General features: G+C 48.5%; 41 protein-coding genes and 1 pseudogene. 14 read left to right on the forward strand and 28 right to left on the reverse strand.

Annotation, left to right across the window (positions count from 1 at the left end):
* From Q0340_RS09805 to Q0340_RS09865, 13 genes are all read right to left on the reverse strand, one after another.
* Positions 1–607, reverse strand: a 607-nt coding sequence (locus Q0340_RS09805; protein WP_298083153.1) for a proton-conducting transporter membrane subunit, incomplete at its 3' end; no start/stop codon positions are given.
* A 7-nt stretch (positions 608–614) separates the two neighbouring features.
* Positions 615–2462, reverse strand: a complete 1848-nt coding sequence (nuoL, locus tag Q0340_RS09810; RefSeq protein WP_298083154.1) for an NADH-quinone oxidoreductase subunit L — start codon at positions 2460–2462, stop codon at positions 615–617.
* On the reverse strand, positions 2455–2778 hold the full coding sequence (nuoK, locus tag Q0340_RS09815; RefSeq protein WP_298083155.1) for an NADH-quinone oxidoreductase subunit NuoK: 324 nt from the start codon (positions 2776–2778) through the stop codon (positions 2455–2457). The genes nuoL and nuoK overlap by 8 nt, the downstream gene beginning before the upstream one ends.
* A gap of 1 nt (position 2779) precedes the next feature.
* Positions 2780–3307, reverse strand: a complete 528-nt coding sequence (locus Q0340_RS09820) for an NADH-quinone oxidoreductase subunit J (protein ID WP_298083156.1) — start codon at positions 3305–3307, stop codon at positions 2780–2782.
* Positions 3304–4512 carry an NADH-quinone oxidoreductase subunit NuoI gene (gene nuoI, locus Q0340_RS09825; protein WP_298083157.1) on the reverse strand — a complete coding sequence of 403 codons (1209 nt, stop codon included), beginning with the start codon at positions 4510–4512 and terminating at the stop codon, positions 3304–3306. The genes Q0340_RS09820 and nuoI overlap by 4 nt, the downstream gene beginning before the upstream one ends.
* A gap of 10 nt (positions 4513–4522) precedes the next feature.
* Positions 4523–5518, reverse strand: coding sequence for an NADH-quinone oxidoreductase subunit NuoH (nuoH, locus tag Q0340_RS09830; RefSeq protein ID WP_298083158.1), 996 nt, complete (start codon positions 5516–5518; stop codon positions 4523–4525).
* Positions 5515–8211 carry an NADH-quinone oxidoreductase subunit G gene (locus Q0340_RS09835; protein ID WP_298083159.1) on the reverse strand — a complete coding sequence of 899 codons (2697 nt, stop codon included), beginning with the start codon at positions 8209–8211 and terminating at the stop codon, positions 5515–5517. The genes nuoH and Q0340_RS09835 overlap by 4 nt, the downstream gene beginning before the upstream one ends.
* A gap of 1 nt (position 8212) precedes the next feature.
* On the reverse strand, positions 8213–8920 hold the full coding sequence (locus tag Q0340_RS09840) for a hypothetical protein (RefSeq protein WP_298083160.1): 708 nt from the start codon (positions 8918–8920) through the stop codon (positions 8213–8215).
* Complete coding sequence (locus Q0340_RS09845) at positions 8917–9147, reverse strand: NADH-ubiquinone oxidoreductase subunit E family protein (protein ID WP_295151097.1); 231 nt, start codon at positions 9145–9147, stop codon at positions 8917–8919. Before Q0340_RS09845 ends, Q0340_RS09840 begins: the two co-directional genes overlap by 4 nt.
* Complete coding sequence (gene nuoD, locus Q0340_RS09850) at positions 9144–10370, reverse strand: NADH dehydrogenase (quinone) subunit D (protein ID WP_298083161.1); 1227 nt, start codon at positions 10368–10370, stop codon at positions 9144–9146. The genes Q0340_RS09845 and nuoD overlap by 4 nt, the downstream gene beginning before the upstream one ends.
* Positions 10370–11158, reverse strand: coding sequence for an NADH-quinone oxidoreductase subunit C (locus Q0340_RS09855; protein WP_298083162.1), 789 nt, complete (start codon positions 11156–11158; stop codon positions 10370–10372). The genes nuoD and Q0340_RS09855 overlap by 1 nt, the downstream gene beginning before the upstream one ends.
* Positions 11158–11667: an NADH-quinone oxidoreductase subunit B gene (locus Q0340_RS09860; protein WP_297948163.1), complete on the reverse strand. Its 510-nt coding sequence runs from the start codon at positions 11665–11667 to the stop codon at positions 11158–11160. Before Q0340_RS09860 ends, Q0340_RS09855 begins: the two co-directional genes overlap by 1 nt.
* Positions 11649–12038 (reverse strand): NAD(P)H-quinone oxidoreductase subunit 3, encoded by a 390-nt coding sequence (locus Q0340_RS09865; RefSeq protein WP_005869774.1) that lies wholly within the window; start codon positions 12036–12038, stop codon positions 11649–11651. Before Q0340_RS09865 ends, Q0340_RS09860 begins: the two co-directional genes overlap by 19 nt.
* Positions 12039–12211: 173 nt before the next feature.
* Here Q0340_RS09865 and Q0340_RS09870 point away from each other — a divergent pair, with 173 nt between their 5' ends.
* From Q0340_RS09870 to Q0340_RS09915, 10 genes are all read left to right on the forward strand, one after another.
* A complete protein-coding gene (locus Q0340_RS09870; RefSeq protein WP_005869776.1) occupies positions 12212–13774 on the forward strand; it encodes an inorganic phosphate transporter in 1563 nt (520 codons plus the stop codon).
* 221 nt (positions 13775–13995) lie between these two features.
* Complete coding sequence (locus Q0340_RS09875) at positions 13996–14754, forward strand: AzlC family ABC transporter permease (protein ID WP_298083163.1); 759 nt, start codon at positions 13996–13998, stop codon at positions 14752–14754.
* A complete protein-coding gene (locus Q0340_RS09880) occupies positions 14754–15101 on the forward strand; it encodes an AzlD domain-containing protein (protein WP_298083164.1) in 348 nt (115 codons plus the stop codon). The genes Q0340_RS09875 and Q0340_RS09880 overlap by 1 nt, the downstream gene beginning before the upstream one ends.
* Before the next feature lie 69 nt (positions 15102–15170).
* Complete coding sequence (locus tag Q0340_RS09885) at positions 15171–16523, forward strand: coproporphyrinogen III oxidase family protein (RefSeq protein ID WP_298083165.1); 1353 nt, start codon at positions 15171–15173, stop codon at positions 16521–16523.
* 116 nt (positions 16524–16639) lie between these two features.
* Complete coding sequence (locus tag Q0340_RS09890; protein WP_298083166.1) at positions 16640–16993, forward strand: hypothetical protein; 354 nt, start codon at positions 16640–16642, stop codon at positions 16991–16993.
* Positions 16994–17083: 90 nt separating this feature from the next.
* Entirely contained in the window at positions 17084–17359 is a 276-nt protein-coding gene (locus tag Q0340_RS09895; protein ID WP_297900395.1) for an Imm53 family immunity protein, read from the forward strand.
* A gap of 29 nt (positions 17360–17388) precedes the next feature.
* A complete protein-coding gene (locus Q0340_RS09900) occupies positions 17389–17925 on the forward strand; it encodes a hypothetical protein (RefSeq protein ID WP_298083167.1) in 537 nt (178 codons plus the stop codon).
* 68 nt (positions 17926–17993) lie between these two features.
* Positions 17994–18626: a hypothetical protein gene (locus Q0340_RS09905; protein WP_298083168.1), complete on the forward strand. Its 633-nt coding sequence runs from the start codon at positions 17994–17996 to the stop codon at positions 18624–18626.
* 69 nt (positions 18627–18695) lie between these two features.
* Complete coding sequence (gene imm45 / locus Q0340_RS09910) at positions 18696–19481, forward strand: Imm45 family immunity protein (RefSeq protein ID WP_298083169.1); 786 nt, start codon at positions 18696–18698, stop codon at positions 19479–19481.
* 63 nt (positions 19482–19544) lie between these two features.
* The gene (locus tag Q0340_RS09915) at positions 19545–19817 is read left to right on the forward strand and encodes a hypothetical protein (protein ID WP_298083170.1); all 273 of its coding nucleotides are present in this window, start codon (positions 19545–19547) and stop codon (positions 19815–19817) included.
* A 436-nt stretch (positions 19818–20253) separates the two neighbouring features.
* Here the strand turns inward: Q0340_RS09915 and Q0340_RS09920 are convergent, their stop codons facing one another.
* Positions 20254–20985 carry a DUF4197 domain-containing protein gene (locus tag Q0340_RS09920; RefSeq protein ID WP_298083171.1) on the reverse strand — a complete coding sequence of 244 codons (732 nt, stop codon included), beginning with the start codon at positions 20983–20985 and terminating at the stop codon, positions 20254–20256.
* Between the two features lie 228 nt (positions 20986–21213).
* On the opposite strand from Q0340_RS09920, the gene Q0340_RS09925 reads away from it, so the two are divergent.
* On the forward strand, positions 21214–21453 hold the full coding sequence (locus tag Q0340_RS09925) for a hypothetical protein (protein WP_298083172.1): 240 nt from the start codon (positions 21214–21216) through the stop codon (positions 21451–21453).
* A gap of 6 nt (positions 21454–21459) precedes the next feature.
* On the opposite strand, the pseudogene gdhA reads toward Q0340_RS09925, so the two are convergent.
* The 6 genes and pseudogenes from gdhA to gltX form a co-directional block, all read right to left on the reverse strand.
* Positions 21460–22817, reverse strand: a pseudogene (gene gdhA, locus Q0340_RS09930) (NADP-specific glutamate dehydrogenase).
* Positions 22814–23506 (reverse strand): MqnA/MqnD/SBP family protein, encoded by a 693-nt coding sequence (locus tag Q0340_RS09935; protein WP_298083173.1) that lies wholly within the window; start codon positions 23504–23506, stop codon positions 22814–22816. The pseudogene gdhA and the gene Q0340_RS09935 overlap by 4 nt, the downstream one beginning before the upstream one ends.
* Positions 23507–23584: 78 nt before the next feature.
* Complete coding sequence (locus tag Q0340_RS09940) at positions 23585–23956, reverse strand: hypothetical protein (RefSeq protein WP_298083174.1); 372 nt, start codon at positions 23954–23956, stop codon at positions 23585–23587.
* Positions 23949–25397, reverse strand: a complete 1449-nt coding sequence (locus tag Q0340_RS09945) for a nicotinate phosphoribosyltransferase (RefSeq protein ID WP_298083175.1) — start codon at positions 25395–25397, stop codon at positions 23949–23951. Before Q0340_RS09945 ends, Q0340_RS09940 begins: the two co-directional genes overlap by 8 nt.
* Positions 25398–25441: 44 nt before the next feature.
* Positions 25442–26698 (reverse strand): malic enzyme-like NAD(P)-binding protein, encoded by a 1257-nt coding sequence (locus Q0340_RS09950; protein ID WP_298083176.1) that lies wholly within the window; start codon positions 26696–26698, stop codon positions 25442–25444.
* Between the two features lies 1 nt (position 26699).
* Positions 26700–28079 carry a glutamate--tRNA ligase gene (gltX, locus tag Q0340_RS09955; RefSeq protein ID WP_298083177.1) on the reverse strand — a complete coding sequence of 460 codons (1380 nt, stop codon included), beginning with the start codon at positions 28077–28079 and terminating at the stop codon, positions 26700–26702.
* A gap of 85 nt (positions 28080–28164) precedes the next feature.
* Here gltX and Q0340_RS09960 point away from each other — a divergent pair, with 85 nt between their 5' ends.
* A complete protein-coding gene (locus Q0340_RS09960) occupies positions 28165–29055 on the forward strand; it encodes a peptidylprolyl isomerase (RefSeq protein WP_298083178.1) in 891 nt (296 codons plus the stop codon).
* A gap of 117 nt (positions 29056–29172) precedes the next feature.
* Positions 29173–30288: a hypothetical protein gene (locus Q0340_RS09965; RefSeq protein WP_298083179.1), complete on the forward strand. Its 1116-nt coding sequence runs from the start codon at positions 29173–29175 to the stop codon at positions 30286–30288.
* A gap of 2 nt (positions 30289–30290) precedes the next feature.
* Here the strand turns inward: Q0340_RS09965 and Q0340_RS09970 are convergent, their stop codons facing one another.
* The 8 genes from Q0340_RS09970 to Q0340_RS10005 form a co-directional block, all read right to left on the reverse strand.
* Positions 30291–30857: a hypothetical protein gene (locus tag Q0340_RS09970; RefSeq protein ID WP_298083180.1), complete on the reverse strand. Its 567-nt coding sequence runs from the start codon at positions 30855–30857 to the stop codon at positions 30291–30293.
* Positions 30858–31278: 421 nt separating this feature from the next.
* Complete coding sequence (gene carB, locus Q0340_RS09975) at positions 31279–34542, reverse strand: carbamoyl-phosphate synthase large subunit (RefSeq protein ID WP_298083181.1); 3264 nt, start codon at positions 34540–34542, stop codon at positions 31279–31281.
* Entirely contained in the window at positions 34542–35291 is a 750-nt protein-coding gene (gene mreC / locus Q0340_RS09980) for a rod shape-determining protein MreC (protein WP_298083182.1), read from the reverse strand. The genes carB and mreC overlap by 1 nt, the downstream gene beginning before the upstream one ends.
* Positions 35284–36318, reverse strand: a complete 1035-nt coding sequence (locus Q0340_RS09985) for a rod shape-determining protein (protein WP_005869818.1) — start codon at positions 36316–36318, stop codon at positions 35284–35286. The genes mreC and Q0340_RS09985 overlap by 8 nt, the downstream gene beginning before the upstream one ends.
* 9 nt (positions 36319–36327) lie before the next feature.
* Positions 36328–37566 carry an ATP-dependent protease ATP-binding subunit ClpX gene (gene clpX, locus Q0340_RS09990; RefSeq protein ID WP_298083183.1) on the reverse strand — a complete coding sequence of 413 codons (1239 nt, stop codon included), beginning with the start codon at positions 37564–37566 and terminating at the stop codon, positions 36328–36330.
* Positions 37566–38354 carry an acyl-ACP--UDP-N-acetylglucosamine O-acyltransferase gene (gene lpxA, locus Q0340_RS09995; RefSeq protein ID WP_298083184.1) on the reverse strand — a complete coding sequence of 263 codons (789 nt, stop codon included), beginning with the start codon at positions 38352–38354 and terminating at the stop codon, positions 37566–37568. The genes clpX and lpxA overlap by 1 nt, the downstream gene beginning before the upstream one ends.
* Positions 38354–38803, reverse strand: coding sequence for a 3-hydroxyacyl-ACP dehydratase FabZ (gene fabZ / locus Q0340_RS10000; RefSeq protein ID WP_291938488.1), 450 nt, complete (start codon positions 38801–38803; stop codon positions 38354–38356). The genes lpxA and fabZ overlap by 1 nt, the downstream gene beginning before the upstream one ends.
* 33 nt (positions 38804–38836) lie before the next feature.
* Positions 38837–39970, reverse strand: coding sequence for an epoxyqueuosine reductase QueH (locus Q0340_RS10005; RefSeq protein WP_298083185.1), 1134 nt, complete (start codon positions 39968–39970; stop codon positions 38837–38839).
* 65 nt (positions 39971–40035) lie between these two features.
* On the opposite strand from Q0340_RS10005, the gene Q0340_RS10010 reads away from it, so the two are divergent.
* On the forward strand, positions 40036–41709 hold a 1674-nt coding region (locus Q0340_RS10010; RefSeq protein ID WP_298083186.1), incomplete at its 3' end, for a DUF748 domain-containing protein.

The raw sequence follows: 41709 nt of genomic DNA on the forward strand, positions 1-41709 counted from the left end.
TAAGCGGCAACGATAGGCTCTGCCAGTTTAGGATATTAAAGCTATACTCTCCCGTAGCCTCGTGATAGAAATAGCTCATCGCTAAGAGTCCTACGAGCAGAAACATCGAACCTAGAAAGGTGTAGATGAAAAATTTCACCGCGGCGTAAATTCTCTTGCCGCTGCCCCACGCGCCGATGATATAGAGCATCGGAATTAGCGAAAGTTCCCAAAAGATGTAAAACAAAATCGCATCCAGCGCCACGAAAACGCCCACCATCGTCATCTCTAAAAACAAAATGCAGATGATTAAATTTTTGGCGCGCTCTTTAATGCTTAGACTAAGCAGCGCCAAAAATGTAACCAGCGTGCTTAGGATCACTAAAAACAGCGAAATTCCGTCCACGCCGATGAAGTAGTTGATGCCGTATTCGCTTATGAAAGGGTGCAGCACGCTAAACGCGATGCCGTCCACCGGCTCGTAGAGTATCCACAAAACGAGCGAAAGCACGAACTCTATAAAGCTCATCGTAACGGCATAGGTCTTGATGCTCGCTTCGTCGATCAAAAAGCCTAAAACCGCAGCTACCGCCGGAAAAAATATAACCAAACTTAAAAAGTATTCCATGCCCACCTCACAGCGCAAACGCCAAAATCAGCAAAATGAAAGATCCCAAAACCATCCACCTTAAATTTGCGCTCAAATCTCCGCTATTGCTTACGCGATCCGCACCCTCGCCGCTTTTTACCGCCACGCGAGCGATCAGATCGACGCTAGCGTCTATGATCGCGCCGTCGCATTTAGCGCAGATCTCGCTAAGCTTAGCGTATCCGCGCACGATCACGCGCTCGTAAATTTGCGGGATAAAATACTGAGCGATCAAAATTTTATAAAATTTGCAGTTCTTTAAATTTTGGCTAAATTTACCCTTGCCGTATGTCCAAATCGTGCCGATCGCTACCGCGCTTATCATCGCTAGCGTTATGGCGATCAAAATTACCTCTACGCCGTGCGGGATCGAAGCTTTAAAGCCCGGAAGTATGCTAAGCACGAATTCCGCGAAATCGTGCTCGAAAAAGCCCGCAATCACTGCAGGAACGGCCAGCACGCCCATCGCGATAAGAGCGAAGCCTTTCGCCTCGTGCGGATGGTGCGAGTATTTTGCCTTGCCGAAAAACACGAGCATTATTAGACGCGCGCTGTAAAACGTCGTCATCGCAGCGCCCGCAAACAGCAGCGCCCAGATAAAATACGCGTCCGCGCTCCACGCCGCTTCTAAAATTTTATCTTTTGAGAAAAAACCCGCGAACGGATAAAATCCGCAAAGCGCGAGCGAGCCTATGCACATTAAAATCGTCGTAGGTCGCATAAACTTATATAATCCGCCCATATTTTGGATATTTAGATCGTCTTTCATCGCGTGCATTACGTTGCCCGCGCCCAAAAATAGAAGCGCTTTGAAAAACGCATGCGTCGCCAGATGAAATAGCGCGATCCAATACGCCCCGAGCCCCGCAGCTACGAACATATAGCCAAGCTGCGAAAGCGTGGAGTAGGCGATGATCTTTTTAAGATCATTATGAACCAGCGCCATCGACGCCGCAAAGACCGCCACGAAAGCGCCTAGACAGACGATAAAGCCGCTTACTTCGGGAGCGAGCGCGAAAATCGCATTTGCGCGGATCACCAGATAAACGCCCGCCGTAACCATCGTCGCTGCGTGAATGAGCGCGGATACGGGCGTCGGACCCGCCATCGCGTCGGCAAGCCAGGTATGAAACGGAAACTGCGCGCTTTTGCCCATCGCGCCGATAAATAAAAGCGCTGCGATCAGGGTTAAAATTTCAGGCTCCAAGCCCGCCGCATTCGCAAACACTACCTCATACCGCAGCGAGCCGAAATTTAAATAGATCAAGAAAATTCCAAGCAGCATCCCAAGATCTGCGATGCGGTTCATTATGAAAGCCTCGTTGGCGCACCAGCTGTAACCCTCCCTATCATACCAAAAGCCGATCAGCAGCCACGAGCAGAGTCCGACCCCCTCCCAGCCGATGAAAAGCCCTAAAAAATTATCGCTCGTTACCAAAACCAGCATCGAAAATACGAAAAGCCCCAGGAAGCTGAAAAATTTAGCGAAGTTTTCATCATCCCACATATAGTAGATCGAATACACATGCACTACGCTGGAAACGATGCCTACGACCACCATCATCACCGCACTTACGCTATCTATGAGAAAGCTAAATTTTGCGTCCAAAAATCCTGTGCTTATGAAATCGGCTAAGCTTACGCTGATTAGGCGGTTGTCAGAGACGAGCTCCATCAAAGCAAGCGACGCGATAGTGCTTAAAATCACCAGCGCCGAGCAGATTACGCCTATAAACATCTTGTCTTTGGCACGAATGAAAACGCCTGCGAAGATCGCCGAGGCAAGCGGTGCGAAAAGGGCGATTAAAAGCCACACAAAAACGGTATCAAGCATCCGGTCCATCCTTGGAAGGATTTTTAAAATTTACGAAGCTGTCAAGTTCGATGCTGCCCGTTTTCTTATACCACAAGATGAGTAATCCAAGCCCCACGGCCATCTCGCTCGCAGCGATTGCGACGATGAAAAGTGCAAAAATTTCGCCGTTTATATTGTCGTAAAATTTCGCCACGGTGACGAGGGCTAAATTTGCGGCGTTTAATAAAATTTCGCTCGAAAAAAAGAGCATTATCAAATTTCTTCGCTTCATCATACCCGCAAGCCCGAGCCCAAACATCATCGCAGCGACGATCAGATAGTGATTTAGACCCATTTTACCCCTCGCTCTCTTCGTAGCTCAGGCTCGCGTCCATCTGCTTATGCGCAAGCACGATAGCGCAGATCATCGCCATGAGCAGCATCACGGCGGCAAGCTCGAAAATCGCCAGATATTTCGTAAAAATAATCATCCCAAGCGCCTCGGTATCGTCGGTATTTAAAATTTTAAGCGTTTCTACGTTGTTCGCAACCACCGCGCCAAGCACGATAATCACGAGCAAAAATGCGATCACGCCGCTAAGCGCGAAAAATAGCCTTGCCCCCTTTTTCGGCTCGCTTACGTTTTTATCCGCACCCAAAAACATCAGCGCGAAGCCGTAAAGCACGATCACGGCGCCAGTGTAGACTATGATCTGCACTACGCCTAAAAACTCCGCATCCAGCAAGAAGAAAAATCCGCTCATAAAGACCATACCGCCGGCGAGCGCGCTAAGGGCGTAAAGAACGTTTTTGCTAAAAACGCTGATACCGAAAAGCGCCAGGCAAACCGCGCTGAAAAAATAAAATGCAAGCGTTTGTATCATTGCTCCTCCCCCTGCGCTGAGGAATCCGGCGCGGAACTTTGCGTAGAATTCTCAGCGTCCGCGGCGGAATTCTTTTTATAATTTGCCTTAGATTTTTTACCTCGCGCGGCGGAACTCCCCGCGTCTTGCGGAACGAAATTTTCTTTGGAATTCTCCAAAGAATCGTCTTCCGTAGCAAGACCGCCCGTGGAATTTTCGACGTGCAGCGCAACCGAATTATCTTTAAAATTTTTACTTTGAGCGGCGGAATCTTCGGCGCTCTGCGGAGCGAAATTTTCTTTAGAATTCTCCGCCAAATTTTTACTATCCGTAGCGGAATCTTCGGCGCTTTGAGAAGCGGGGTTTTCTTTGGAATTTCGCTGCGAATCAGGCGCGGAATTTTGAGCGTCCGTAACGGAATTTTCTTTAGAATTTTCGGCGTCCGCGGTGGAGCTTTCCTTTAAGCTTGCCCGCCCGACATCTTGCCGCTCGGCTAAAATTTCGCCGCTTAAGCCAGCGCCCTTTGAAAATAAAATTTTATCGCTAGCGGCATCCTCTTTTTTAGAGCTTTCCACGGCGCTTTTTAAATTTAAATCCGCGCTCTTTGAGCTTAGCTCATCGCTTGCGGCGTCGCTTTTTATATAGGCATTCGGCGTCACCTTGATCCGCGCGCCTGCGTTTTCATCCAGGCTGCCGTAGCCCGCAAACTCCTGCGCCGCGCCGTTTAAGCATAAATTTTCGCCGCGAATTAAAAGATCCTCTTTAAAGCCGTAATAAGCTCGCTGTTCGCTCGCAAGCTCATATTCGCAGCCGTGCACGATAGCGATCTCGGGGCAGACGTCCGCGCAAAGCCCGCAATAGACGCAGCGCCCTAAATTTATCGAGTAGTTATCTACCTTTTTGCGACCGTCGCTGCCGAGGCTTGTCTCCATCGCGATGCAGTTTGCCACGCAGATCTTCTCGCACAAGCCGCATCCGATGCAGCGTTCGCTGCCGCTTTCAAGCAGACGCATAAGCTTGTGCACGCCGCGATATCTAGGCGGCATGACAAATTTTTCCATAGGATATCGAAGCGTATGCGAGCCGCCGCGCTTAAACATATTTTTTAGAACAACCCACAGCCCCACGAAAAGCTCGCCGTTAAAGGTGCGAGCTAGGAATCTGCGAAGCTTATCGCCGCCGGATTTAATAGGGGCTCGTTTATCGATCTGGACGTATCTTGCCATCGCGCCCTCCTTAAACGATCGCTAGCGCGGTAATTAGCACGCAAGCAAGAGCTAACGGCATGCAGACTTTCCAGCAAAGCCCCATCAGCTGATCGGGGCGCAGATGCGGCCACGCCGCGCGCGCCCATAGGAAGCAGAAAAACACGAGGCTTGATTTTAATACCATCATAACGCCGCCGGGGATAAACCAAAACGCGTTAAATCCGCCCAAAAACAGCAGCGTCGTAGCGACTGAGTAGGTTATGATATTGGCGTATTCGCCGATAAAAAACATACCCCAGCGCATTCCCGAATACGCCGTACCGGCGCCCGCTACGATCTCGGTTTCGTTTTCGGTAAGGCACAGCGGCGTGCGGTTACACTCGACGAAAGCGGCGATCAGAAATAGCGCGAAGCAGACGGGCTCTTTCCAGATAAACCACTTATCTATGCCGCCGCTTTGCGCGCTTACGATGTCGATGAGCGAGAGCGAGCCAGTGATCATCACGATAGGGATCAGGCTAAGCCCGTTTATCACCTCAAAGCAGGTGATCTGCAAAAACGCACGAAATGCGCCTATCGTGCCCCATTTATTGTAGCTCGCAAGCCCTCCGATCAGCAGTCCATAAACGCAGGTACCGCTAGCTCCGAGCAAAAATAAAATTCCCACATTTATATCGCTTAAAATCGGCTGGATGGTTCGCCCGCCGATCGTAAACTCCGGCAGCAGCGGCACTACCGAAAGCGCCACGAAAGCGCCCGTAGCAGAGATTATCGGCGCGATTTTAAAAAGAAGCTTATTCGCCCGCGTAGGTATCGCGTCCTCTTTGGTAAAAAGCTTTATCATATCCGCGCCAACCTGCAAAAGTCCCGCAGGCCCGACCATAGAGGGTCCGATCCTGCGCTGCATAAAGGCAAGCACCTTGCGCTCGGCGTAGGTCGCAAGCCCCGAGAGCAGCGCGATGACGGCTAAAATCACGAGCGCCTTTAAGACGGTGGCTACGAAATAAAATACACTATCGCTCATCTGCCCTCTCCTTTGGAATTTGAAATTTTCTCGATTTTTACGCTTGCGTAGCGCGAGGTTTTGAAAAATATCTCGCTGCGCAGCTTCTCGTCAAAATACGGCAGATACGCCCCGCTAAAGCCTGGATCGATCTTTACGCTAGCGACGATTTCGCATTTTAAATTTACGAGCTCAGTCGCACTGTTTTCGCTATTTTCATCACCGGCGCCGTCTGCTTTATGCGCGTCGCTTGCGCGATCCGTTTTTTTCGCACGAGCAGCACCGCTTTTATCATTAGCGGCACTCGTTTTGCCCACGCCGCTAGTTTTTTCATTATGGCCCACATCGTCCGCTTGGTAAATTTTAACGATGTCGCCTGCGCTCACGCCTAAGTTTTCGGCGATACTAGGGCTTAGATACAGCGCGCCAGCTTCGCCCAGAGCGCTGCTTGCGCCGCTAAATTTATTGAATTGATGCAGCGGATTCGCCTCATAGATTAAAATTTCGCCCTCGCCTGCTCTAAGCGGCGCGTAAGGCGAGATTTCAAACTCCTCCTCGCTAGCGGCAAACTCCTCATTTCGCAGCTCATATCCGCGGTGGTTTGCGCCGCCGTTGTCATAAAAATTTTCTAAATCGTCAAATTTAACCTGCTCAAAATCCGCGCCCAAACTCAGCGTATAGCTGATCACGTGTTCCGCGCAAACTCCCAGCGCACAGGCAATGTCGTTTAGCTCGTATCCGCCGTAATCAAGCGCCGCATTGGTAGGCACCACGCGCTTATCGTAGTTCGTAAACGTCCCCTCCTGCTGCACCAAGCTAGGCGCGTCCAGATCGGCTTCCAGCACGCCGAAGCTAATATCGCCCGCTTCGTTGTAGCCTAGCGTCTCGCCCGCGCTCATTTGCGCGCTAAGCTCACAGATGAGCGCGACGCCCAGGCTGTTCGTGCGCGGCGGCACCACTAGCACTTTTAGCGGCGTGTAGCGCTGCACCAAGCCCGCTAGACGCGCAAGCGTGGCGCTATTTGGCGTTCGGATAAAATCCTCGCCGATGATAAGCGAAAAACTCTCCTTTTTAGCCAAAAGCTCATCCACTTTCTGCTCGTCCAGACCCAGCGCGCGGGCAAAATTTGAAATTTTACTTTCCGCAGGATTTTCGGAATTCTGCGCAGAATTTTTTGCGGAATTTTCGGCACCATCCGCGCTTGCGGAATTTTCGGCACCGTTCGCACTCGCAACGTTCTCAGCGCCATTTGCCTCCGCAGAATTCTCAAGATTTTGCGAATCTGCGGATTTCTCGTCTAAATTTTCCTCCGCCGCGGCGCGCGAAATTTCAAATTCCGCCACGAGTTTCGCATCCAGCCACTCAGGCAGATCGCGCCCGAACTTTTGCAAGATCCAAAGCAGGATCTGTGCCTCCAAGCCCGCAGCGTGCGGCTGATGGATAAAATTTTTGCCAAAACCTTTAATACCCTCGTCGCAAAACGGATGAAAATAGATCCCGCTTGCCTTATTTAGCTTGCAGGCGCTATTTACCGCATAGCCCAGATTTGGCGCGTCGCTACGTAAAAACGTGCCGCAAACAACGATAAAATCGCTGTTTTTAACCGTCTGCGAATCCGCATTATAAAATTTCGTACCGCTAAGCTTAGAAAATTCGCGCAGGAATTTTTGATACGCAAGCGCTTCGTCGTTAATCAGAGCGAGCTTAAATTTTTGCCGCAAAAGCTCTAAAATCCGTGCCTCTTCGTTGGTGATGAAGCTATTAAATTTGATATTTTTGATCTCGCCGTCCTCGATGCCGCGCACGATGCGATTAAAAACCGCTTCGTTTTTGCTCGCCCGCTCGTTTGAGAAATCCCAGCCGAAGCGCGCTCCTGCATGCAGAACGCTAAAATTTATGTCGCTGCTAACGCGATAAATTTTTTCACGCGGGTCGCCTATGCCGCGGCGCTTGATCTCGTAATAAAGCAGTTCGCAATCGCTGCTATGCGGGTTGGAAGCGGGGATTTGACGCAACTCCCAGGCGTTTGAAACGTATTTAAACGCGCTCTCTACCAGAGCCCCCGTCGGGCAGACCGCCGCGCTCTCGCCGTAGTTTACGCAATCATCATTTTCATTTACCCGCGCGATTAGGCTTTTTTGAAGCTTATTCCACACGGCGTAGGCGTCTTTGGGCATCGCGTCCTTTTGCTCCTTACTAAGCGCGTCTCCGCCGCGCGGGACGAGCTTAAAAGCATCTACGCCCAAGCGGTCCTTCGCGGCGGTAATACAGCGCTCGCAGACGATGCAAAGGCTAGGATCGTAGCTCAAATATCCCCAATCCTGCACCTCGCGTGCCGTATCGCGGATAGCGTAGCTTTGGGTATTTGTGCGCATCAGATGGGCTAAATTTTGAAGCTCGCACTCGCCGCTTTGATCGCAAACCCCGCACGCCATCGGATGGTTGATACAATAAACCTGCGTAATCGCCTCGCGCTCGGCGTCGATCTCGGGGCTGCGGCTGTAAATGACCATGCCGTCTTTGGCTTTGGCGTTGCAGCTATAGACGCGCTTGCCATCCGCTTCGACCATACAAAGTCTGCATGCGAGCGTCGGCGTACCACCGCTTAGATAACAAAGCGCAGGAATAAAAACGCCGCAGCGACGCGCGACCTGCAAGATATACTCGCCCTCGTCGCACTCGCAAGCTTTACCGTCGATCGTGATCTTTGCCATTTTAAACCTTAGAAATTTCTGCGAGTTCGAAATTATAACCGCCAAAGCCCTGCCCGCCTGAGCCTAAAAGCGCGATCGTGCCCTTTAGCTCCTCATCCAAAATAAATTCTTTTTCCAAACTTAGGTGCGGCGTTTTGATACGGACGCGATCGCCGCCCTTGATCTTAGCGACCATACTAAAATACCTTCCGCCGATGAGTTTATCGTCCGCATCGTGTTTGAAAACCACGGCGCCGTCGAAATTCTCAGGCTCTTTTAGAGGACTTAAATTTGCCCACCCTTGTGCGCCCAAATCAGCTCGCTCGCCACGTAAGCTTAAAATTTTAACCCCGAACTTCGCCGCTATGAGAGATAGAAAGGCTTTGATATTTTCGGCGTCGGGATGAGTTTTAATGAGCGCATCGTCGATCAAAAGCACGTCGCAGCCGCTTTGCAAAAACTCTGCGATCTGCTCGATCTCCTCCTCGCCCACGCTACTTTCGCCGCTTAGATACTCCGCATCCAGATCCGCAAAATAGGGCTCGTCGCAAAAGCTAGCGCAGATTAGCGCCAACACGAAGCTTTGCGCGCCGATCTCGCATTTTATCAGCTCGCCTGGAAGATGCGGGTCTTGCAGTGGCGATACGCTTAAAATTTCAGCGCTCTTAAAACCTTCTGCGAGCGCGGGATTTTGCAAGCTAAGCAGCGACGCGAAATTTAAAATTTTCATCCTCTCCCCTTTTTGGCGACGACCATCCAATCGACTTGGTTATAGCGGATCGAGCTTAAAAGCGTGGAATTTAGCCCCTCCACCAGATCGGCGCTTTTTTGAACCGCGCTGAAATCGCCCATCTCAAACATAAAGATCATCGTCTCGCCGTGAGCGGAATTTTTTAAAATTTCGCCCATACGGTTTAAAAATTTATCGCCCAGATGCCTCAAATCGTAGCGTTTCATCGATCCACCTCGCCTAAAATGATATTCGTGCTGCCGATGATCGCCGCTGCATCGGCAAGATACTGCCCGGGTAAAATTTCTTCATATACCGCGCAGTGCCAAAAGCTTGGCGTGCGGATTTTAAGGCGGTACGGGCGGCTTTCGCCCATCGAGCGGATATAAAATCCAAGCTCGCCCTTAGGACTCTCGCTCGCGGCGTAAATTTCGCCCACGGGCGGGCGCAAACCCTGCGTAACCAGCACGAAATGCTGCATCAGCGAGTAGTTTTGCGTCATGATCTGCTCTTTGTTCGGATTTACGTAAGCGGGATCGTCCGCTAAAATTTGCAGATCGCTTAGCGGATAGTATTTCGCGCACTGGCGCAAAATTTTAAGGCTCTCGCGCATCTCCGCCATATAACACTTATAGCGCGCGTAGCAATCGCCCTCGCTCGCATACGGCACGTCAAAATCAAGCTCGTCGTAGATGAGATAGGGCTCCTCTTTGCGGATATCCCAAGCATGCCCGCTAGCGCGCAGCGTCACTCCGCTACAGCCGCAGCTAAGGGCATCTTCGTGCGAGATCACGCCCACGCCCTCGGTTCGCATCAGCCAAATTCTATTCGTATCGAGCATATCTTCAAGCTCTTTAATGTCGCTCGGGAATTCGTCGCAAAATTTCAACATCTCTTCTAACCAGCCGTTAGGCAGATCCAAAAAGACGCCGCCGATTTTGACATTATTGTGCGTAAGGCGTGCGCCGCAGTATTTCTCTATGAGATCAAGTATGTATTCGCGCGAACGAAAGCAGTAGAGAAATACCGTCATCGCGCCGATATCAAGCGCGTGCGTACCCAAGAACAGAAGGTGCGAGCTAATGCGATTAAGCTCCAATAGGATCGTGCGGATGATCTGCGCGCGGCGCGGCACTTCGATGCCGCAGAGCTTCTCGACCGCGGCGCAAAAACCGTAGTTGTTCGAGCCCGATGCGATGTAATCGATGCGATCTGTTACGGGGACGAACTCCGCGTAGATCATATTTTCTGCCATCTTTTCGATGCCTCGGTGCATATAGCCCACGCCGGGGCGGGCTCGCACGATGCGCTCGCCGTCAAGCTCCAGCACGAGCTTTAGCTGGCCGTGCGCGCTTGGATGCTGCGGACCGAAATTTAAGATCATATTCGCGCCCTCGCGCTCGTACTCGATGTTTTCGAAAAACGGTCTTAGCTTGCTTGGATTTTGCATTATTTTCTCTTTGTGATGATCTTGTAAATTCCGCGTTTAACGCGTTTTACGAAACGCACGCCGCCCTCTTCTTGGTATTCTTGTAAAATTTTTTCTTGCGGGCGCGGCTCGCCTCTAGCGCCCTCGTGATAGAGCCGCGTAAAGTTAAAGGTATCTTTTTCATCCACGAATGCGGAATTTCGGTTTTCTTCGCCGATCCGCTCGCGCGCGTCAGATCCAAAAATTTTATCCACCTCGTACCACTTGGCAAAATCGTCTCCTTGCAGCGGATAGGACTTCAAAAGCGGGTGTCCGAACCAATCATCGGGCATTATTAGGCGCGCCAAGTTCGGATGATTTTCAATCCAAACGCCCATCATATCGTATAGCTCGCGCTCCGCCCAGTTCGCGCTTTTGTAGATGCCCGCAGCGCTTTGCAAAAAGCTCTCATTCGGCACGAAGCACTTTAGCCGCGCGCGGCGCGCCCTTTTGATATCCAAAAGCTGATAAAAAACCTCGATGCCGCCGCGAGCCTCGGTAAAATCTACGCCGCTTAGCTCGCACAAAATTTCATATCCCGCGCCCTTAAGCGCACGCAGCGCCGCTAAATTTTGCGCGGGCTCCACATAGAGCACGAGAGTGTTAAATTCCACGTATGAGTTTAAAATTTGGATGCCTTCAAGCGCGTCCAGATCGTCTTTGAAATCGCTCTCGTTTGCGCTGGATTTCGGCGTTTCCTCGGGAATGAAAAATCTGTCTTTGTAGTAATTTTTTTTACTCTGATCGCCTTTGGGATTAAATTTTCTCATCAGATCAGCCTTTTTGCCTTTTGCGCGCGGCGCGGGGTTTGGGTGCGGATCTTTTTTTGCAGCACCATCATCGCAAACTGCAGCGTCTCGGGGCGCGGCGCGCATCCGGGCAGATAGATATCCACGGGCACTATGCGGTCGCAACCCTGCACCGTCGCGTAGGTATTAAACATCCCCCCGGTATTGGCGCAGCTGCCCATACTGATGACCCATTTGGGCTCGGGCATCGCGTCGTATAGGCGGCGCGTAAACTCGGCGTGCTTTTTACTAAGCGTGCCCGCGATTATCATCACCTCCGACTGCTTTACGCTTGCGCGAAATATCGTGCCGAAGCGGTCGAAGTCAAATCTGCCCGCACCCGCCGCCATCATCTCGATCGCACAGCAAGCAAGCCCGTACGTCATCGCCCACAAGGAGTTACTCCTGCCCCACGCGATCAGCTTATCGACGGTGGTAAGAACTACTGGAAGCCCGTTTTCGCGCGCGTAGTTTATCTTATGCTCTGCCAATTTAGCGCTCCTTTTTTCCAGGCGTAGATGAAACCGATGCCTAATAATACGATGAAAAACGCCATCTCTACAAGCCCGAACACGCCTAAAATTTTAAAATTTACCGCCCACGGAAACATAAAGATAATCTCGACATCAAAAAGTATGAAAAGCACGGCTATCAAAAAAAAGTGGGAGTTCATTCGGTTGGGCTGCTTGACGGCTTCGGGGCCGCTTTCGTAAATTTCGCCCTTTAGCCGCTCGTCGCGCCTGTCTGCCAAACGCGAGCCTACCAAAGAGGATAGTTTAACGATGAGCGAAAAGACGCAAAAAGCTAGGATTAGCATTACGAATATTCCGAAATACGGGCTTTGCAGCGGAATTCTAGACATTTTTCGCCTCGGTTTTAAAATTTAATGTGGATTGTAACGAAGTATTGATTTAATAAAGCTTAGCGCGCGCCACTAAATTCGCTTTTAAAATTAAAATTTATATACCTCGCCCGTGCGATTTAGTGGGGATTAAGGCGCGTGTGGTAAAATTTCGCGGATTTTAAGGGAGAGCTATGAAATCTAGCAAGATAAGTCTCATTTTCTACGGCATATTCTGCGGCGTAACAATCTATTTTCTTATCTGGGGATTCGGTTTTATAGGAAGCGGCGATAAAATGCTATTTTTAGTTTCGGTATTTTTGGGCATCTTTATGGCCTTTAATATCGGCGGAAACGACGTGGCAAATTCCTTCGGCACCAGCGTCGGAAGCGGCACTCTTAGCATCGCGCAAGCCCTTTGTATCGCGGCGGTATTTGAAGCAAGCGGCGCGGTAATCGCAGGCGGCGAAGTAACCTCGACGATCCGCAGCGGCATAATCGATCTTAGCAAAATGGACGTGCATCCTAGGGATTTTATCTATGTAATGATGAGCGCGCTTTTTGCGGCAGGCGCGTGGCTGCTTTTTGCCAGCAGAAAGGGTTTGCCCGTATCCACTACTCATGCGATCATCGGCGGTATCGTGGGCTCGGGGCTTACGCTAGGCGCCCTGCTTAATACCGCAGAGACTTCCGCATTGTGGCTCGTGCAGTGGGATAAGATCGGCAAAATAGCGATCTCTTGGGTGCTCTCGCCGATTTTGGGTGGAGTGATCTCCTTTGGAATTTTCTGGCTTATCAAACATTATATTTTGGATTACAACCGCTACGCTCAAATAAAGATCGACCGCATAAAGCGCGAAAAAAAATCTCTCCGCAAATTGCATAAAAAGACCTTCGAGACCCTGGATGACATTCAAAAGATCGCCTATGCAGAAGCGCTAAATCACGATATTTACGCGATGCGCGATCCAGATTTCGATCCAAGCGAGCTGGATAGCGAGTATTATAAAAAGGTGATCGAGCTTGACGCGAAAAAAGAGAAGCTAAAATCTCACAAAGCCCTAGAGTACGGGATCCCTGCCGTAGCGGGTATCGGAGCCTTCGTGATCTCGGCGATGCTGATATTTAAGGGGCTGCATAATCTAAATTTCGGGCTTACAAATTTTTACAACTACCTCATCATCGGTATGTCGACGCTGATTACCTGGCTTTTGATGTTTATTTTCGCTAAAACCCTGCGCCGCTCAAATTTAAACAAATCCGCGTTTTTGATGTTTAGCTGGCTGCAGGTGCTCACCGCTAGCGGCTTTGCGTTTTCGCACGGCAGCAACGACATCGCAAACGCCGTGGGTCCGTTCGCCGCAATCATCGATACGATGGCTACGAATAGTATCAATCCCTCCACTCCCGTGCCGCAGCAGATTATGATAATGTTCGCAGTAGCCCTCATAGCGGGGCTTTGGTTCATCGGCAAAGAGGTGATCGCCACCGTAGGCACCAATCTTACGAAAATTCACCCAGCCTCGGGCTTTAGCGCCGAGCTCGCAAGCGCCGTCGTCGTCATGGCGGCATCGGTGCTGGGGCTTCCGATCTCCTCGACCCACGTGCTAATCGGCGCGATTTTAGGCATCGGCTTGGTAAATCACAGCACGAACTGGTCGCTGATGAAGCCGATCGGGCTAGCGTGGATCATCACCCTACCCGTCTCGGCGCTGCTTTCGGCGTTTGCATTTGTACTTTTGCGCCACGTATTTTAGGCTAAATTTAAAAATCCGCTCCCCGGAATTTTAAAATTTCGCAAAATTCTACGCAGGCTAAATTTTAAAATTTTACGGCGCCGAAGCGAGCAAATTTTGCAGCTCCTATTGCGACCGCACACTGCATAAAACTCGCTTCCAGCGGCACGGATTCCGCCCGCACGCCCTATAAAATTTAATAAAATTTTAGCTACAATCGCGCTTTTAAATTTAGGAAAGCTATGAGTAAATTTGAAATTTTCAGATCCACCCTCGCCGTGATGATGGGCTACGTGCCGCTGGGGCTGGCGTTTGGTATCTACGGCATCAGCCAGGATCTGCCCATCTGGGCGCTCGCGCTAACCTCGCTGCTGATCTACGCAGGCAGCGTGGAGTTCGTGCTGATCGCCTTCATCGTAACTCACGCCTCGCTCGTAGATACCTTCGTCGTGGCGTTTTTGCTAAATTTTCGCCATTTTTTCTACACGATGTCGCTGCTTGAGGAACTGCGCTTCGTGCGTCATAAAATTTACGCCGTGTATGCCCTTACCGACGAAACCTTTGCTCTGCTAAAAGCGCGCGCGTTTTTGCGCCCCGAGGAGCTTAGCGGCGAGCAGCCCGTAACGCCGCAAAGACTAAAAGAGCTTGATCTGCTCTATAATCTAACCGCGGTTTTAAATCAATCCTACTGGGTTGCGGGCGTCGTTGCAGGGGCTGTTTTGGGGGCAAGCTTAAAGCTTGATTTTAGCGGAGTCGAGTTTAGCCTGACGGCACTTTTTGCGATGCTAACCTATGAGGTTTTTAAAGCAAATCCGCAATACAAAGTGCTATTTCTGGGCTTTGCCTGCGCGTTTGCGGGGCTTTTTATCTTTCCTACAAAATACTTTTTATTCGGCACTCTGATTTTCGGCACTGCAGTATTGCTGCTCTTTCGTAAATACTTCGAGCGACCTTCGCGCATGGGACGTAGGCTACGAAAATTCCTAAAAAGGAGCAGGTAGTGGAAATTTTACCCTATATCTTTCTGGCCTCGCTCGCTACGATTTTGACGCGATTTTTGCCGCTGCTGCTTTTTAAGAAAAAGACCGCGAGTCCAAGCTTATCGTATCTGCAGAAAAACTCGGGCCTTTTGATAATGGTCGTTTTGACGATCTATGCGCTTAAGACGATGCTGCCTAGCTTTTCGGGCGAGCGGGATTTTAGCGCAGATGTCCTGCAAACGGCGACGCTGCTATTTTGCCTGATTATGGCGTTTTGCGTGCATGCTAAATTTCGCAATTCGCTCGCGACGATAGCGCTTCCTACGCTAATATATATGGCGGCGCTACACTTTTTATTGAATTATTGATAAATTTATAAGTTAGTTTTCGATAAACTTCAAAAATTAGTTTTTAAGTTTAAAAAAGGTTAAAGTTTTATGAATTTTATCAGTCAAATGGTGCATAGCTTCGCCAAAAAATATGCCGCCGAAACTATGCAAAAATCCCTATACAACTCCCTTAGAATCGACATCACGCAGGAAAATATCGCTAAAATTCCAAACCCCGATAAAAAATATATGCTCTACATGCACGTGCCCTTTTGCCACACGTTTTGTCCGTACTGCTCCTTTCATAAATACGCCTACGAGCGCGGTGCGTGCAAGGCGTATTTCAGCGCGCTGCGCACCGAGATGCAGCGCACGAAAGACGCAGGCTACGACTTTGAGACGCTTTATGTAGGCGGCGGCACGACGCTTATCGATGAGGATGAGTTAGCGCGCACGCTGGAGCTTGCCAAGTCGCTTTTTAGCATCAAAGAGGTCTCGTGCGAGAGCGATCCCAACCACATCGAGCCTGAGAGCTTGCTGCGATTTCGCGGGCTAATAGACCGCCTAAGCGTGGGGGTGCAGAGCTTTGATGATGATATTTTACGTAAAGCTTCGCGCTACGACAAATTCGGCTCGGGCGAAATTCTGCAAGAAAAGCTATCCCGAGCGGTCGGAATTTTGCCGATTTTAAGCCTGGATCTGATCTTTAATTTTCCGTTTCAAACTCGCGAAATTTTACTTCGCGACATTGAAGCGGCAAAGGCGGTAAAACCGGAGCAGATCACGCTGTATCCGCTGATGAAATCGCCTTTGATGCGCGATCAAATAGCGCGAAGCCTCGGCGTTAGCAATGTAGATCACGAGGAGGAGTTTTACTCCATCATCTGCAAGGAATTTTCTAGCTGGCACCGCAGCAACGCATGGGCCTTCGCTCGCGAAAAATCAAATATGAGCGACGAGTATGTAGGCACAAACCACGAATACGTGGGCATCGGAAGCGGCGCGTTTAGTTTCCTAGGCGGCAGGCTGCTCGTAAATGCGTTCAACCTCGAAGACTACGCAAGCAGAGTGCGCAAAAACGAAAGCACCGTCATCGCCACCTGCGATTTTAGCAGATCCGAGCGCGCAAAATACCTCTTTTTGACCGAGCTTTTTAACGGCGAGATCGACATCGCTAAATTTAACGCCGCAAACGATCTAAATTTGCGTCGCGAACTTGGCAGAGAGCTTAGCCTGCTAAGGCTTGCAGGAGCCGTGCGGATCGATAGCGAGATCATCCGTACGACGGAATTTGGCGCGTATTTGTGCCTTGTTTTGATGAAGGAATTTTACACCGGCATGGACAAGGTGCGCGCGGCATTTCGCGACGACGCCAAGATTAAGCGCGCAAAACAGCTCATCATCATGGACGAAAGCGAATCCGCCGCAACCGGCGCGGCAAAAGGCGAGATAGCGTCGTAAATTTTGTGCCAGACCACTACGACTAGCGCTTGGGCGCACCCAAAGCCTTAGCGCAAATACCGTCTGGCATTAAAACACAAACGAATTTTTGATTTCAAAATTTAGGAAACGCCGCAATGAAACGCAGAATGGTCAAACTATTCATTTTGTTTCTGTTTTTTGTCCTTGCATTTGAGCTCGTCGGCAATCTTTTTAATTTCGGTCGCTTCCCGTTTCATAAGAGCTGTGAGGCATTTATGATGATAAACCGCCATATAACCGGCGATTCAAACGATAGGTGCGTAATGCAGCTTATGGAACAGGGCAATAAAAGAGATCTTTCGCTATTTTACTATAAAACTAAATTTAATCTTGAGGAGCCATTGTCTGAACTGGACGAAAAAGCTATAAAATTTTTAAATATTCCAAACTCAAAGATAATCACCGTAAATAAAGACGGCATGGAAAAGAAATTTTTAATAAGCGATTAAATTTAAATAGCAAAGAAGCCCTGCTTCAATTGCAATATCAAAGCCTAACAAATCGAGAATTTTAAAATTTATAAAATTAAAGGAGGAGCAATGAATAATCTAAAACTCATACAAAACTGGTACGCTTCCAAATGCGACGGAGAATGGGAGCATGAATATGGCCTTACGCTAGAAACGGTCGATAATCCCGGTTGGTTGATTAAAATCGATGGCGAGAGCGGGAAAAAGCCGATCAAAATAAATATCGATAGAGATGACGAGGATTGGTTTTTCATCAATGCCACGGAAAACGAACTCAAAGGAAGTTGCGGAGCCGAAAATTTAGAGGAATTATTGGAATACGTGGTAAAATGGCTAACGGATTAAAATTTAGCAAGACAAATAAAGGAGCCTAGATGATCGAAGTCGAGATAAAAAACGAATCTTGCAAAAAGACCGAAGTTACGCTTGCAAATATCGAAATTGTTAAGGACGCTGTAAAGGAATTCGCCTATAAAAGCTTTAAGGGCAGCTATCTGTTTTTTGATATTTACGGCGAGATAGATATGGATTTTCGCGCGCTTGGAGCAATCGGCGAAGGAGATGAAAACAATATCCGAAAAATAGATCTTAAAAAATATGAAAAAAGCTCCGTAGGCACCACCGACATATCGCAAGATATGGAGGGCGCGAAATTCTGCACCTATTTTAAGCTGGATCAAAGTGAAATTTTAAAGCAAATATTATATTATATAGCCTATGAAAGATTTGAAGGCGGCTATTACGCAAAGGGTAAATTTATAGGCAAAAACAGCGACGATCTTATTTTTATCAGTATCTGCGGCGATGTAAAAAATTGCGCCGAAATAAAGAGCGTCGATTTAGATGAAATACTAAAAAGTATGCCTAAACTCTCGAAATCAAATAATTTTTACATTAGCGAGTTTATATGAGATCAATTAAACGGATCGATGAGGTAAATTTTATATCGCCAACCGATTAAATTTAAAAAGGAGATACTATGAAATTTAAAATTTTGAAACCGAATGAACTATACGGCTGGGTTTTTAACAAAGATGAAGAACTTTATAAGGCTTTAGGATTTGATTGTTGGATGGATTCGTTTGTTCGCATATTAGCTAAAATTCCGGGTACCAGGAAAAAAGATATTTTGGATTACCTTGAATATGAAATCTTTGATTGGTACGAATGGTTTGAACTATATGGGATTATCCAAAGCGACTATAAGCTAGCGGACGAAGATAATCCTGAAATTTCAGCCTATCCGACATACGCGGGAGAGTATTTCGGAGTAATGGGCCAACTATTTTTAGGGGGTATGATAGACTTCGGCATAGAGCGCGGAAATTTAAGAAAGAAATGGGCTGACTTCGATACGAATTTATCCAAGATCGATCTAGGTATGTCGCTTTATGAGAAGTGGATCTATTTTAGAGATAATTTCTTTTTTGAGTATAAATTTTTAGAGGAGGACAAAATAACTCCCCAAGCAGAGATAACTTGGAAAGACCCTAACACATGGAGCAGATTTAGCCACTGGATGTGTATGACTAAGGCGGGCAAAGAGTATCGTGATAAAATTTTAAAGCCGAGGCTTTATGAAAAGTATAAGGATGTGGTTATCGAGGCGTAATTTAGCGATTACAAATAACGAAAATTTATTATGAACATGTTTAATCTAGCAAGCAAAAAAGGACTTTAAATGACCATCTTACCAATATCAACCTTCGACAATGACTTACAAAGAGGCGATATTATAAAATTTAACGACGATGAGCTTATGGTCTGCGATGAGCGCTGTTTCTGGACAGAAAATCCTTGCCTTTTAAATTTAAAAGATACCAGATATTTTGAGCTTCCTAGCGAGATGATATCAAGCAAAGCGGGATTTGTCCTGGACAAGGAGCAATTGATTCGTAATTTAGCAAATTTCGGCATCAATGCGAGCCCCCAGGAGGTATTTATATGCTCCGATAATTATCTTAGTAGCGATGAACTAAAAGATTGCGACGAAACAATCCCTGGTTTCAGACTGACAAAACCTAGGGATAAATTCGGACGCAATAGACGCATAAAGACAAATTTGATAGAAAAGCTTAGTATTCCTCTCTTGAAATTCCTCGGAAAGATCAAGGTCGGAGATATTATCGAATGTAGAAAATCCAGCTATCCATACGAGAAAAATGTAAGCTTTATCGTAGTAAAAGCAAAAGACGATGATGGAGTAAATTTTATAAAATTGATCGTAATTAGCGGCTACAAGGCGGGCTTATGGGTTTTGCCGTTTTTATTTAAAACAGATAAAAATATGGTAGAAGCAGACTGGCTAATTAAAAATTGGAAATATATTTTTTATAGATGCTGTGATATAAGGCACACCTACGTAAATTTGCAAAACCGAAAAGAGGTTTTAAATTTTACCGATAAGCAGTTAGAAAATTTCATAAAAATAAAGCGAAAGAGATTAAAATTTAAAAATAAGAAGTGATATAATGCCTCGCTAATCGACATTATCAATATATACGGGCAAGAATACACACAAGGAGAAAATATGGTTAAAGTATTAAAATTTATAATTTGTGCCGTAGTAATTTTGTTATTATTTATAATTTATGAAAGCAATTTATGTGCAAAGTGCGATTATACGTTTTTTGTAGAGGAAAGGCTTATGGGTAGATTATTGATAGCAATCGATACAAATGATATAAATTTAGTAAGATATATTGCTGCTGAAGGTAGAGTTTGCAAGCAAGCCAATGTCCATAATAGAGCGCTTAAAGAATTAAGAAAAATGGAATCGGAAAATAATAGGACTAATGAGTAAACCGGTTTTGCAGAACACAAAGAGAGATATGAAAGAAGCGAAATTTACAAGACGGCTTTTCTTGCTTACTTTTACGCGCTCATCCGTTACCGCTCTGCTATCCCGATACTCCGCCGCTTTTTAAAATTTTAGATATAGGCGCTAATTTATGCGCACACCTAAATACCGTAAAAATTTTAAAATTTCAAATCCCTGAAGCTCTGCGAAATTTTAAATTTCGCAGACTAAACTTCGCAGTAAGATTATCTATAAAGCAAACCTGCCGCAAGCGCGCAACAAACGAATCTTTAAATTTCGCCGCGCGCCCGCTTTCGCGCGAGCAGTCGTTTCGCGCAAGAGGGCACTTTGCGCGCAGCTTTGGCTATATAAGCTTACGGCGCAAAGCAATTATAAGCAGCTATGCGGCGAAATTTACGCCAAAGCCTCGCCGCGAGCTTTATTGAAGCACCTTGCCTAAAATCCCAGCACCTTTGCCGACGGCGCTGCCGCGAAGCGCGCTTTCTTTTTCCCTCATCACCGCAAATAGCCCATCCAGCGTCTTTTGCGTGATGTAATCGTTCAAATCCTCGCCCTGCTTAGGCAGATACTCGCTCGCGCCCAGCCCGCGCGCGATATTTTGCACCGCTTCGTTACCCGTGATCTTGTTTTGCGCGAAGGAATTTAGCCCGTTATACGCTGTCGCGAAGCTATTTTTGCTCATCATATCGCTTACGATCGGCCTAAAAACCGCCCGCAGCTTCGCACTCGACTTGCTCTGCAGATACTCGCTAAGCGCCGTGTCTCCGCCGCCGATGAGCTTTTTAACGTCGGCATCGCTCATCGATTTCAGATCTTGCAAAAATATCTTGCTCGCACCGCTCACCGCCTTGGTAGCGGCATCGTTCATACTCACGACGAGCTCGCGCTCCCATTTATCGCCGCCCACCTTTCTCGCAAGCTTCGCAGCCGTCTTAAGCGAAGGAGGAAGCTCGATTTTAGCGGTCTTGCTGTGGATGTAGCCCTTGGCGAGCTCGCTTGCGGCGCGGTTTGCGGCGGAAGCGAGCAGATCCTTGTAGCTTCCGCTCTGAGTCGCACCGAGCACGTCCGCGCCCTGCTTTAGGATATCCGTTACGTCCGCATGCGCAAGCGACAGCGACGCAGCGGCGAGCAAAATCATAAATTTTTTCATATTGCAACCTTTGGATAAAATTTACGCCATTATGCCAAACTGCGGTAAACGCTAGGCTCGCGATGTGTAAATTTACGCGCTACACGGGTAGTTTAAGATAAAATTTTAGGCTAAATTTAAAAGCGGATTCGAGGCTAAATTTAAACGCAGAATTTTAAAGCTAAATTTAACGGGCGAAATTTACCCGCCAAATTTAAAGATGAAATTTGGGGGGCGGCGGGCTTTGTCATGCTTGCGGCTAAATTTCAAAAGCAGCACTACGACGACGAGCTAATTTTAAAACCGCACTGCTTGGCACTTTTAAATTTATGCAGCGCGCACGATACCAACGCAAGCCGCACAAAGCATATCGATGAGCGGTTATATCCTCGGCGCAAACGATTAAAATTTTATCAAAGCAGCCAAAAAGCTCGTCGTAAATTTAAAGAGTTTAAATTTGAAAGCGAGCTGCGGCTTTCGGCACGATAAGCAGGCCTAAACCAGCCCTTGATCCAGCATCGCGTCGGCTACGCGGCGAAAGCCCGCGATGTTCGAGCCTAGCACGAGGTTGCCCTCCGCGCCGAATTCCTTCGAGGTCTCGTAGCTGGTGCGAATATGTGGCGCATGATCTCGCGCAGCTTACTATCGACCTCCTCGAAGCTCCACGACGCCATCTGCGCGTTTTGCGCCATCTCAAGCCCGCTCGTAGCTACGCCGCCAGCATTCGCCGCTTTGGCAGGGCCGAAAAGAAAGTCTTTTTGCGCGAGCATAAAATCGATCGCCTCAAGCGTGCTTGGCATATTCGCGCCCTCGCAAACCATGCGACATCCGTTGGCATAGAGAGTCTTTACGTCTTGCAGATTAAGCTCATTTTGCGTAGCGCTCGGAAACGCGGCGTCGCACGGCACGCTCCACACGCCGTTACGGCCTGCGGGATAGGCGCTTACGGGGATAAATTTTGCGCCGGGGCGCTCCTTGATATATTCGCAAAGCCCCACGCGCAGCTGCTCTTTTAGCTTTTTAAGAAGCATTACATCGATTCCCTCGGCGTCATAGATAAAGCCCGTAGAATCGCTTACGGTGACGGGTTTTGCCTGCATCTGATATAGCTTTTCAGCTGTGTAGATCGCGACGTTGCCGGCGCCCGAGATCGTGCAAATTTTGCCGTGCAGCGAATCGCCTCTAGTAGCGAGCATCTCGTTTGCAAAATATACCGAGCCGTAACCCGTAGCCTCGGTGCGCGCGAGGCTGCCGCCCCAGCTTAGCCCCTTGCCCGTAAGCGCGCCGTCGAATCTGCGGGTGAGCTTTTTATACGCGCCGTACATATAACCGATCTCGCGGCCGCCCACGCCGATGTCACCCGCGGGCACGTCGGTATTAGAGCTGATTAGGCGGTGAAGCTCAAGCATAAAAGCTTGACAAAATCTCATAATCTCGCCGTCGCTCTTGCCCTTGGGATCGAAATTTGCGCCGCCTTTTGCGCCGCCGATATTAAGACCCGTGAGGGAATTTTTAAAAATTTGCTCAAATCCCAAGAATTTCAAAACGCCTAAATTTACGCTCGGATGAAAGCGCAGACCGCCTTTGTAAGGACCCAGAGCGGAGTTGAACTCTATGCGATATCCCGTATGCACGCAGGGCTCGCCGCCGTCGCTCATATAGACGACGCGAAACATCATCGTGCGCTCGGGCGCCAAAATGCGCTCTAAAATTTTATTTTTCACATACCTCTCATCGCGCTTTAGAAGCGGTATGAGCGAGTATAAAATTTCGGTCGATGCCTGGATAAAGACCTCCTGACCGGGATTGGCACGCTTTAAATTTAGCAGCAAGCCGTCGATGTAAGACTTCATAGTTCCTCCTTTTGAACCGGATTAAATTTTAATTTTTTGGCTTTGGCGATAAATTTTTTCAGCGCCAACTCCTCGCGGACGCCGATCTTATAGCCGATAAATTTCAGATAATTTAAAATTTCGCGCTCTTTTATGCCGCGCGAAAGGGCGTAGCTTTGCAGGATATATCTTGGAATTTTAATGCGCGAACGTAAAAATTTCGTCGCTAGGCGCGAGTAAGCCTTATCGTTTTTCACACAGCACAGCCGCCCAAAAACAAAGGGCAAGTCCGTGCGCTGCTGCCAAATTTCGCCCAAATCGTAGAATTTATCTCTGCCCTGCGAAAGCAGCGCCTTTAGAGCGTTATCGCCGATTAGCACCTCGCCGCTAAGATCCAGCACGCGAGCTAGCATATTTGAGCTCATCGACGCGGGATCGAGCCTGGGCGCCGAGTTTTTGCGCACGAGTACGCTTAAAACCTCGCGCTTTGCGACGATTCCTAGAGGCAGCTTGCGGTATTTTGCGCGGCGGCTTTCAATGCTGGAGATTACCGCGGCATCTATGCGCCTATAATAAAGATCGGCGCAGAGTTTGCTCGGCACCCCTTTTTTAAATTCTATCGATTTTTTAACATAAGACGGCAGCGGAAGGGATTTTAAAAATACGTGAAAAGGGAGCAAATTTAGATAATCGATTTTGCCTAATAACATAACTTTCTCCGAATTTAGCGCAGGAAAAGAGGGCTAAATTCCGGCGCTAAATCGGAATTTAACCAAAAATTTTAAAGTTTATTTGACCTCGGTGATCGGGATGGATTTGTATTTGCTAAACTCCACTATGCCCTCACCTTTTTTGAAGTGGATGCTCACTCCGTCTTTGTTCTCCATATAGATGCCGTCTGCGGCACGCTCGCGCTTGAGGTTGTAGCTTTTGCCGCTATCATCCTCTAGCACGGCGGTATTAAAATCGTCGTTTGAGCTAAGCGATAGCTTTTTGCCCTGCTCATCGACAAAATATAAGGTCTTTGCGTTCTCTTTAGTTATGGTTTTTTCGCTCTGTGCTTGCTTATTCATAGCGCTGTCCGGGGATTGGCGGAGCTGGTTTGAGCCGCATCCTAGCAAAACTAACGCCAAAGCGGCGCACGATAGAACTTTAAACATATTTTTCCTTTAAATTGAGGTTGCACTCGTTGATGAGTGATTTTCGGATATCCCAAAGCTTTTGAGAGAGATCCACTTTGTAGCTCTGCGGATGGACGTTGCGAAGGTGCTCGAGCCAAAATTTGCTCTTTTGCTCCTTGCTAAAACGCGCGATCTCGCTTACCGTGCGGCGCATGCCTACGAATTTGCCCTCCTTAAAAACGGGACGTAAGAGCTTATGCGCGCTGAAATTCGTTAAAATTTTACGCTTGTAGGTGTAAAGAGGGTGAAAAATTTCAAGCGGCGCGCTCTCGTCTATGCTCTCGCCCTCAAGCGTAATCAGATCGGCAAGCGCCATGCCGTTATCTTTGTCGTAGAGTCTAAAGACCTGCTTGTAGCCGGGGTTATTGATCTTGCGCGGATCGTTTGAAATTTTGATCTTAGCCACGATCTCGCCATCTTTTTCGATACCGCTTAGCTTATACACGCCGCCTAGGCTCGAACTGTCTCCGCCGGTAATAAGCCTCGTGCCGATCCCCCAGCTATCGATTTTAGCGTCGAAAAGCTTGAGCTGATCAATCGCGTATTCGTCCAGATCGTTAGATGCGGTGATCTTTGCGTTCTCAAAGCCTGCAGCGTCGAGCATCTTACGCGCCTGCTTGGTCAGATACTCCAGATCGCCCGAATCTATGCGGATTCCAAGCGGCTCATGACCGCTAGCGCGCAGCTCTTTAAAAATCGTAATCGCATTCGGCACGCCGCTTGCGAGAGTATCGTAGGTATCGACGAGCAAAAGCGTGCTGTTCGGATAAATTTTAGCGTAGGCGCGAAACGCCTCCAGCTCGCTATCAAAGCTCTGAATCCAAGAGTGCGAGTGGGTGCCGATCGCGGGCACGCCGAATTTCTTTGCGGCGAGCACGTTCGACGTAGCGCTGCAGCCGCCTATAATCGCAGCTTTTGCGCCGTAGATACCGGCGCTTTGCCCCTGAGCGCGGCGCAAGCCAAACTCCATCACCGAATCACCCTTAGCGCTAAAATTGATGCGCGAGCTTTTTGTAGCGATTAGAGTTTGAAAATTTATAGTATTTAAGATCGCAGTCTCGATGAGCTGCGCCTCCATGATATTTGCCTTGACGCGAATTAGCGGCTCGTGCGGAAATACGATCTGCCCCTCGTCCATGGCGTAAATTTCGCCACTAAATTTAAAGCCTCTTAGAAATTCCAAAAATTCCAGCTTAAATAAATTTAGACTTTTTAGATACGCGATGTCGTCGTCACTAAATTTTAAGTTTTCGATATAATCCACAACCTCGTTTAAGCCACAAAATATCGCGTAACCGCCGCCGCTTGGGTTTTTGCGATAAAAAACGTCAAAAACCGCCGTCTGATCGGGCTTTGTAAAAAAATAGCCCTGCATCATGCTAAGCTGATAAAAATCGGTAAGTAAAGCCAAATCTTTCATTTACGCCTCTTAAATTTAATCTCGCCTCGTGCAGGAGCAAAAAATCATAGCTTTTTAGCTTCCAGGCTCTTTTTATAAGCTGCAACGTCGAAGTCTTTGACGCGAGCGACGCCGTCATCTACCGCAGCTTTTGCGACCGCCGTCGAGATCACGGCAAACACGCGCGGATCGAAAGGATTTGGGATCACGTAGTCTTTGCCGAATTTTAAGCTATCCTTGCCCAGCATCTTGCGGATTTCCGCAGGAACCTCTTCGCGAGCAAGATCCGCCATCGCGCGAGCGGCCGCAATCTTCATATTTTCGGTAATCTTTTTGGCTCTTACGTCAAGCGCGCCACGGAAGATATACGGAAAGCCCAAAACGTTATTGATCTGATTTGCAAAGTCGCTTCTGCCGGTGCCTACGATCGCGTCGTTTCTTACTTCCTCGACCTCGCTTGGATAGATTTCCGGTACCGGATTTGCAAGCGCAAAAATGATCGGATGCGGCGCCATAGTCCTTACCATCTCTTTGGTTAAAACGCCCGGCTTGCTAAGGCCCAAAAACATATCCGCGCCCTTCATCGCGTCCTCTAGCGTGCGATCTGCGGTGTCTAGGGCAAATTCTTTCTTTTGCTCGGTAAGATCGGTGCGACCCTTGTGGATCACCCCTTTGGAATCGAGCATTATGATATGTTTGGCGCCTAAATTACGATACATCTTTGCACACGCTATGCCAGCAGCGCCCGAGCCGCTGACTACGATCTTCATATCCTCGATATTTTTGCCGCTGATAAGGGCTGCGTTGATTAGCCCTGCGCCCGTAATCATCGCGGTGCCGTGCTGATCGTCGTGCATGACGGGGATATCGACGGCTTTTTGCAGCTCGCGCTCTATCTCGAAGCACTCGGGAGCTTTGATATCCTCTAAATTTATACCGCCGAACGTAGGCGCTATCGCTTTGCAAATTTCAATTATCTTTTTAGGATCTTTTTCGTCGATCTCGATGTCAAATGCATCGACGCCGCCGAATTTTTTAAACAAAACCGCCTTGCCCTCCATTACGGGCTTTCCGGCGATTGCGCCGATATCACCAAGCCCTAAAACCGCCGTGCCGTTAGTGATAACAGCTACGAGATTGGCCTTATTCGTGTATTTAAACGCAGCCTCGTGATCACCTTCGATCACCTTGCAAGGCTCCGCGACGCCCGGCGTATATGCAAGCGCCAAATCCTCCGCCGTAGCGCACGGGGTTTTTACATTCGTTCCGATTTTACCGCCTATGTGGTACTTCAAAGCCGCTTCAACGTTTACTTTAGCCATTTTATAATCCTTTTTTGATTAAATTTGAAATTCTCGTTTTAACTTCGTCGCTTCCTAAAATTTCACAAATTTCAAAAATCGACGGACTTACGCTTCCCCCCGTGATCGCAACGCGCAGAGGCTGGGCAAGATCCTTTAGCTTGGCGCCGTTTGCGTCCAAAAATCCCATCGTCCTTTCCTCGCACTCCTTTGCATTTAAATTTGCGCTTAGAGTATCCGAAAATTTTGCGAGTAAGCTTAGCGAACTTTCGGTTACAAATTTCTTATACGCCTTCTCGTCGTAGCAGCTCGGGCGATTTAGAAGGATTTTAATGCCCTCGGCCATCTCCACTAGCGTCTTTGCGCGCTGTTTGTACTGCTGCGCGATGAGATGTTTTTTCGCGTGCGAGCGGATATCGACGCCGAATTCCACAAGCTGCGCGGCAAGCTCATCGTCGTCAGAGTTTTTAATATAATGCGCATTTAGCCACTCGAGCTTAGTTTGATTGAAGGTGCTAGAGCTCTTGCTGATATGGTTAGGATCAAAGTATCGCTTCATCTCCTCCATGCTAAAAATTTCATCATCCCCGTGGCTCCAGCCCAGGCGTACTAAAAAATTTAGCAGAGCTTGCGGCAGATAGCCCATGCGCTTATACTCCATCACGTCGGTAGCGCCGTGGCGTTTGCTTAGCTTGCTGCCGTCGGTGCCGTTGATCATCGCGACATGGTAAAATTTAGGGATTTTAAAGCCTAGCGCGTTATACAGCACGATCTGCTTCGGGGTGTTGCTTAGATGATCGTCGCCGCGGATCACGTCCGTGACGCCCATCAGCGCGTCGTCGATCACGACCGTGAAGTTATACGTAGGCGTGCCATCGGAACGCGCGATGATGAAATCGTCCAAAATATCGGCAGCGTTAAATTTTATCTCGCCCTTGATGCCGTCACTAAATTCTATCGTGCCGCTAAGCGGGGATTTGATGCGGATTACGGGCTCGATCCCAGCAGGCGGCGTGCCGGTAAAGTCGCGATAGCGGTTATCGTAGCGCGGGCGCTCTTTGCGAGCTTCCTGCTGCGCGCGCAGCTCATCCAGCTCGTCCTTACTCATATAGCATTTGTATGCCTTGCCCTCATCTAGCAGCTTTTGGACGTATTGTTTGTAAAGATCAAAGCGCGAGCTTTGATACACGATCTGCCCGTCATAGTCTAGATTGCACCACTTAAAAGCTTCCTCGATCGCCTTAGCAGCCTCCTGCGAATTGCGCTTCAGATCAGTGTCCTCGATACGCAGCAGGAATTTGCCGCCGTTTGCCCTAGCGTAAAGATAACTAAAAAGCGCCGTTCTAAGTCCGCCGATATGTAAATATCCCGTAGGACTCGGCGCAAAACGAGTTACTATCATAAAAATTCCTTTGCAAAAATTACCATTTAATGTTATAATCGCGATCTTGTAATTATAAAGCAAAAAGACTAAATAAAGGTTAAAAATGATAAAGAAACTGCTTTTTTCCGCAATGATCTGTGCTGTTTGTGCAAATGCCGAAGTAGTAAACGGCGTCATCGCCGTGGTAGATAATGAGCCCATCACCGGCTACGAACTAGCCAAAGTTCAGAAGCTAACGGGCGCTTCGCCGCAAGCTGCGATGGAAATTTTAATCGGGCAAAAGCTGCAACAATCCGAGATTAAACGCCGCGGCATCGCGGTAAATGACGCGGAGATCGACGCGAGGCTCAAAGCGATCGCTGATCAAAATAAGCTTAACTTAGACCAACTCAAAACCGCTGTGCAAAAGCAAGGCATGAACTACGATGACTTTAAAGCAAATGTCCGCCGTACACTGCTTGAAGAAAAGCTCTATGGCTCAATATTCGCAGACGTACAGCACCGCACGACCCCCGAAAATGTCAAAAAATTCTACAGCCAAAATAGTTCATTATTTACAACCTTCGATAGCATCACGCTAACCCGCTACATCGCAAAATCGCAAGCTCCGCTCGATAGGATCCGCACAAATCCGAAGCTCCGCCCAAGCGACGTGTATGTGATGAAGGGAACCCTCAAGGCCAATCAAATGGATGAGGGGCTCAAATACATCGTCACGAACGTCGAGCAGGGCAAATTTTCGCCGATAATCCCTACGCGCAATGGCTACGAGATGTTTTACGTAAACGACAAAAAGGGGCTTCGCACGCTTGATTTTGACAGCGTGCAAGAAAAGGCGATCGAAGGCTACGTGACCTCTGAGCGCAAAAAGGCGATCACCGAGTTCAACGACAGGCTCCGCTCAAACGCCAATATCCGCATTATCGAGCGTCCGCAAGCAAAATCGCAAGGCGCAAAAACCGCTCCAAAAGTTAAAGTGCAAAAAAGGCAGTAAATTTTAAAATCCGATGCCGTGCATTAATTTTATAGAATTTAACGCCGATAGCGCAAGGGCAAGCGCGCAGCTTATCCGCTCGCGCGTAAAATTTTGATAAAATTTAAAGGCTTCGTGGTGATAACAATCAAAAATTTTACCGAACTTAACAGTGATCCTAGAAGTAGCAGCATAAGCGCTGCAGACTTCGGCGCGAGCAAATTTTGCTCCCACATCGATGCCGCCTCAAAACTCGTCGCCGTTTGGAGCGATGAAACCGGCGGCGAGGAGCTAAATTTTAAAATTTACGACTTTGATCGCAAGCTTAAATTTAGCCTTCAAGAGCCGATCATCTACGCGAAATTCGAACCCCGCGCGGCTCAAATTTGGCTGGCGCGCCGCGACGGCGACGAGCAAATTTCGATTTTGATTTACGATTACGACGGAGGGTTAAAGTCGAATTTAGCTCTGCCCGATGAGCTTAGAAACTCGGACGTATGGATGGACGAGTTGCCGCAAATCGGCGGCATGGCGGTAGATCTCGGCGCGGGACAAGACGGCAGCAGATCGTTTTTGCTACGCGCGGACGGAAGCGAGCTAAATTTGACCGCCGAGCTCGAAGAGGGCTTTAGTTTTTTGTTTGCGACCGAAGGCAAAGGCGGCGAAAACGACGAGCTTGAACAAAAATACGCGCAGGATCACGAATGCAAGGACGAACAAAACAGCGAGCTAAAGCCCCAACAAAAACGCATGCAAGAACCCAAACAAGAGCGCGAAAATAATCAAAAATGCGAGCGAGCGAGCGAAGCAGTGCTTTTAAATTTTTACGAGGGGCAGATTGCTATCGTAAGCTATCCTGAACTAAAGCCTCTGCGTAAATTTAGCTTCCCCGATGAGCTCACGCTGGACGGCGAGACGCGGGAGTTTATGCTGGGCGGTATCGCGCCGATAAATGAAAAAATTTGGCTCGTGCGCGACGACGGCTACTTTCGCCACTATCTTTTTGACGCGATAGAATTTGAGTTCATAGCCGAGATCGCTCTGGCGGGCTTTGAGCCAAAAATCGACGGCGCGGGCGAGATAACGTCGCAAATTTGCGATATCGACTACCGCGAGGGCAAATTGATCTTCACTCACTACGAGCTAGCGGGCGAGGGCGAGCAAACGCACGAGATAAATAGCTATTTTGAGGCGGACGTCGCAGCGCTAGGGCAAATTTTTACTACAAAACGGACTCGCTCTCTTAAAATTTAATATTATCCGTTTTTATTGCATAGTTTAAAATATATATCTTTTATCTTTTCTGCTTGAAATATGTGTGGAATATCGTCCGTTACCAACAGTAGCGGCCAGCGTCCTACGACGCCGCCGACAATTAAATCCGTTTTGTAAAAAGTATTGTTCTTTAACCGATCCTCGTCAAGTATCTTTATCGGTAAAACACACGAAACTTCCCTATATTGCTCACACTCGGTACATAATTGACGGCGTACCAAGTTAGGGTTATTGCCGTAATCGTATCTTACCTCGATATTGCATTGTAGAAGATAAAAATTCTTTGAACGCGGAAGTTTGATAAATGATAATCCGCTTAAACTATATTTATTGTATATATCGACAAACCTTTGCGACACGACAGTCTCTCCGTCCCAACAAGAAGAATAATCGCATCTCTTTTTTAGCACAAATGTTTCCGCAGCCGCCATTGCCGCTTCATAGCGATTGACGATCAATTTACATTTAGAGCAAAATTTCAATAACTCTTTATTGTCGCCGTAAAAATAGGCATTGTTATCAACACCGCTTACTCTATAGTATCTCACTGCGCCTTTCCTCAAAAGCATTATTAATACAAAAATTTTAATCTTCGGCGATTTTTATTTACAAAAGCTTTTTTGCCGTATCTTTATCTGCAACTCCCTGTTAAATGCTTGAATTGCGGCATTTCTCGAAAGATTAACTTTTCGCAGCTATCGATAGCAGCGTCTTTGCCATTATCAAGCCATAAAAACTTTAGGTTTTTACATGTATGAATATCTGTTATATTTTTATATTCGTCCAGCAAATCAAAAGCTCTTTCAAAGAATAAAAAGCGCTATTGTATTACCACGATTCGCCATGCCTAAATTTCTTAATGATCCTACGCGTTAAATTTACTCGCGTTCCATTTAACCGTATCGCCTAAAAGTAAGTTAAAATTTTAAAATCTCATCGCGGTATGGTGCCGGCGGAAGGCTGCTCGTGCTATCTGCCGCTTAGATACTCCTGTAACGTTTTAACTTCAAGCGCGGATTGATCCTTTATCGAGCAGATTGAGCGCGTAGCCGCGATCGCCGCCTTCATCGTCGTAAAATACGGCAGTCTAAAGCGCAGCACGCTCTGGCGGATCTTCGCGGCATCGGTGGAGCTTGATTTGCTATCGCTAGTGTTGATGACGAGCGAAATTTCGCCATTTTTGAGCTTATCCTCGATATTTGGGCGGCCCTCGCTGATTTTATAGACAAACTCGCACTCCACGCCGTTTTCGCCCAGTAGCTTGTGAGTGCCGCTCGTAGCCGCGATACCGAAGCCCGCGCTAGTAAATGCGCGCGCAAGCTCTACGGCTCGCAGCTTGTCGTGATCGGCTAGCGACAAAAATACCTTGCCGCCGCTTGGAAGCGCGTTGTTCGCGCCGATTTGCGATTTAGCAAAGCTTTTGGCGAAGCTCTCGCCGATACCCATCACCTCGCCGGTGCTTTTCATCTCAGGCCCCAGGATCAGATCCGCGCCCGCAAGCTTGTTGAAAGGAAAGACGCTCTCTTTGACGCAGATATGATTTTTAATACGCGGCTTTAAAATTCCCTTCTCTTCGACTAGCACGCCGAACTCGTCGTAAAATTTCAAAGCCTCGCGCAGACCCCCTTGCCACATTACGCGAGTAGCGACCTTAGCCATCGGAATTCCCGTCGCCTTGCTTACAAACGGCACGGTGCGGCTCGCGCGCGGATTTACCTCGATGATGTAAAGCTCGTTTTCAAAAATCGCGAATTGAATGTTCATAAGCCCTACGACGCCAAGATTTAGCGCGATCTCTTTGGTTTGGCGACTTACCAGATCGATCATCTCCGCACTTAGGCTAAGCGGCGGCAAAATGCTCGCGCTATCGCCGCTGTGGATACCCGCTTCTTCGATATGCTCCATTATTGCGCCGATATATACGTCGCGCCCATCGCAGATCGCATCGACGTCAAGCTCTGTCGCGTCAAGTAAAAATTTATCTATCAGCACCGGCGAGTGATCGCTCACGCGCACCGCCTCGCTCATATACTGCCTAAGCTCGGCTTCGCTATGCACGCGCCGCATCGCGCGACCCCCGAGCACATAGCTAGGGCGCACGAGCACCGGATAGCCGATAGCAGCAGCCTTTTCAATTGCTTCGGCTTCGCTTATGGCGGTATCGTTTTTCGGCTGCTTAACGCCGATACTTGCGATAAACTCGCTAAATTTTTTGCGATCCTCCGCTACGTCTATCGTGCGCGCGCTCGTGCCGATGATCTTGGCTCCCACGGTGCTTAGGCGCTTGGCGAGCTTTAGTGGCGTTTGGCCGCCGAAATGCACGATCACGCCGTCGGGGCTTTCAGCCTCGATGACCGCTCTAACGTGCTCGAAATCGATCGGCTCGAAGTATAAAATATCGCTCGTGTCGTAGTCGGTGCTGACGGTTTCGGGGTTGCAGTTATACATTATCGTGGTGATGCCCATATCGCGTAGCGCGTAGCTAGCGTGCACGCAGCAGTAGTCAAACTCGATACCCTGCCCGATGCGGTTCGGACCGCCGCCGATGATGAGGACCTTTTTATTATCTTTTGAAATTTTACGGCTTGCGATAGCAGGCGTTATGTTGGTGCTGGAGTACAGATACGGAGTAAGCGCCGCAAACTCGCCCGCACAGGTATCTACTTCGTTGTATTCAAGGCCGATGCCCTGTCTGGCGCAGGCAAAATGGATATCGTTTTGCGTAAGGCCCAGATTGTCCTTTTTGTTGATCAAATTTGCGATCATCTTATCGCTAAAGCCCCAGCTCTTGGCCTGTCTTAGAAGCGCCGCGTCGTTGATGATCTCCATATCGATGCGCTCTTCAAATTTTACGATCTGCTCGATCTGGCTCAAAAACCAGCGGTCGATCTTGCTAAGCTCGTAAATTTGATCCACGCTCATGCCCGCTCTAAAGCCCTGGGCGATGTATAAAATTCTATCTTGCTGCGCGTTGCGAAGCCCGAAAATCAGATCCTTTTCGCTTAAATTTAATTCCACGAAGCCGAAGTAGCCCTTCTCCAGCGAACACAGCGCCTTTTGAATGCTCTCTTTAAAGCTGCGCCCGATCGCCATCACCTCGCCGATACTCTTCATCGCAGTGCCGAGATACGGGTTTGCGCCGGGGAATTTTTCAAACGCAAAGCGCGGAATTTTAGTCACGATATAATCGATCACCGGCTCAAAGCTCGCAGGCGTGCCAGTGATATCGTTTTTAATCTCATCCAGGCTAAAGCCCACAGCTAACATCGTAGCGACCTTGGCGATCGGATAGCCCGTGGCTTTAGACGCGAGAGCCGAGCTGCGGCTTACGCGCGGGTTCATCTCGATGACGATCATGCGACCAGTTTGCGGATTTACCGCAAACTGCACGTTTGAGCCGCCCGTATCCACGCCGATCTCGCGTAAAATTTTAAAGCTTGCGTCGCGCATCGCCTGGTATTCTTTATCGGTAAGTGTAAGAGCGGGCGCAACCGTGATGCTATCGCCCGTATGCACCCCCATCGGGTCGAAATTTTCGATCGAACAGACGATGATGCAGTTGTCCTTATGATCGCGGATCACCTCCATTTCGAACTCTTTCCATCCAAGCAGGCTCTCTTCGATCAAAATTTCATTTATTGGGCTCACGTCTAGCCCGTTTTGCGCGACCTCTTTAAACTCGTCGATATTGTACGCTACGCCGCTACCTGCGCCGCCCAGGGTGTAGCTAGCGCGGATAATGAGCGGAAAGCCGATCTCATTTGCAGCAGCCATCGCCTCTTCGATATTGTAGGCGTATTTGGATTTGGGCAGATCCATTCCGATCTTAATCATCGCCTCTTTAAATTTCACCCTATCCTCGCCCTTTTTGATCGCTTCAGGCTTGGCGCCTAGAAATTTTACCCCCCCTAGCTCGCCGCTTTCGTAAGCCTCCATCGCGACGTTTAGCGCGACCTGTCCGCCCATCGTAGGCAGGATCGCATCGACGCCCTCGCGCTTTATGATACGCAAAATGCTCTCTTTGGTGATCGGCTCGATATAGGTGGCGTCGGCAAAATCGGGATCGGTCATAATGGTAGCGGGGTTTGAGTTTATTAGCACTACGCGGTATCCGAGGCTCTTTAGCGTCTTAGCCGCCTGCGTGCCGCTGTAATCGAACTCGCACGCCTGGCCGATTACGATCGGACCACTGCCGATCAGTAAAATCGTCTTAATATCATCTCTTTTGGGCATCAATTTTCCTTTGTAACGACATACAAAAACGCCGGCATCTCGGAGCTCACGTAGGGCTCTACGACGGCGCTTTTGTATAGCTTTCCGTTTTGAATCTCTTTAACCTTTCCTACCGGCACGCCGGCAAAAAAAATCCCGTCCTTGCCGCTGGTAAGCACCTCATCGCCTACCTTGGGATCGAGCCACTGCGGGATGTATCTAACCACGAGCTCGTTATTTTCGCCGCCTGCGACGCCAGGAATTTGAGCATCTCCTATGAAAACGGAGAAATTGCTCTTTTCGTCGCGCTGTAAGATCGCAAGCGGGCGCCCGTCTTTATTTACTAAAATCCCTGCGGTCTTGCCCTCACTGATGAGACCGTAAATTTTGTTTGGGTTAAAATTTTCAAAATTTACGAAGAATTTATTGTAGTCGTTTAAATTTGCATAGCTCAGCGCCTTTACGAGCTGGACTTTGGGCTCATAAATGGAGCTATTTTTATCGATCAAAATTTTATTCAGCTCGCCCGCGAACGTACTAAGCAGCATCGCCGATTTTTTTAGCTCGGCGTTTTCTTCTCGTAGAGCTTTGATCGTCTCTGCCTGGTTAAAATGCTCGTTCACAGCGCTTTTTACCCGATCACTCACGCCGTAATAAACCTCTAAAATTCCTCCTGCAAATCCGATAAATTTGCCGTGGATATACGAGCCGAACGTAAGCGAAACGGCTACCAGCAAAACCGCGACGAGGAGGAGTTTGAGATTAGTCATTTGCCGCTTGTTTTAGCGATTTGATCTCTTCTAGGGCTTTTCCCGTGCCGTTTGCGACGCAAAGCAGCGGCTCGTCCGCGACGAAAACCGGAAGCTTTACGGTGTCGCTTAGATACTTATCTAATCCGCGAATGAGCGCGCCGCCGCCCGTTAGCACGACGCCGTTTTCGACGATGTCGGCGGCAACTTCGGGCTGAATGCTCTCTAGCACAAATTTCAGCGCATCGGCGATCTCTCTGATCGAGTCTTTGATCGCCTCTCTAACGTCCTCGCTCGTAAGATCGACCGAGCTTAAAAGCCCGCTAATTTGGTCTTTTCCTTTGACCGTGTAGGTAAGATCTTTTTGCTGCTGCACCGCCGTACCGATCTTGATCTTAATCTCCTCGGCCGCTCGCTCCGAAATAAGCAGGCTATATTTTTCCTTGACGTAATTAACGATGCTAGCGTCGATCTTATCGCCCGCGACGCGAACGGATTTGGCGCTGATGATACCGCCTAAAGAGATGACGCCGATCTCGGTGGTACCGCCGCCGATATCCACGACCAACGAGCCACGCGCTTCATTTACGGGAAGGCCTGCACCGATTGCCGCAGCCATCGGCTCTTCGATTAGATAAACCTCGCGCGCGCCCGCTATCATCGCGCTTTCGCGCACGGCTTTACGCTCGACCTGAGTTAGCCCGTAAGGAACCGAGATGATGATGCGCGGGCTTACGAAAAAGCGGCGCTTGTGGGTCTTTTCGATGAAATACCTAATCATCTTCTCCGTCATATCAAAATCCGCAATAACGCCGTCCTTCATCGGGCGCACCGCTTCGATATCGCCCGGAGTGCGTCCGAGCATCTCTTTAGCCTCGGCACCCACGGCGATGATCCTTTGCTTGCCGTAGCGTTCGTTTTGCACCGCTACGACGCTCGGTTCGTTGATGATGATGCCTTTATCTTTTAGCAGCACAAGCGTGTTTGCCGTGCCTAGATCGATGCCCATATCCCTAGAAAATAATCCTAGAATCGAATCAAGTAACATTTATCCCCTTTATGCAGTTAAATTTTGTTTTACAAGTATCGGCTTGGAGACGCCGTCTACGACCTCTTTGGAGATGATGACGTCATAGCCCTTAAGCTCAGGCAGATCAAACATAATATCGATCATGATCTCCTCAATTATGCTGCGAAGCCCGCGCGCACCGGTTTTGCGCTTGATCGCAAGGCTCGCGACCTCCCTTAGCGCGTCGTCGTCAAATTTTAAATTTGCGCCGTCTATCGCAAAGAGCTTTTGATATTGCTTTAAGATCGCGTTTTTCGGCTCGGTTAAAATTCTAACCATCGCCTTTTCGTCGATCTCATTTAGCGTAGCCACTACGTGCAATCGCCCGATGAGCTCGGGGATTATGCCGTAATGCACCAGATCGTCGGCCTCGACAATGTTTAGTAAATTTAGGCTCTCTTTTTTACTGCGCTTGGTTTGATTAAACCCGAGTACATTATGCCCGATGCGGCGGTTGATGATCTCGTTTAGCCCGTCGAACGCGCCGCCGCAGACGAACAAAATATTGGTCGTATCGATCTGGATGAAGTCTTGATTTGGATGCTTGCGACCGCCCTTTGGAGGGATATTAACGACGCTTCCTTCGATGATCTTAAGAAGCGCTTGCTGCACCCCCTCGCCGCTTACGTCGCGCGTGATGCTGCGGTTTTCGCTCATTCGCGCGATCTTATCGATCTCATCTACGAATACGATACCGCGCTGCGCCTTTTCTACGTCGCCATCCGCGGCCTGTAAAAGGCGGGTGAGGATATTTTCTACGTCCTCGCCGACGTAGCCCGCTTCCGTTAGGCTCGTAGCATCGCTAATGGCGATCGGCACATCCAAAAATTTCGCCAAAGTCTGCGCCATAAGCGTTTTGCCGCTGCCGGTAGGTCCGATGAGCAAGATATTTGATTTTGAAATTTCGGTATCGTCGCCCTTCGCATCGGTCTGCCTGAAAATTCTTTTATAGTGGTTGTAAACGCCGACGCTAAAAATTTTCTTAGCGCGCTCCTGACCGATGACGTAGCGGTTTAGAACCTCCATCAACGCCTTTGGCTTGATAGCCTCGAAATCGATCTCTTTATTTTGATTTTGTATCGCCTCATTTTGACCTTCGCTGCCGTGGATAGCGGCGTATGCCATATCGATACAATAGCTGCAGATAGCCGCCGTACCGTCGTCGTTAGGATAGATACGACGCCCGTCCGCGCCCGTCTCACCGCAAAAACTGCACTTATTTGCCATTAAATTTTACCTTTATCTAGCGGAATTCCGCGTTTTGTGTTGATTATAAACTCGCACATCTTGCGCACGTTTTGATCGCTCGTCTCGTTTAATAAAATTTGCGCCTGCTCCTTTAAGCCCTTGCCTTGGTTGAATAAAAATTTATACGCCCGATTTATCGTCTCGACCGTCTCTTTATCGAAGCGGCGGCGGATGCCCGTTAAATTTAGCCCGCGAATATAGGCGCGGTTGCCCTCGGCTAGACAAAACGGCACCACGTCCTGACTAAGCGCGCTAGCCCCTGCGATCATGCAGCTCTCGCCGATTTGGACGAACTGATGCACGGGGGTAAGCCCGCCGATAACGGCATAATCGCCCATTAAGACGTGGCCTGCGAGCGTAGCGTTGTTGGCTAGGATTATGTTGCTGCCCAGCACGCAATCGTGCGCGATGTGGCAATACGCCATCATAAATAGATTATCGCCGATGCGCGTAAATCCGTCGCCCTTATGCGAGCCCGAGCTAATCGTGCAAAACTCGTGAATCGTAGCATTTTTGCCGATGATTAGCCCCGTGCGCTCGCCCTCTTCAAAGCTCATATCCTGCGGAATTTCGCCCACGATCGCGTATGAAAAAATTTTAGAGTTCTCGCCGATTTGCGTATCGCCGATGATGCGCGCGCCCTGCTTGATCGTGCAGCCGTCGCCGATTTTAGACTGCGCGCTTATGAAAGCATACGGCTCGATCACAACCTCGGCTCCGATCTGCGCGCCGTCCTCGATGATCGCCGTGTGGTGAACTTTAGCCATCATTTATCCATTATCATCGCTTGAAGTTCAGCCTGTGCAGCCAGTGTGGCGCCGTCGTTGATGTAAGCTTCGCCCTTTAGCACCCAGATGCGTCCGCGATGTTTGATTACGCTGATGCGATATTCAAGCTTGTCGCCGGGGCGAACCGGGCTTCTAAATTTAGCGTTGTCGATACTCATAAAATACACGACCTTGTCGCTTAGATCGACGCCGTCTTTCTCCATACTCTTAAACGCCAGCACGCCGCCTGCCTGCGCTAAGCCCTCGATGATCATGACGCCCGGATAGATCGGATGCCCCGGAAAGTGGCCCTGAAAGATCTGCTCGTTGTAGGTTACGTTTTTATAGGCCTTGATGCTTTCGCCTATACTGAGCTCTTCGACGCGATCTATCAGCAAAAACGGGAAGCGATGAGGTAGGATGGAGAGAATTTCGTTTATGTCTATCATTATCTGCCTTTATTTAAAAATCTTGCAATTTTATCAAATTCTTACTAAAATTTCCCTAACGTCTAAAAATATGCGCGAGAGCCCGTAAATTTGAACTTTGGCGGCTCTTATCTCGTCCGTGACGATGATCGGCGAGAGCGAGCCCGCAGCGCACAGCGCGGCACGAGCTTTATTTTGACGCGCAAGACTCGGCGGATTTTTTAACATTTCGGATACGCTTTTGAAATTTGATCTTGAAATTTCGTTAAATTTCGCCAGGCTTAAAATTTTAATCTCGCCTTTGTCGCTGCAAAAAATTTCGCACTTCCGCTCTATGCTAAACTTCACGTTTTCGCGCGTAAAATGCGAGCCAAATAGCACAAACGAGGGCACTACACGCCCGTCAAATTTAATCCATGCACAGAGCAGGCGGTAGTTTAAAAACCGATCGCGCAGCACGCTAAATTTAACTCCTTTTCTTTCAAGCGCACAAAGCTTTTTGTAAAATTTCAACTTCTCCTCTACCGAAGCGGGCAGGATTTGCCGATCGATCGGCGACATTAGTTCGTAAATTTCGGCACCTTGGGCTAAATTTCGCTTCAAATCCGCCGTCAAACTTCCGCCGAAATCCCGCTCAGCCTTTCGCTGATCATCCCGCTGCGACGCAAGCGCGTAGATGCAGCCGCAGTAGTTTTGATGATAGAGCGCGTCTTTTTTCGCAAGCGCAAACTGCTCGTTCGTGCCGCCGTTTTTGCGAAAATCGGGCGCGATAAACTCTAGCCCGTAGCGCTCACAAATGCGCCGTAGCGAGACACAAAGCTGAGCGTGCGATTTTTTGGGGCTCATAAGAAGAGTCGTAGTGATTTTGCGCTCGCCCAAACTTAGCGCGAACTCGGCCGTTTTTTGCATGCGAAAATCAAAGCAAAACTCGCAGCGCGCGCCTTTTTCGGGCTCGTTTTCAAGCCCGCGCGCACCCTGTAGCCAGCCCTGAAAATCATACTCGCCCGGGATAAATTTAATCCCTAAATTTTCGCAAACCCGCTTTGAGTCGTGCATTCTAAGAACGTATTCGCCGTAGGGATGGATATTTGGATCGTAAAAATAGCCTATTAGCGGCTCTTGCGTGAGCTCTTTCAAGCGGCGTAAAAAATAATCGCAATCGACCGAGCAGCAGATGTGAACCAGCAAATTTTAACCCTTTGCACGAAATTTTTGGATATAATTTTACGCTATCAAAATTAATGAGCGGAAAAATGAAAAATTTTTTTATAAAACACTGGCGTAAGTTTGCTTGCGGCGTAGGTGGATTTGCGCTGTTTTACGTGCTTGCGGGCTTTTTCGGCGTGCCGCTTTTTATCGAAAAGGCGCTGCCTAAAATTTTAGAAGGCAGAGCAAAATTTAGCGTGCAGGACGCTAAATTTAACCCCTTTACCTACGAGCTAAACGCCACAAAGCCGGAGCTTAGCACTTTTAAGCCGCTGTTTAGCGCCGATGAGATAAATCTAAAAATCGGTTTTTCAAAGCTTTTTAAAAAGACTCTCGCGGTAGAAATTTTGCATCTTAAATCGCCTAAATTTCACGTCGAACGCGAGCAAAACGGCACCTTCAATTTCGAGCCGCTAATCTCGGAGCAAAAGAGCGAAAGCAAGGATGAAAACTCGAGCTTCAACGTCACGCTGAATAATTTTAAGATCGAGCGCGGCTCTCTGGGCTACGTCGATAACTCCCTAAAAAGGCCGTTTTCGCTCATCTCAACCGAGCTAAATTATGAGATCAACGGCTTAAGCTTAAAGGACGAAACGATCGGCGAGCACGATCTAAGCGCCGTTTCGCGCACATACGACTCGTTAAGCTTCGATGGAGCGATCGATCTAGCGCCTCTGCGGTTGCATGGCAAAATAGATCTTAAACGGCTAAAAATCGATCCATTTTGGCTATCATACCTCGATCCTAGCGGCGTGCGGCTTAAAAACGGCTTTCTTTCCGCCACGCTGAATTACCGATTGAGCCTTGATGAAAATATAAAATTTACGCTTGAAAACTCAAAGCTCGAGCTGCAAAGCCTAGAAATTTTGCAAGATCAAAGCTTAATTTCGCTTGGTTCGCTAAAAATCCCGAGCTTTAGCCTAAATACGGACGTTTCGGATGAAATTTCAGGCGCAGTAGCGATCCCGCAGGTGCTGCTTTCGGATGCAAAATACGATATGAACGAAACTAAAATTTCCACGGGCTTTGAGGGCGCGCGGGTCGCGGATTTTGCGCTGGATTTTAATAAAACGGGGGCAAACTTGCGGCTAAACTCCGCCGTAAAAAGCGTAGATCTAAACCGCTCAAGCTTTGCAAACCCGCTAATTTCGGCCGTTTCAAACGACACTAAAATCACGGAAAATTTCTTAAAATTTAACGCCGAAGGTAACAATACGGCCCTTCATACGGGCTTTGGCGCCTTTAATATCGCTGATACGCAGATTACGCTAGCGCGCAGCGATAAAATTTCACTCGCCGCAACCGAGCTGGGCGCATTTAGCTACGACAAAGAGGGTGCGCAAAACGGCGCAAGTCTAAAATTTGCTAAAATTTCAAACTCCAAAATCGCAAATAAAAACGGAATTTTTAGCGGATTTGAAAGCTTCGGCGTGCAGGGAGTGAAATTTAACGTCGCGGATCTAAATCTCGGCGTGGATAAAATTTTGCTAAACGCGCCGTTTTTCAACTCGGAGGTGGACGCTGGCGGCGCCAAAAGCATAAACGATCTGGCGATTTTAAGCGCGATCTCTAAAAATCCCGCAAGCCCCAAAAAAACGGCGAGTTCTAACGCCGTAAGCCAAGCGGATGCAAATTCTACGGCAAGCGGCACAAATTTAAATTCTAAAAAGCCCTCCAAAAGCCCCGCTTTAAAATTTAAGATCGGCGAGGCCTCCATAACG

This window comes from uncultured Campylobacter sp. (genome assembly GCF_938045595.1).
GTDB lineage: Bacteria > Campylobacterota > Campylobacteria > Campylobacterales > Campylobacteraceae > Campylobacter_B.

What these genes read in the sequence shown, in the direction of transcription:
- nuoL (WP_298083154.1), bottom strand. Translation starts at nt 2,462, where the DNA reads ATGCTTGATACCGTTTTTGTGTGGCTTTTAATCGCCCTTTTCGCACCG.
- nuoK (WP_298083155.1), bottom strand. Translation starts at nt 2,778, where the DNA reads ATGGGTCTAAATCACTATCTGATCGTCGCTGCGATGATGTTTGGGCTC.
- Q0340_RS09820 (WP_298083156.1), bottom strand. Translation starts at nt 3,307, where the DNA reads ATGATACAAACGCTTGCATTTTATTTTTTCAGCGCGGTTTGCCTGGCG.
- nuoI (WP_298083157.1), bottom strand. Translation starts at nt 4,512, where the DNA reads ATGGCAAGATACGTCCAGATCGATAAACGAGCCCCTATTAAATCCGGC.
- nuoH (WP_298083158.1), bottom strand. Translation starts at nt 5,518, where the DNA reads ATGAGCGATAGTGTATTTTATTTCGTAGCCACCGTCTTAAAGGCGCTC.
- Q0340_RS09835 (WP_298083159.1), bottom strand. Translation starts at nt 8,211, where the DNA reads ATGGCAAAGATCACGATCGACGGTAAAGCTTGCGAGTGCGACGAGGGC.
- Q0340_RS09840 (WP_298083160.1), bottom strand. Translation starts at nt 8,920, where the DNA reads ATGAAAATTTTAAATTTCGCGTCGCTGCTTAGCTTGCAAAATCCCGCG.
- Q0340_RS09845 (WP_295151097.1), bottom strand. Translation starts at nt 9,147, where the DNA reads ATGAAACGCTACGATTTGAGGCATCTGGGCGATAAATTTTTAAACCGT.
- nuoD (WP_298083161.1), bottom strand. Translation starts at nt 10,370, where the DNA reads ATGCAAAATCCAAGCAAGCTAAGACCGTTTTTCGAAAACATCGAGTAC.
- Q0340_RS09855 (WP_298083162.1), bottom strand. Translation starts at nt 11,158, where the DNA reads ATGAGAAAATTTAATCCCAAAGGCGATCAGAGTAAAAAAAATTACTAC.
- Q0340_RS09865 (WP_005869774.1), bottom strand. Translation starts at nt 12,038, where the DNA reads ATGTCTAGAATTCCGCTGCAAAGCCCGTATTTCGGAATATTCGTAATG.
- Q0340_RS09870 (WP_005869776.1), top strand. Translation starts at nt 12,212, where the DNA reads ATGAAATCTAGCAAGATAAGTCTCATTTTCTACGGCATATTCTGCGGC.
- Q0340_RS09875 (WP_298083163.1), top strand. Translation starts at nt 13,996, where the DNA reads ATGAGTAAATTTGAAATTTTCAGATCCACCCTCGCCGTGATGATGGGC.
- Q0340_RS09885 (WP_298083165.1), top strand. Translation starts at nt 15,171, where the DNA reads ATGAATTTTATCAGTCAAATGGTGCATAGCTTCGCCAAAAAATATGCC.
- Q0340_RS09890 (WP_298083166.1), top strand. Translation starts at nt 16,640, where the DNA reads ATGAAACGCAGAATGGTCAAACTATTCATTTTGTTTCTGTTTTTTGTC.
- Q0340_RS09895 (WP_297900395.1), top strand. Translation starts at nt 17,084, where the DNA reads ATGAATAATCTAAAACTCATACAAAACTGGTACGCTTCCAAATGCGAC.
- Q0340_RS09900 (WP_298083167.1), top strand. Translation starts at nt 17,389, where the DNA reads ATGATCGAAGTCGAGATAAAAAACGAATCTTGCAAAAAGACCGAAGTT.
- Q0340_RS09905 (WP_298083168.1), top strand. Translation starts at nt 17,994, where the DNA reads ATGAAATTTAAAATTTTGAAACCGAATGAACTATACGGCTGGGTTTTT.
- imm45 (WP_298083169.1), top strand. Translation starts at nt 18,696, where the DNA reads ATGACCATCTTACCAATATCAACCTTCGACAATGACTTACAAAGAGGC.
- Q0340_RS09915 (WP_298083170.1), top strand. Translation starts at nt 19,545, where the DNA reads ATGGTTAAAGTATTAAAATTTATAATTTGTGCCGTAGTAATTTTGTTA.
- Q0340_RS09920 (WP_298083171.1), bottom strand. Translation starts at nt 20,985, where the DNA reads ATGAAAAAATTTATGATTTTGCTCGCCGCTGCGTCGCTGTCGCTTGCG.
- Q0340_RS09925 (WP_298083172.1), top strand. Translation starts at nt 21,214, where the DNA reads ATGCTTGCGGCTAAATTTCAAAAGCAGCACTACGACGACGAGCTAATT.
- Q0340_RS09935 (WP_298083173.1), bottom strand. Translation starts at nt 23,506, where the DNA reads ATGTTATTAGGCAAAATCGATTATCTAAATTTGCTCCCTTTTCACGTA.
- Q0340_RS09940 (WP_298083174.1), bottom strand. Translation starts at nt 23,956, where the DNA reads ATGTTTAAAGTTCTATCGTGCGCCGCTTTGGCGTTAGTTTTGCTAGGA.
- Q0340_RS09945 (WP_298083175.1), bottom strand. Translation starts at nt 25,397, where the DNA reads ATGAAAGATTTGGCTTTACTTACCGATTTTTATCAGCTTAGCATGATG.
- Q0340_RS09950 (WP_298083176.1), bottom strand. Translation starts at nt 26,698, where the DNA reads ATGGCTAAAGTAAACGTTGAAGCGGCTTTGAAGTACCACATAGGCGGT.
- gltX (WP_298083177.1), bottom strand. Translation starts at nt 28,079, where the DNA reads ATGATAGTAACTCGTTTTGCGCCGAGTCCTACGGGATATTTACATATC.
- Q0340_RS09960 (WP_298083178.1), top strand. Translation starts at nt 28,165, where the DNA reads ATGATAAAGAAACTGCTTTTTTCCGCAATGATCTGTGCTGTTTGTGCA.
- carB (WP_298083181.1), bottom strand. Translation starts at nt 34,542, where the DNA reads ATGCCCAAAAGAGATGATATTAAGACGATTTTACTGATCGGCAGTGGT.
- mreC (WP_298083182.1), bottom strand. Translation starts at nt 35,291, where the DNA reads ATGACTAATCTCAAACTCCTCCTCGTCGCGGTTTTGCTGGTAGCCGTT.
- Q0340_RS09985 (WP_005869818.1), bottom strand. Translation starts at nt 36,318, where the DNA reads ATGTTACTTGATTCGATTCTAGGATTATTTTCTAGGGATATGGGCATC.
- clpX (WP_298083183.1), bottom strand. Translation starts at nt 37,566, where the DNA reads ATGGCAAATAAGTGCAGTTTTTGCGGTGAGACGGGCGCGGACGGGCGT.
- lpxA (WP_298083184.1), bottom strand. Translation starts at nt 38,354, where the DNA reads ATGGCTAAAGTTCACCACACGGCGATCATCGAGGACGGCGCGCAGATC.
- fabZ (WP_291938488.1), bottom strand. Translation starts at nt 38,803, where the DNA reads ATGATAGACATAAACGAAATTCTCTCCATCCTACCTCATCGCTTCCCG.